Raw genomic sequence first — 57,671 nt, forward strand, 5'->3', positions numbered from 1 at the left:
TTTATTCTGCGGAGAATGAGGGATTCGAACCCCCGGTACCTTGCGGTACAATAGTTTTCAAGACTACCGCATTCGACCACTCTGCCAATTCTCCGCGGCAAAGATAGCTGTTTTTTTTTATTCACAAATAAAAATTTTGTAATTATTAAAAATGGGATTGTTTTATACATAATCATGTCTAAAAGTGGTTGGACTAATGACTTGTAAATGAATTTTATAAACACAATTTTTTACGCAGTATTATTAAATTAATTAAATTCGTTTTTATGAAGAATATCTTAGTTTTTAGTGTTGTAATCATTCTTTTTTCATGCAGTAAAACACCTTTATTGGAGCAGACGGATGATCTTGTTGGAATTTGGAAACATTATAATTCTAAAAAACATGCTCACGTTTTAATAATATCAGAGGATGGTAGTGGGAAAATTGAATGGGAGGAAAGCGGCCAAATTGTTAAAGCAACTAAAGAACGTGATTGGTATATCAAAGGTAATACGTTGTTTTTTGGGAAGGCATCTTTTAATGGCGAACGTTATACTGTTGATGAATATCCCCAAGTTGCTTGGGATGAAATGATTAATTATTATGATACAATTCATGAAACTAAAAAGTATATTATTTTAGATGGAAATTATTACGTAGAGCAATAATTAATTTTCTAGTTTTGCATAGAAATTCAACAGAATGACACGAAAAATCTCTTCCTTTATTCTTTTTTTATTCCTTTTAGCATGTGGAAGTCAACCTACCGCTAATGATTCAGATTTGGACACCGAAAATCCGAGTATTGCTCGAGGTAAAGAGGTGTATATGAAGTCATGTGTTGCTTGTCACCAGGCTAATGGTCAAGGTGTTGAGGGAGCATTTCCTCCTTTGGCAAATTCTGATTTTTTATTGGCTGATAAAAAAAGAGCTATAGCTATTGCGGCAAATGGAATGGAAGGTGAGATAACGGTTAATGGCGTAAAATACAATGCAATAATGGCACCACAATCCTTGAGTAAAAAAGAAGTAAAAGATGTTGTCAATTATATTCTAAATGCTTGGGGAAATAACGGGGGTGAGGTTACAATGCAAGAGGTACATGATGTATTAACAGGAGAATAGCCCTTTTCAACGCTTAAAATCGTTTTTTTTCTTATTTTTGGATGCATTAAATTTAAATGCTCATGATCCTTTTAGACGGTAAGAAAACATCCAACGATATTAAACAAGAAATCGCAGAAAAAGTTGCGGAATTAAAAAAACACGGCAAAAAGACGCCCCATTTAGCAGCAGTAATTGTAGGTTCAAATGGAGCGAGTGTTACTTATGTTAATGCAAAAGTGAAGGCTTGTGAAAAAGTGGGGTTTGATTCGACCCTAATACAATTACCAGCAGATGTTTCAGAAGTTGAATTATTAAAGAAGATTGATGCGTTAAATAATGACGATAATATCGATGGTTTTATTGTTCAATTACCTTTACCAAAGCACATTAATGAGCATAAAATTACACTCGCTATAAATCCAGCAAAGGATGTAGATGGTTTTCATCCTGAAAACTTAGGCAGAATGGTATTGGATTTACCTGGTTTTCTTCCTGCAACGCCGTATGGTATAGTTCAATTACTTGATCGCTATGAGATTGAAACTTCAGGTAAAAATTGTGTTGTTATAGGACGTAGTCATATTGTGGGGTCACCAATGAGTATTTTGATGGCAAGAAATACTAAAGTTGGGAATTGTACAGTTACATTAACGCATTCAAGAACTAAAAATTTGGAAGAAATCACAAGGAAAGCTGATATAATTATTGTTGCTTTAGGTAAGACCGAATTTTTAACGGGTGACATGGTGAAAGAGGGGGTAGTTGTAGTGGATGTTGGAATCACAAGAGTTGAAGATGCGTCCAAAAAATCAGGTTTTAGATTGTTAGGTGATGTTAATTTTGAAGAAGTTTCGAAAAAAGCTTCGCACATAACACCAGTACCTGGAGGAGTTGGTCCAATGACAATTGCATCTTTATTGATGAATACGCTTCAAGCTGTAGATTTAAAATAATCAGATTGGAAAATACTTATGCCTGTAAAAAAGCTAATCGGTATTTTTATTCTCGTTTTAGGTTTGGGACTATGCTATTTATTAATTTCTAAACATTCGACGTTCTGCCATTTGCAATCAAAAACAATTGGTTTAGTACCTTTTGGTAATATCTCAGAAGCTGAAGTTGATTCAGTAAAATCTTCGATAAAAAGAATGTATAAGACTGATGTCGTGATTTTAAACTCAGAAAAAATGCCGGCTATGGCTTATACTACAATACGTTATCCTCGATATCGAGCTGATTCTTTGCTAAATTGGTTGACGAATTATTGTCCAGATACACTAAGGATGGTCGTGGGGCTGACGAATAAAGATATTTCTATAACCAAATATAATAAGGGTACCAAAGAGATTAAGGAACCAAAATGGAAGTATAAGGATTTTGGGATTTTTGGACTCGGTCGAATACGAGGTAATGCTTGTATTGTCTCTTCAAATCGACTTCATAAAAATGTTTCGAAAAATGTTTTTTATGAGCGATTAAATCGAATTGCTTGTCACGAAGTTGGGCATGTTCACGGACTTCGCCATTGTCCGAACAAAAACTGCTTAATGAATGATGCGAATGAATCGATTAAAACAATTGATCAAAGTACAGGAGATTTATGTAAAACATGTTGGAAAGAATTGAACTTATCATCCTTTTACAATTGAATATAGTCGAATTGAAGAAAAAGCGAAGCTGCTATTTATTCATAATACAAACATCCACCATCTATCCGTAACGAACTATCCGTGTTATTTGTAAACAGCTGTCCGGTACCTAATCCTTGTGGCATAGGGTTTTTCTTTGTAAATGTATATTGAGCAATTGCATTTAAACCAATATTGCTTTCTAATGCGGATGTTATCCACCATTTAATGTCATTACTTTCAGCAGCTTTTATCCATTCATCTGTTCCGCTGAACCCACCAATCAAACTTGGTTTCAGTATAATGTATTGCGGTCGTATTTCATCTAAGAGTTTGGTTTTTTCAATTGGATTAGTGATTCCAATTAATTCTTCATCCAACGCAATAGGCAATGGAGTATTCGAACATAAGTCTTTCATGTCATCAATTTGACCTTGTTTAATCGGTTGTTCAATAGAATGTAAATCAAATTTTGCAAGAGCTTTTAATTTAGACAATGCAACTTCAGGATGAAATGCGCCATTTGCATCAACTCTTATTTCAATCTCATTAGCGGTGTAGTTTGATCGTATAAAGGCCAATAATCGCAGTTCTTCTTCGAAATCAATAGCTCCAATTTTTAACTTAATGCAATTAAATCCGGCATCAATTTTTTCCTTTATTTGTTGAAGCATGTAATCTGGTTTTCCCATCCAAATTAAACCATTGATTGATATGGGTGCCTTTCCATGGGTAAAAGCACTTGGGAAAATCAATCCATTACCGCCATTCTTTAAATCGAGTAGCGCAGTTTCAATGGCAAAATGAATTGAAGGGAAGGCGATCAATTCATTTTTTAACGTATCGATATAGTCATTTATATTTTCTACAACATGTTCAATAAACGCTGGATATTCATCGTTCCAGTCAGGTGATAATGTCTGAATTATTGAGGCTTCTCCAATACCTATAATATCGGGCTGATTTTGTTTCCAAATTTTGATAAACCAAGCATCCTTTGTGGTAAGTACCCCTCTCGATGTACCGCTAGGAACTTTAAAGTTTAATTGATGAAAATGAAGACTTGCTTGATACATAAAAACAAAACTACCGGAATTTTATCGTTTGAACAATTCAAAACAATTTTTGTTGATAATTATTATTGGATCTTTGTACCATGCGATTCAATAACGTAAATTTGTAATTTATGAATATTCCGTCAAAACATATCGAAGAATTGGTTGAACATTTTTCGTCTTTACCAGGTATTGGAAAAAAAACGGCCTTACGACTTGTTTTAAATCTGCTTAAAAGGGATGTCGAAGAGATTCAAGCTTTCTCATTAGCTCTTGGCGAGATGCATCAAAAGATTACATCGTGTAAATTGTGTGGGAATATTTCAGAGGAGGAATTATGTACTATTTGCATCCAAAACTCGCGAAAGAAAGAAATTATTTGTGTAGTCGAAGATATTCGAGATATAATGGCTATTGAATCAACAGAACAGTATTTTGGAGTTTATCATGTTTTGGGGGGAGTAATATCACCTATGGAAGGTATTGGACCTCATGATTTGAATATAGACGCTCTCGTTGAAAGAGTAAAATCTGGTGAAGTGGAAGAAGTTCTTTTGGCTTTAAATGCTTCAATGGAAGGCGATACGACTAATTTTTACATCTACCGAAAACTTGCCGATTCAGGTGTAAAGGTGACAACGCTTTCGAGAGGTGTTGCAGTAGGAACAGAATTACATTATACTGATGAGTTGACGCTTGGGCGTTCCATTTTAAATAGAATGCCTTTTGATTCTAGTTTTGTCCGTAAATAAAAAAAGTCGCCTGAAAACAAGCGACTTTTAGAGATAAGTTTTTAATTTAATTATCCTTCTTTTGCAGCCAAATATCTTTCAGCATCTAAGGCAGCCATACATCCAGTTCCTGCTGCAGTAATCGCTTGGCGATATACATGGTCGGCAGCATCTCCTGAAACAAAAACACCATCAATATTAGTTTTAGAGGATCCTGGTTTATTAATGATATAACCTGTTTCATCCATGTCTAACCATCCTTTAAAAATATCAGTATTCGGCTTATGACCAATTGCAACGAAGAACCCTGTTGCAGGAATTTCTTTCGTCTCTCCAGTTACATTATTTTTCACCTTAACACCGGTTACGCCATTTCCATCTCCTAATACTTCTTCCGTTTCAGTATTGTATAAGATTTCAATATTCTCAGTGTTTTTTACACGATTAGCCATAATTTTCGAAGCACGGAATTCATCTCGGCGAACTAACATGGTAACCTTGGTACAAAGTTTTGACAAATAATGGGCTTCTTCACATGCCGAATCTCCAGCTCCAACTATCACAGTCTCTTGCCCTCTATAAAAGAAACCATCACAAACAGCACATGCCGAAACTCCTCCGCCTATTTTTAAATAATGCTGCTCTGATTCAAGTCCTAAATATTTTGCCGATGCACCTGTTGAAATAATTATGGTGTCCGCATGAATTTCAGTTGTTTCATCCACCCAAACTTTGTGAACAGGTCCTGTAAAGTCAACCTTAGAAACCCAGCCTGAACGTACATCTGTATTGAATCGTTCTGCTTGTTTTTGGAGTTCAATCATCATTTCTGGTCCAGTGATTCCAGAAGGATAACCTGGGAAATTCTCAACCTCGTTAGTTGTTGTTAATTGACCACCTGGTTGTAGTCCTTGATATAAAACCGGAGACATATTTGCACGCGCTGCATAGATCGCAGCTGTATATCCCGCAGGTCCTGATCCTATTATAAGGCATTTTACTCTTTCGATTCCACTCATTTCTTACGGTTTGATTTATTTAGTCGTACAAAGATAATAGGAATGGAACTTATTAGGAGTGATTTTAACGGAAAGTTCAATTGAAATAATTGCTAGCTATTCAATAATACTGGCATTAATTTTTTATTTCAAGATAAAGGTGCTATTTTTGCACCGCTCAAAAAATTGAGAATACCGATATGATAGATCAAAGCCTTTTCAAAAAGAAAGAATTATACCCATTTCAGAAAAAGATTGTAAATCAAATAATTAAAGAGCTTAACGACGAAGGTCCTAACTTTAATTTGCTTTTTCAATTACCAACTGGAGGCGGAAAAACGGTCATCTTTTCAAATATTGCAAAGGAATATATCAATCGAACAAAGAAAAAAGTGCTGATTCTTACGCATAGAATTGAGCTTTGTGTGCAAACTTCAAAACAGCTTATCGCCTTGGGTATCGAAAATAAGGTGGTAAATAGCATGGTGAAAAACCTTGACGATCAGGATAAATATAATTCCTTTACGGCAATGGTTGAAACACTAAATAATCGTCTTCAGGATGATAGTGAATTTATAAAAAACATTGGATTGGTAATCGTAGATGAGGCACACAATAACTCATTCAGAAAAATCTTTCAATATTTTCAAGAAGTCAATATTCTAGGGGTTACTGCAACACCTCTAAGTTCAAATAAAACATTGCCGTTAAAGGATAATTACGATAAATTAATCGTTGGTGAAAGTATAAAGTCCTTAATAGAAAATGGATACCTTTCCGATGCCGAAACTTATACTTATGACGTAAACCTGCACGGACTCAAAATTGGAGTAAATGGTGATTTTACTGTAAGTTCATCCGATAAAGTGTACAGTAATTATTTCATGCAAGAAAAATTATTATTTGCTTATGAAGAGGTTGCAGTCGGTAAAAAAACCTTAATTTTTAATAGTGGAATTGAATCGTCTCGTTCGGTATACGAATTGTTCAAAAAACACAATTATAAAGTACGCCATCTGGACAGTACTTTCGGTGAAACGGAACGAAAAGAGATTCTAAAATGGTTCAAAGTGACACCTGGTGCAGTTTTAACTTCAGTTGGTATTTTAACCACTGGGTTTGATGAACCAACTGTTGAAACCATCATTTTAAATAGAGCAACAAGGTCATTAACCCTTTATCACCAAATGATCGGAAGAGGTTCTCGAAAACTTGAAAACAAAAGCTCTTTCCAAGTCATTGATCTAGGAAATAATGTTCGAAGATTTGGTTATTGGCAAGAATATATTGATTGGCAAGACGCCTTTAACTATCCAGATCGCTTTTTAGAAGCGAGATTAAGTGAAGAGGATGATATGATGTTTGAAGCAGCATATGAATTGCCTCGAAATCTAAAAGATCGCATTAAATCTCCGGCAAAATTGGAAGAATTTTCAATGAAACAGGTTTACGAAGAATGTATTGATGCCGGTAAAAAAGGTAAAGATGCAGTAGATATCTCATTGGATAATCACTTTGAAGTTGTTGCTGAAAATTCGGAAGATATGTATGATGGCTTACTTCTATTAGAGGCGCTTCAAGACGATATCGAAAGAAGATTAAAGCATTACACCAAATGCATTACAAAAGCAACTGACAGTTATCTAAATTGGTTAAAAGAAACGTATAACCGTCAATTGAGTCAACGTATTCGGTCTGAACTGGATGCCGAATAAAAGTGTATTCAATGAAGTAGGGTAGGGCGTTCCGCTTCCCATAAATGGTTAATCGGCGGGCTATTCGCACTCGCCCTTAATTTTATTGCCTCTTATAGGCAAAAAAATTAAGGGCTCAAACAGTTGCTACTATCCCTAACGCAAACACGCTAGTACCATCTAATTTTGGCTTTTACAGTGAGTTGACCTCAACTTTAATAGGATTACTATTTCAATTTTTAAATGCATCAAAATATACATTTATAGTCCTAGTAAGCATGAAAAATGAGCATAAAAAAAGCCACCGCTTTGACAAGGGTGGCTTTTAGTATTTTAATGAAAAGGTCCTACTATTTTACCATTAACTTATGTGTAGTTGTAGCAGCATCATTTCTAACGATGATTTGATAAATACCTGTTTCAAATTGAGCCACATTAATTTGTTTTACATTTCCATTTGCCGAATATACTTTTTCTCCGGTCATTGAAAAGATTTCAATTTGAGCATTAGGATTTACAGCAACTGTGATAAAATCACTCGCAGGATTCGGGAAAAAAGATAGTGCTGCTTCATTTTCTTCAACACCTACAGCACCAGTTGTTACCACGTCTTCTTCCATTCTAGGAAATATTTTCACTTCGTCAAACGATAGGAAAGTTACCCCAGTTATATTATAGAAATTACCCATTGTTGCCGTGTAAGAATAGATTTGATCATCAATTAATCGAGCTCCTGATCCATCATTCACTTCAAATTGACCAAATCCAGCATCAGCATTCGTGCATTCTGCGTCTAGAACTCGAACTAGTACTGCTTCATATTCTTCATTTGCAGCATCCAAAGTACTTACATCAACCGGTGCAGGTAATTCGTTATCAGAACTTAGAACATTGATCTCTGAAACATAACTCATCTCAGTTAAACCGTAGTATTCAACAACTTTTCCTGTTACCGTTACTTCATCTCCTAAACTTAATTCAGACCCGTCAGCATAAACATAAATTCCATTCCAAGCTCCTTCACCGTCTTGAATAAAGAATTTACCTTCATCACTTCCAAATTGGAAAACTCCGGTTACAATTCCTGTCGTCTTAACAACCTCCTCAGCGTATGGAGAATCGTGTGGTGCGTCTGGAGCATATTGGATATCATAAATTGAAACTTCCTCCACAATAACAGGTTCTCCAACTCCAATAGCAACTGAATCAATCATTATTCCAATTAATTCATCTGTATTTCTTACTGATAGAATAAATTCTGCAGCTTCACAACCTTCAGGCATAGTAACAGATTGACTAACCATTGTAATTTCACCGGCAGTTTCCGCATAAACATCAATGTAATCATTATAAAACCATCCCTCTTCCGTTGCGTTATAGAATCCAGATCTTAATTCGGACCCTTCAGCTCCAGTTAACCAAATTTTAATTTCATAGGTTAATAACTCCGTTACAGCAACTTCTTCAGTTGTAAATCTTTTATGACTTCCTGATGCATTAATCAATTGAGCCATAGAAGTTCCGTGTTCCGCGCCCATATCAATTTCTGTTACATTTTCTGGATCAATACTTGTTTTTGACCCCATCCATCCATCAGGATTTCCGTCTGTCCAAGAGCTAAGATCACTCTCGAAAACCATTTGTCCATAACTTGTAAATCCAAGCGCTAGAACAGCTATAGAAGTAAATAATTTATTCATAATCTATCATTTTAATTTAACATTTAAAGCCTTTATCCTCGTATAACAATATTGTCTAATTCCCAGGTACTTCCGTCTGATCCTGATCCAGTATATTTAAAGCCAACGTAAACATTTTCCCCAATGAACGCTCCCAAAGGAATGTCGGTCGAATTAGCCCATGTGAACCCGCCTCCAGAGGCCGTAAAAGGAACTTCCGTCCAAGTACCTTGATCATTAGGATTACTTGATCCATCGTAATCAGTCGAGATATAACATTGTAAAGCCGGTCCTGTATAATTCATCGCATTGTCAAAATTAAGTACAGGACTGTCTCCAGCTGTTAAATCAACAGGAGAAGAAATCAACCAATTTTCACAAGCAATATTTGTTCCGTCAATATAATTTTTAATTACGGCATAATCGTTCGGTGCACCACCGGCACTACTAGTTTCCCAAAATACTTCAGGTCCTAATACAGAATAGGTTGTCCATCCCGAAGAAGTGATTTCACCATCATCGAAATTTTTGGTTAATAGTAATCCTGGGAAGCGTGCGCCGTTGAGATTAATCTCGTTAAACGAACGAATAAGTAATTGAACTTCTCCATTAAAGTGGTTAACAATACACACCAGATTTCCTGAACCATTTGGGATTTCCTCATCGGCAAAAGCGGCGTAACCACTAGTCCTTACTTTCACGGTGTTCCCATCAGCATCTTCTAAATAACGATCTTCGGAAATCAGGTTTTCGCCATCAGCAAAAGTCTTATTTAAATCTGGTTTAATGAATTGCACATTTTCCAATTTAACTAATTGAGACTCCTTTAATGCTGTAATTTCACCAATCTCTACAACCTCAGGGGTTAACCCATTATTTGTAGATTGTTTAATCACATTTAAATCAACGTCAACAGAATCTATTTGCAAAACTCCATTGTACTGATTTAAAATAGTTCCCTTTAAATAAATCCGAACCGAGTCTCCTTCATAAAGTCCCCCTCCATTTAACATTCGAACGTTTACAGCTCCTGTATGATCCTGCATGTATACATTCTTATATATGTTTCCGTCAGTTTCATCCATCGTTATAATTCCGTAAACCGATAAATCAGTTGATATCGAAATAATTCCCCCTTCGGTCGCTTGCCACTCTCTTAATTCTGAAATTGTCATTGTTTCAGTCTCAGGAATGGTCGGTAATGGAGGTGTGTCGAATTCTCTTTTACACCCTGCTACAAGTAATACAAGACTAAATAGTACCGGAATGAGATTGTTTATTTTTCTAATTTTCATTTAACCGTTTATTATAATATTATCAATTTCCCAAGTTCTACCGCTACTATCAGTCCCAACATATTTAAAAGCAATATGAACATTATTTGAAAGGTACGCTGATAAATCAATTAGACCAGAATTTACAAATTCAAAATCACCTGATGACCATGTAGCGGATAGTTCAGTCCATGAGTAATCGTTTGGGTTACCCGTACCTGGATAATCAGTGGAAACTAAAATTTTTAAAGGATCACCACTGTAGTTGTAGGCATTGTCAAAGCTTAATGAAGCCGATTCGGAAAGGCTTAAGTCCATACTCGGAGATACAAACCAACTCTCACAAGCCGTATTACCTCCATCATAATTAGAAATTACACCGTATGGTTTATCTTCCCAGCTACCTAATGTGCCAATTTCCCACTCATGAGAACCGATAACCTGTTGAACTGTCCATCCACCAGAGGTTAGGTCGTCATCATTAAAATCTTTTACTAAAAACTCTCCCGGTCCACGAGGCCCTTCTAATTTACTTTCTTCAGGAGATCGCAGAATAAGCTGTAAATCCCCATTGTACTCACTTACAATGCAGACCATCGAACCACTTCCAGTAGGTAAGGTGTCGCCTGCAAAATCAGCAAATCCACTCGTACGTATGTAAAGACTGTTGCCATCAAAATCTTCGAAATACCTGTTTTGGGCATATTGGTTCACAACATCCGCAAATGTTTTATTGAACTCAGAAGCTTTGAATTGAACATCATTTAATTGAATTAATCGTGATTCGTGTATACTTAAATCAATTTCTGGAATTGTTAAAACTAATGGAGCAAGTGCAACATCACTTTTTTGAACAATGATGTTTTTATCGGTATCAACATTATCAAGTTGAACAACTCCACTGAATTCACTTAAAATTGCTCCATTTAAGGCAATTCTTACGGAGTCACCTTGTTGTAAGTTTGATGAACGGGTTAAGCGAACATTTATCGCGGCATCACCATCTTGAAGATAAATGTTTTTGTAAATATTACCGTTGTTTTCATCCATCGAAACAATTCCAAAAACAGATATTGAATCTTCAAAAACCAATGATCCGTATTGCGCTTGCCATGCACGCAAAGTATCTATTGTCACAATATCACCATCTGACAATTTCTTTACAGGTGGTGTATCAGGTTCCTTTTTGCAGCTTTCCAATAATGGTAAAAGTGCTAAGAATAATAAGGCGTATTTATTGATTATTTTCATGTTCATGCTATTAGAATCGTAATGTTGCCATTATAAAATAATTAAGTCCATATAAATACCCAAGTTTTGGAGGGAATTTATTGATATTCTGTGTGTCAAATCGTAATTGCTCATATCCACCTGTAATAAAACTAGTGTTGTTGGTAAGGTTTGAAACATTTACGTTGATATTTAGAAAGTAGTTGTTAATCTTAAATGATTTACCAGCGAATAAATTGAGGGAATAACCATTCTCGAGTTTTGTTTGCTCAATGGTTTCAAGGTATTGAGGGTCAGACTCAACAAATCCAGCAATGGATTCTTCCGTTCTTCTGTCTGGATTGGGATCCAAGTAGATATCTGCAAAATAGTTGAAGTTTACACCGGCAAACCAATATTTCTTACCGCTATACTTCAAACCAAACGAAGCTGCGGATTGAGGCATTCCTCCAATTTTATAGTTTTGTAAGTAGATGGTTTTATCTTTTGCCAACTGCTCGGCAGAGTTGTCAACATAAATCGATGCAGTAGGTCTCGAGTTGTACAAATGTTGTCCAACAGCAACCACCGCGTTACCAGTTAAACCACCGAAAATGGTTCCATCTACACCAAATTCAATCCCTTGATGAAAATAATCAACGTCTTCCATTACATAATTAATGAATGAATTGTATTCATCATGATAAAAACTTCTCGACCAAATGGCATCTTTACGTTCGGTGTAATAGTAGGTGAAACGTAATTTCAGTTTAGGGTAACGCAAGATGTAATTAAGATCTCCAGTATAAATGGTTTCATTTTTTAAATCATCCACCATTACATTTCTTGTTCTTGGAGAGATAAAAGCTGATCGTGAAGTTGGTGCTTCTGTAAGATAAGCAGCATTTGCTGTGATGTATTGACGACCTGATAGCTTGTATGTCGCGCCCCCTTTAACAGCATAGTTCACAAAGTTTTTACTTTCAGATTTTCCTAATGAATTGTCTGGAAATAATCCGGTTTGAAATAACCCTTCTCTATAAAAATGTTCATTCGAAAGTTCAAGTGCTGCATAATAGTCAATTTTCTTTGTGGTATAATTGAGTTGGCCAAAAGCAGTAGCATTAATATTGTAGATATAATAATTATTGGCGTAAACATCCCCTTCTTTCACAATTCTATTTGGATTCTGAAGATCGCTTTGTGCTGCATTTGGATCTATAAAATCCTGTTCAGCAAATCGATTTACGTCTACCCAAAAATCACCGCCCAATAAATCGTCTATGGTGTTATAATAATGGTTTCGTTGAGCCTGTCCAAATACTCCTGTATGAATTGATAAATTGTCTTTTTCATAATTGTACACCGAAGAAATTCCTCCCGATAGTAGGTTGTTCCAACGAGTTTCTACAATGTATTTTGATCGTAATCCCTCAGCTAGAACTGTACCATTTTCATCTTTTAAAGTGTACAAATTTTTACTATTAGCAAAATACAATGCATCCCATTGAATTTGACGCGATTCCTCATTTTGCCAATTCATAAACATTCTTTGAGCATTTACATCATCGTTAATACTTTCATAATAAGAGGGTAAATACTTATAATAATCTGGTCTCGGATCTTTTGCATCGTACCAGTTCAACGCCGTTTGGCCATATTTCCCAAAACTACTGCTGAGAGAGGTTTTTAACGAAGAATTCGTGTTGATTTTCCAATCATGACTCAACGCAATTATTGGCATGTGCGAGTCAGTGTTTCTAGAGTTCCTTTTTACTTTTGTTCCATCTTCTTGGGTTTGATATCCCCAATATGAATTGTAGAAGTTATCACCAGAAAGCTCATAAGTTTCAAGCGTTGATATACTCGATTTACCTCGTTTGGTAGGCGCTCCCAAAATAGATAGATTTAAACTATGATTTGCGTTAATCTTTTTCTCTGCGGCTAAAAAGTAACCATATGCTTCGTAATAAGTTCCGTCAACATATCCTTCTTTCGCGAAACGAGATGATAGAGAAAAGGCAAATGCCCAACCATTAGCTTGCATTCCTGTACCGTACGTGTACATTAATCTGTTCCGATATGCTCGATTTGTTGCAGCATATGAAAGACGTGACCCTTTTCGAACCCCTGTTGCTTTTGCATTGATGTTCGAATAACCTCCAATTCCACCAAAATGGTAGGGATTGTCGGTTAACCAATTTTTTGTCTCTGAGTAACGGGTAATATCATTCAAACCACCCCATTTATACCATGTACCGTACCCAGTTTCCAAGTCATTCATAGGGATACCATTTAATAAAATCATTGTCTTATCGGATTGGTAACCACGAATTTTAAATCGAGCAGGACTGAAGTTAAATCCAGCAGTTGCAGCGAAAACATCCCGCGAGCTTTGTAAAAGTCCGGAAATATTACCAGCGCTACCACTGCTATTTTCACCGTCTTCTAATGTGGTGACAAAAACAGGAGTGTTGGTTAATAATGTGTCTTCCTTTTCTTCTGTTGTTGTTTGTGAAAAATTAACAGAACTGAAGGTAATCAGTGAAAATACAAGCGTAAGTTTCTTATTCATATTTGATTTGCTAAAATCACTTTTTATTATGCGTGAATAAAAAGCAGTGCAAATTTACGAATAATATTTTCTTTGTGCTGGAATGGGTTTTATTTTTGTGGATAACTTAATCGTTTGTTAACATAGTATTAAGGTGTGTAGATTTTAAGTTAAATTATTATGTATAAATTTGAACTCTTAAAAAAAACAGAATTAATGATACGCATGAATTATCTTATTATTGGAATCCTAACAATTTTTTATACAGGTTTTCAAAAGCAAGTTTATGGTCAAGAACAAAAGTCTTACAAAGTTGCCTGTGTCGGTTTTTATAATCTCGAAAATTTGTTTGACACAGAGGACGATCCAAAGATAAAGGATGAAGAATTTATGCCCAACGGTAGGTATGCATGGACAAACGAAAAATACAACAATAAGCTAAACAACATGGCTGATGTTATTGCAGATCTTGGGACATCTAGTTCACCAGACGGAATGGCTGTGCTTGGAGTAAGCGAAGTAGAAAATAAAAAAGTTCTTGAAGATTTAGTAAAGCAGGAAAAAATTGCTCACCGGAATTATAAAATTATTCATTTTGATTCTCCCGACAGAAGGGGTATTGATGTTGGATTGTTATATCAAGAAAAATATTTCAAACCGACCAATTCCGTTTCGTACGAATTAAAATTTAAAGATTTTCCGGATTATTACACGCGAGATCAGTTGGTTGTTTCAGGTGAATTGGATGGGGATAAGATTACTTTTATAGTGGTACATTGGCCATCCCGTAGTGGTGGTCAGGCTGCTTCCGAACCAAGAAGGGTAGATGCCGCTAACCTTGGAAGACATATTGTAGATTCGTTATTGTTGAATGATCCAAACGCTCGAATTGTTTTAATGGGGGATCTCAATGATGATCCAGTAGATAAAAGTGTTAAAGAAGCTTTGAGCGCAAAAGGAAAAATTTCAAAATTAAAAGAGAAAGACCTCTTTAATCCAATGTTTAGAAAATTTAAAACAGGGGATTGTACTTTAGCTTATCGTGATGCTTGGAACCTATTTGATCAGTTAATCATAAGCCAAGGTTTGCTTTCAAGAGATGAAACTGAATTTGTGTATCATCGAGCTTATGTATATAGTAAAGACTATCTTAAGCAAAAAGAAGGTCGATACAAAGGGTATCCGCTGAGAACGCATGCAGGAGGGGAGTATTTAAACGGGTATTCAGATCATTTTCCAGTGTACATGGTGTTGAAAAAATTGGCTAATTAAATGATTCGACCTATTAAATACGGACTGCTTACCATTCTCGTTTTTTTCTTAAGTTGTTCGACAAATGAATATACGCATTATCAAAGTAAGAACAACGATATTATAAGCGACACTAGTAACGTTGCTCTTGATCAATTAATTTCACCGTATCGTACAGCTGTTTCAGCTAAAATGGATCAGAGAATAGGTTATGCTAAAACGTCTATGTTTAACGGTTCTCCTGAATCAATTCTTGGAAATTTCGCAGTAGATGTGGTGTATAAATGTGGTGTTAACCTTCAGCAACCGTTTTATGAAGAAATGACCAAAGACAATACAATTGCCTTGATTAATTTTGGAGGTCTTCGATCACCAATAAATGAAGGGAATATTAGTGTAGGAAATATTTTCGAATTAATGCCATTTGATAATACAATTAGTTTCGTTAAAGTTCCGCCAAATGGAATTCTCCAAATGTTAAGTTATCTCAAAGAAAAAAATGGACAACCAATCAGTAATGGAATTGTTAAGGTATTTGATCATAAAATTGAGTTATATGTAAACGACAAATTGTTTGCCGTTGAAAATGAAGATCTTTATATCATAACGTCGGACTATCTTGCTGGTGGTGGTGATAAAATGACGTTTTTAAAACAAGCATCGAAAAAATATGATTCAGGTGTCCTAATGCGGGATGCATTCATCAATCATATTGTAGAATGTGATACAGTTGAGATTCCGAAAATCGAGGGACGTATACAATTTAATTCAGGGATCTGATGGAAAGAAGAAAGTTTATTCGTAGTTTATCAGGAGCAACCATTGGGTTAGCCACTGTATCAAGTGTTGGATTTTTTAGGAATCATAAAAAGCTTACAATTCTCCATACAAATGACACCCACTCACATATCGATCCCTTCCCTTTAAGTCATAGTAAATATCCTGGTAAAGGTGGAGTAGAAAACCGGCTAAAGTTAATTCAAGATATTCGTGCTCAAAATAAACACGTTTTATTATTAGATGCTGGAGATATATTTCAAGGAACTCCATACTTTAATGTACATAAGGGCGAACTTGAATTAAAGTTGATGACTGCAATGGGGTATGACGCAGCCACAATGGGAAATCACGATTTTGATGCTGGTATTGACGGTTTTGAACGGGTAATGCATCATGCCAAATTTCCATTTTTATGCAGTAATTACGATTTTCGAAATACAATCCTAAAGGACAAAACCAAACCTTATCAAATATTTAAAAAAGGAAGCATAAAGGTGGGAGTTTTTGGTGTAGGAGTCGAGCTGGATGGCCTTGTTTCCCCCGATTTGTATAAGGAAACACAATACATTAATCCAATAGAAAAAGCAAATCAAATTGCGAATCATCTCAAAAAAGAAGAAAAATGTAATTTGGTGATCTGTCTTTCACACTTGGGGTATTCACCTCGGTTTAATAAATTCTGTGATCCTTTGTTGGCAAAAGAAACCGAAGGGATTGATTTAATTATTGGCGGTCATTCTCACACTTTTATGGAAAAAGCAGAAATGCATAAGAATAAAAATGGGTCACCAGTGCTCATTAATCAAGTTGGTTGGGCTGGATTATTTTTAGGTAGAATTGATTTTTATTTTGATGAAAAGGACGAACTCAATTCATTTTCAGGACTCCAGCTGAATACTAATTATGAATTAAAAACTTAGGTTGATAATTAGTCAATTAATTTTTTCACAAATAGGCATCCATACTGTTAAATTAACGTTACCTTAGTAGTAATACTTATTTATTAGAATGAAAAAGCTGTTTTATTTGTGTGTAATTGTTTTATTTTCAAATGTTTTACATGCTCAAGGTCCGTGGATAGATGCAGGACCAGATACATTAACTTGTCCACCTGACTGTATTGAATTGGAAGCTACTTTCGAAGGTACTGGGGCGACGACAGATTATACTGTAGAAACCATTCCATTTGCTCCGGACACGCCAGGTGGTATTACACGTTCATTAACGGATGACTCAGGGGTCTCTGATATTGCAATTGGATTTGATTTTTGTTTTTATGGAAGTACATACTCTACTTTTAGTGTAAGTCCAAATGGTTGGCTAGGTTTTGGCGCCTTATCAACAATGTATGGTCCCGTTGCAATTCCCGATGCCGGATTTTCAACACCTAAAAATTGTATCATGGGTCCATGGCAAGATTTGAATCCTGGACTTGGAGGAACTGTAACAACTCAGACTTTGGGGGTTGCTCCAAATCGAAGATTAGTCGTGACTTGGGATGATGTCCCATACTTTTCATGTACAGGTGAACGAGGTACGCAACAAATCATTTTATACGAATCGACGAATATTATAGAAAACCACATCAGTGAAAAAATTATCTGTGCTGGTTGGGTTGGCGGAAGAGCGGTGCAAGGCATTCACAATGCGGCCGGAACTGAAGCCGTGGCAGTCGCAGGAAGAAATAATACAGTTTGGGATGCCACGAATGAGTCTGTTCGGTATACACCTACTGGTGTTCCTGAAATAGAGTGGTATGATGAAGCAGGCGTTTTAGTAGGAACTGGAGCGGAGTTTTCAGCATGTCCAGATGAACCGACAACTTACACCGTCCGTTTAATTTCTTGTGATGTTGAAGTAGCATCAGACGAAATTTTTATCGACATTGAATGTTGTGATCCTCCTTTAACTTCTTTTACTCCTCCGACTTGTTTTGGTGATTGTGATGGAACAGCTACAGCGGAAGGTGTTGGTGTAGCTCCTTTCACGTATACTTGGGATGCTGCTGCTGGTGGTCAAACAACACCTACTGCAACGGGGTTGTGTGCAGGTACATACGAAGTAACCGTGGTAGATGCTGAAGGATGTACGACTGTAACTCCGGTAACGGTTGAAGAGCCTTCAGAAATTACTGGTGGAGCAACTGAACTTTTAAACATCTCTTGTTTTGGTCTAACAGACGGTTCTGTAAATGTTTTAGGAGCAGGAGGAACAGGTGAACTAACTTATGATATTGGCGCTGGACCGCAACCAACAGGGGTTTTTACAGACTTGGCTGCTGGAACGTATACAGTAACAATAGAAGATGCTAACGGTTGTACAGGAGAAGTTATTTTTGATATAGAAGAACCTGCTTTACTAGAGTTTGATCTTGTAAGTGTAAACGATGTCTTATGTAATGGGGGGGCTGATGGAGAAGTAGTGATTAACGGAATTGGTGGAACCGGAGTTTATGAATTTCAAATAGACGGTGGTGGGTATATGCCTTCAGGAACATTTGGTGGCCTTGCAGCAGGAACATATTTATTTGAAGTTAGAGATGAAAGAGGGTGTTTGGCCTCAATGGATGTTACGGTGAATGAGCCGACACCTTTGGTGCTAGATATTGTTAGTACTATAAATATTACTTGTTTTGAGGGGAATGATGGTGTAATTGAAGTTGCTGGGTCAGGTGGATTCGGTGCATTAACTTATTCAATTGATGGGGGGGAATTTGTACCGTCAGGACTTTTTGATGGGTTAACTGCCGGAACATATACAATTGAATTAAAAGATGAAAACGATTGTTCAACCACTCAAACGATTGAATTAACCGAAGCGCCTGCGGTAGAAGTTACAGAGGTTTTAACGCATGAAACCTGTGAATATGATTGTACTGGGCAGATTGAATTAATCCCTGAAGTTGGAGTAGCTCCTTATGAATTTAGTATTGATGGTTGTGCAACAAGTTCACCTTCTGGGTTATTTACAGGACTTTGTGCAGGTGATTACGATATTTGTGTGGTCGATGCAAACGGTTGTGAATACACGAGTACAGTAACAATTAATCTTGGAGCACCGCCTTCATCAGCAGTAATTTATGAGTTCGGTAGAGATTTTTGTGTAGATGATGATCCTGTTCCAGTAAGTGCAGATTCTCCAGGAGGAGTTTATACAGGGCCTGGAATGGTTGGAAATATTTTTAACCCAGGATTAGCAGGTGTTGGAACGCATACCATTACTTATACTATTTCAGAAGGTTGTGGAGATATAGGGCATTATACTTTGACAGTTCATGCTTTACCTAATATTTCATTTTTCGCAAGTGATTCTTCGGGTTGCGAATCTCATGAGGTAGAATTTTATTACACAGGTGAAGCAGGAATCGAATGTTTTTGGAATTTCGGAGATGGTACATCAGCAACAGTTTGTGGGGATGTAATACATACTTATACTGATGATGATGACTACGATGTAAGTCTGACAGTAACGACTGCTGCAAATAACTGTGTAGCAACACTTACAAAAACTGACTTTATAGAAGTATATAATCAGCCAATTGCAGATTTTGAATTCGAACCAGAAACGACTACAGAATTAAAGACTGAAATTGATTTTATGGATAGGTCTTTTGGTCCTGAAACATGGGAGTGGATTTTTGATACGGAAGGATCATCTACTGAGCAAAATCCATCATTTTTCTTCCCTCGAGATGTTGCAGATATATATGATGTAACATTGATGGTGAGTAATGCGGATGGTTGCGCGGATACAATAACGAAACCGGTAAAAATAGCGGAGGAATATATGATTTATGTTCCTAATACGATTACGCCTGACGGAGATACTTATAACGAAGTGTTTAAACCTTACTTCAGAGGAATTGATATTTATAATTATTCGTTAAGAATTTATAATCGTTGGGGAGAATTATTGTTCGAGTCATACGATCCGTCTAAAGGATGGAACGGTACCTATGGAGGTGAAGTTGTTCAAACAGGAGTCTATATTTGGCATATTTCAACAGATGAAATTGAGACTGATCGAAAAATAGAGCATCAAGGACATGTAACCGTTTTAAGGTAAGTCTAATACTTATATTGAATAAACGCACGTTTAAATTTAAACGTGCGTTTTTTTTGTTTTAATCTTTAAGAAATGTGTAGGTATAGTAAGATTAAGAAACTGAGTTACAGAAAGTCGAGAGTATTAAATCCTTTTAATTAAAGCATTTCGAATTCTTTTCCTTCTTTTACAGTGCCACTTACTTTGGACATTAAGTTCTTGAAATCATATAAATCTTCATCAAACATATGGCTCGGCGTGATGTTCTTAAGAGCGGTAAACATTATTTCAGAGCGATTTGGGTATTTTTCATCCCAGGTTGTAAGCATTTTTTTAACAACTTGCCTTTGCAGATTTTCTTGAGCTCCACATAAGTTACAGGGTATGATTGGATAATTTCGATAGTTCGCAAATTCAACAATTTGTTCCTCCTTCACAAAAGCTAAAGGACGTAAAACAACAAATCGTTCATCATTGGTGATGTATTTTGCAGGCATCGTTTCAATTTTTCCTGCAAAGAATAAGTTCAAGAAAAAAGTTTCGAGAATATCATCCCTATGATGTCCTAAACAAATTTTATTACAACCAAGGCGTTCGGCAGCTTCGTACAACGTTCCTCTTCTTAATCGAGAACATAAGCTACATGTTGTTTTGCCTTCTGGTACTTTTTCTTTGACTATGCTATAGGTGTCTCGCTCAATAATTTCAAAGTTAGCTCCAACTTCTTTTAAGTATTTAGGTAAAATCTCCTCAGGAAAACCCGGTTGTTTTTGATCAAGATTAACCGCTATTATCTCAAAGTTAAATACCGACGCTTTTTGAATCTGCATCAATATGTCTAACATCGTATAGCTGTCTTTACCTCCAGATAAACAAACCATCAATTTATCTCCATCCTCGATCATGTCAAAATCGTTAATCGCATTCCAGACTGTTTTTTTTATCTTGCGATTTAATTTCTCTTCTGCAGCTTTTAAATCTTCTTTTGAGGTAGTGTTCATAGTTGTTCCCATTTTTGAATTCGATCGTAAATAACGATACTTCCGCATGCGGCAACGTTTAAAGAGGATTTACCCGGTAATTTTACCAAGTGATGACATCGATTTAAAACCTTTTCTGGTAAACCGTTGTCTTCTGCTCCTAATAAATAAGCTGCTCTTAGCGGATGTGCAAATGTACAAATAGATTGTGATTTTTCATTTAATTCAATTCCTACAAGTTGTGTCGAATAGGGGAGTGACTTATAAAAGTGTTCCATGTCCGAATATCGAAAGAAAGGAATTTTTGACCAAGATTTAGCGGTATCAGAATGTTGATGCTTGTACTTTCCATCAATTATAAATATGAATGAAGCTCCAAGAATGTATGCAGTTCTCCATAAAGTACCAATGTTGTGACTCGTTTTTGGTTGATAAATTCCAATACCAAAAAAAGACTCCTCTTTATTCTCCCATTGTTTTTTCATTGCATTAGGATTCTGATTCGCTTTTTTGAACTTCTTGTCTTCTGTAGGTCTCGAAATATATACCTTCTTTCTTCATCAGTTCATCATGATTTCCCTCTTCAACTAATTCACCATTATCTAATACAATTATTTTGTCGGTATATTTAATACTCGAAATTCGATGGCTAATGATTAAACCTGTTTTAGCAGTTAAGTCTTTACGAATAGCTTGTAAAATGAATTCTTCCGTTTCGTTATCTACCGCGGATAAACAATCATCAAAGACCAAAATTTCTGGTTTTTTTATTAAAGCCCGTGCAATGGATAGTCGTTGCTTTTGTCCACCTGACAAATTGATGCCTCGCTCTCCTAAAATAGTATCATATTTTTTTGGGAATCGCTGAATGGTTTCATGAATACCTGCATTTTCAGCATACTTATATAAAGTAGCGTCATCAATTTCATCTGTTTTGGCACCAAAAACTATATTGTTGCGAATTGTATCTGAAAACAAAAAATGCTCTTGAGGAACATATCCTAATAAGTGACGCCAAGCAGTTAAGTTAAGTTTATCAAGCGGTTTTCCATCGACAATAATTTTCCCTGAAGTAGGATCTACCAGTCGCATGATTAAATACGCAAGTGCTGACTTTCCAGAACCTGTTTTACCAATAATTCCAATAGTTTCCCCCTTTTTTATTGTGAGGTTAATATTTTTTAAGGCTTGCACACCCGAGTTTTCAAAGGTAAGACTGACATTTTCTAATTGAATGGTATCGTTGAAATGAATTTCTTTGGCTTCATTTTCATTAAAATCCATTTCAGCTTCCTCAGCTAAAAATTCATTAATCCTCTTTTGGGAAGCTGCGGCATGCTGCACAATGGAAGTCACCCAACCAACAGAAGCGAATGGCCAGGTTAACATGTTGACATAGATAACAAATTCTGCTATTTCTCCTGGATTAATCTCTCCATTGTTTGCTTGTAATCCACCAATATAAATGGTTAAAATCGTACTAACACCAATCAACAAAGTAATTGTTGGCATAAAAAAAGCATTCGTAATTGCCAGTCGCATTGAAAAATCTTTATAGCCATTAGCGGCTTCATTAAATTTTTCCTCAACTTGTTGCTCCTTTACATGGGATTTAATGACTCTTATACCTGAAAACGATTCTTGAACGATTGTAGAAAGGTAGGATTGTTGATATTGTACGCGTTCACTTTTTTTGTTTAAAATTTTACTGACATAATAAATTAAGATAGACATTATGGGTAAAGGCAGTAAAACATAAAGTGTAAGTTCTGGATTTTTAGACACCATTTTGTAAAGAACCAAACAAAAGAGAACTACTAAGTTAATTGTATACATTATGCCTGGACCAAGATACATCCTGACTTTAGAAACATCTTCACTAATTCGGTTCATTAAGTCACCAGTAGCATTTTTCTTGTAAAAATTAAAAGTTAGTCTTTGGTATTGGTGGTAGATTTCATTTTTAAGATCATACTCAATAAAGCGGGACATTATAATTATGGTCTGGCGCGTTAGAAAAAGGAAAATCCCTTTTAAAATGGATAACAACATGTATAATCCTGCCAAACTTAAACCAACATATATAACCGTTTTTGTGTCAATTCCGTCATAACTATCTGTGGATATTACATCATCGATAATATTTGAGTCATTATCTGTAATTTTTTGAGAAGGTAAATAACTTGTTATTTCATTAATTGCATCACCAACAATTTCAGGTTGTTGAACGGAAAAGATATTTGAAATGATAATAAAAACAGTGCCTAGTATTAAGCGCCATTTATATTTGAGCAAATATTTATTTAAATAGAATAATGAAGACATGTAAAAATTAGTACTTTTGTAGCGCAAAAATCGAATGCAAAGTTACGATTAAAGATTCGGAATAAAACTATGTTCAAAGATTTAATTTATTAACCTTTTGTGTCGATTTTAGGAAGATGTTAAGGGAAACTGTGTGAAAAACAATTGATTAATCGGATAGTAGAAAAAAATTACCTCACCTTATGTTAGAAATTAAAGACATTAACAATACGACATTTACTGATAATCCAGTTATTGAAAGAATGTCACAATACAACCATGAACAATTGTTGTTTTGTAATGATAATGCAACTGGTTTAAAGGCAATCATCGCCGTGCACGACACAACCTTAGGTCCTGCATTAGGAGGAACAAGAATGTGGCGTTACACTAATGAATTAGAAGCCTTGAATGATGTGTTGAGACTCTCAAGAGGGATGACGTATAAAAATTCCATTTCAGGATTGAACCTTGGAGGCGGTAAGGCTGTTATCATTGGAGATTCACGCGCAGATAAAAGTGAAGCGTTATTTCGTCGCTTCGGAAAATTCGTAGAATCGTTAGGCGGTAAATACATTACTGCTGAGGATGTTGGGATTTCGCCTCAAGATATGACATGGGTAAATATGGAAACAAATAATGTTGTTGGTTTACCCGGAAAAAGTGGTGATCCATCTCCTGTTACTGCCTACGGTGTTTACATGGGGATGAAAGCAGCAGCTAAAGTCCAGTTTGGGTCTGATTCTTTGTCTGGAAAAAAAGTAGCTGTCCAGGGTGTAGGTCACGTTGGAGAGTATCTCGTTTCGCATTTAGCTAAGGAAGGTGCTGAAGTTTTTATTACTGACATTCATGAGGATACATTGAAATCTGTATCAAGCAAATATGGAGCAAAAGTAGTAGGGTTAGATGAAATTTATGAGATTGAAATGGATATTTATGCTCCATGTGCTTTAGGAGCGACAGTAAATGACGATACCTTATCTAAACTAAAATGTTCAATCATTGCTGGTGCTGCAAATAATCAATTGCAAGATGAAAAAATCCATGGCGAATTAGTTAAGAGTAGAGGAATGATTTATGTACCGGATTACATGTTAAATGCTGGAGGAGTAATTAATTGTTATGCCGAAGTGAAAGGCTTGTCGAGTGAATGGGCTATGAACAAAGCTGAAGAAATTTACAATACAACTTTAAATATTATTGAACGTTCAAATTCTACTAACGAACCAACTTATAAAATTGCGAATCAAATGGCTGAGGAACGTATCGCGTCAATCGGTCAGGTAAAATTACCAATGTAGAGAAATAAACATGTTAAATAGACGTCATTTACGTATTAAGGTACTACAGGTACTTTACGCATTTTTTCAAACGGAAGATGCTGATATATTGAAAACCGAGAAAGAATTGTTGAATTCAATTGAACGAATGTACGACCTGTACCTTTGGTTTTTGTTGACTTTCGAAGAAGTGCATTCGTTTTCAGAACAGCGAATAGAGGATAGAATGAAGAAAGTGCGACCGACAGAGGAAGACTTGAATCCGAATAGAAAGTTCGTGGATAATCCAATTCTTAAGTTATTAATTCAAAACATCGAATTAAAACGCAAGTCAGAAGAGAAAAAAGTGAATTGGACGGGAGCTGTTGAAAACGATATCATGAGAAAATTATTCTTACAAATTGTCGACTCTGAAATTTATAAGAATTATATGTCGTCAGAAGATAACTCGTTCGAGAACAACCGTCTGTTTTTGATTGAATTATTTAAAAAGGAGATTGCGAATTTTAATTTAATTCACGATTATTTCGAAAACAAAAACATTCTATGGTTGGATGATATCGATTTGATGTGTTCAATGGTACTGAAAACGATAAAACAATTCAATGAAGATGATGATGAATACAAACCAATTCTAAGTTTGTATAAGGATAAAAAGGATGAATTGGATTTTGTTAAGTCTTTAATTCGAGAGACTGCACAAATGGACGATGAAAATACTGAACTGATTGAGGAATTAACTAAGAATTGGGAAGTAGATCGGATCGCTAAAATGGATGTCATTCTCCTGAAAATGGCCCTAACTGAGCTTAAGGTCCAGCCTTCCATTCCTAAAAAAGTTACGCTCAATGAATATATTGAGATTTCAAAGTATTATAGCACTCCAAAAAGCCAAGTTTTTATAAATGGTATTTTAGATAAAGCTATTCCATTATTGGAGGAAAGAGGAGAATTAAAGAAAACAGGAAGAGGTTTAATGAATTAAAAAAATATAAAATGAAGAAGATTTTTCTAGTACTTGCTCTTGGACTTTTTATGGTAAATTGTACTACTAATCAAGGAGAACAAGCAGAAGAGCGAAAAACTGAATTTGCTGAATTAATTGATGAACCGACCGAAATTACGTTCGAACAGCCTGTTTATGAATTTGGTTCGGTCGTGGATGGGGAGATGGTTAAACATACTTTCAAATTCACGAATACAGGAGAAAAAAACCTTGTATTATTTAATGTACAAACTACATGTGGTTGTACTGTTCCAGAGGATTGGCCTAAACATCCCATTGCTCCAGGAGAGTCGGGTGAGATTAAAGTGATTTTTAATTCCAATAATCGAGTAGGAGCAGTGAATAAAACTGTTCGTGTTGAAGCAAATACAAATCCAACCGTAACTACTGTTAAATTGGTTGGCGAGGTAACTGAAATTTAAACAAGAAAACAAGATATGAAAAACCAAATTATATTATTACAAAATGCGACCGGAGGAGGTCAGGATTATTCAGGATTAATCATGATTGGACTTGTAGGAATCGTTTTCTACTTTTTTATGATTCGTCCTCAAATGAAAAGAACGAAAGAGGCAAAGGCGTTTAGAGAAAACCTTTCGCAAGGTGATAAAGTTGTTACGATAGGTGGTATCCATGGTAAAATATTGGAAGTTGCAGAATCAACAGTATTGTTGTCATCTGATGGCACGAAAATTAGAGTTGAAAAATCAGCAATTAGTCCAAATGCTGATGCTGCTTTAGCGAATCAACAACGCTAGAAATAAATACTAACAATCATTCTAAACCGCTTTTGACATTGTCTTAAGCGGTTTTTTGTTAGAATTCAATATCGAGATTGAATAATTTTCGGAATTTGTTGAGCGATGAATTTTCTTCTGCCAACTTATCAAATACTCCTTTGTTATCCATGATTTGAACCTTTTCAGTTTCTACGATGGAAAAGTTCAATCCAATAGAATAGTTTCTAAGCTCTTTTCTTAAAAAATCCAACAATTCACCTTTTTCTCTTTCCAATTCAGCTGCCTGAACAGAGTTGATTATCTCTAAGTGAATCTGATAATCTGATGACATCGTCATCTTAGAGTTTTCTAGTGTTGAATAAAAGCTGTCCCTTTTTTCTCGTTTCACAGCTAAACTAAAGGACTTCCAAGCTCTTTCTAAATCTTCAAACGTAAAATCATCTCGCAAATCTGCGTTTACTTCGGCTTGATTTTTATTTGTCCTTCTTTTTGGAGGATTTAATGTACTATTAATGCCTATATTATTCGTACTTAGCTTTCCACTTGGTTGACTTAATTGACGTCTTACCGCGGGTCGAGCTCCAGCATTTCTAGGTGCTGATTTTTGCTTTGCCGCGTTCGTGTTTTGAACTACAGATTTTGTACCCTGTCCCTCAAAAGGAATAATTACTATGTCTTTTGCACTTAAGATACAGCTTTAGATTTTAAAGTTGAAGGAATTGAACACAGCTTCATTAAAGTAATCTCTATTGAAAGCCTTTTATTCTTACTTGCTTTGTAATGGATTTCAGTATCTCTCAATAAATCTAAGGCTAGGAGTATAAATTCTTGAGAGCTATGCGACGATTGTTGAATGTATTGTTCTTTAATCTCTGCAGGAACTTCGAGCAATTCAACAGTCGCTTGATCTTTACATACTAATAGATTTCTTAAATGTTCTGAAAGGCCAACTAAAAATTGACTTCCATCAAATCCTTTTGTCAGAATTGTGTTATAGAGTAACAATGCTTCTGCAATATTCTCGTTTCTTGCAATATCAACAATTTTGAAGTAATAATCATAATCAAGAACATTCAAATTGTCCAACACCGATTGGTAAGTCACCTCGTTATTGCTGAATGAAACGATTTGATCGAAAATTGAAAGAGCGTCTCTCAATGCACCATCAGCTTTGTTCGCAATAACGTGCAAAGCTTTTGGGTCGGCTTTAATTTTCTCTTCTGCTGCAATTTTCATCAAGTGATTGACGATATCATCGATTTTTATACGATGAAAATCAAAGATCTGACAGCGAGAAAGAATTGTAGGCAAAATTTTATGCTTTTCCGTTGTGGCTAAGATGAAAATAGCATGTTTGGGAGGTTCTTCCAATGTCTTTAAAAAAGCATTAAAGGCAGATAAAGAAAGCATGTGAACCTCATCAATTATGAATATTTTATATTGACCAACTTGAGGAGCCATTCTTACCTGATCTATCAAGTTTCGAATATCTTCAACACTGTTGTTTGATGCCCCATCCAACTCTAAAATATTAAAAGAATGTCCTTCATTGAATGAAGTACAGGACTCACATGAATTACAAGGTTCAATTGAGTCATCAAGATTCATGCAATTAATCGTTTTTGCAAGAATTCTTGCGGTAGTGGTTTTACCTACTCCTCTCGAACCAAAAAACAAAAACGCCTGCGCTAAATGATCATTTTTAATCGCATTTTTTAGCGTTGTGGTAATTGATGATTGACCAACAACTGTATCAAATGTTTGAGGCCTATATTTACGGGCTGAAACAACAAAATTACTCATAGAAAAATTTGAAGAACAAATATAATATAATCCTTACTTTCACCCGTTGTAACCAATACGTTTTTATCAACAAGATGACGAATTAAAGCGGTTTCATCTTTATTGACTTAGCAATGCGGGCCTAAGAGAATTAAAATATTCTTTCTTTCTAGTGCTATCTTCAAAAAATAGACTATCTTTGCGCTCTCATTCGCCAAAACATAGTGTTGCGGCGATAATAATTTAATTTTTTACATATGAATAGGTACGAAACTGTTTTCATTTTAACTCCCGTTTTGTCTGAAGAGCAGACAAAGGAAGCAGTAAAAGTGTATGAAGATTTTATCACCTCTAATGGAGGAACGATTAAACACAACGAATTTTGGGGCCTTAAAAAAATGGCTTACCAAATTCAAAAGAAATCTAATGGCTTTTACAATCTAGTAGAATTTGAAGCTGCTGGTGATTTAATTAGCAAATTAGAAGTTGCTTTTAAACGTGATGAGCGCATCATGCGATTTTTAACCGTAAAAATGGACAAAGATCACATCGCTTTTGCAGAGAAAACAAGAAATGCTGCTAAAGCATAATTAAAGCAAGTGTTTAATTAAAAAAGATTATTAAAAATGGCACAATCAGAAATTAGATATTTAACTCCAATTAATATAGAAATTAAAAAGGAGAAATATTGTCGATTCAAAAAAAGTGGGATCAAATATGTAGATTACAAAAATCCTGACTTTTTAATCAAATTTATTAACGAGCAAGGTAAAATTTTACCAAGACGAGTTACTGGAACTTCTCAAAAATTTCAGAAAAAAGTAAACAAGGCAGTGAAAAGAGCAAGACACCTTGCAATCCTTCCTTATGTTGCTGATTTGATGAAATAAATAGATTGTTGAATTTTAAATTCATTTGAAAATGGAAGTTATATTAAAAAAAAACGTAGATAAGCTAGGATATAAAGATGAAGTAGTAACTGTTAAAGATGGATATGGAAGAAATTTCTTAATTCCTCAAGGTTACGCTGTACTAGCGACTGAGTCAGCATTAAAATCTCATGAAGAAGTAATGCGTCAAAGAGCTCACAAAGAATCAAAAGTAAAAGAAGAAGCAGAGGCAATCGCAGCTAAACTAAACGGTTTAACTGTTGCTATTAAGGCAAAAGTCGGTGAAAGTGGAAAAATCTTCGGATCTATCAATACTATCGCAATTTCTGAAGCCTTAAAAAGTGAAGGAATTGAGGTTGATCGTAAATCATTAGTAATTACTGAAGATTCAATTAAAGAAGTAGGAACTTACGAAGCAATAGCAAATCTACACAAAGAAGTTAAGCAATCTTTTAACTTTGAAGTTGTAGGAGAGTAAAAACAATACTTAATAAGATTGATAAGCCATTCTGATTACAGAATGGCTTTTTTTTGTGTTCTTTTTAAAAAAAACCATAACCAAATTTCGCAAAATCACGTTAAGAAAAGATTAATTGGTTATATTTATTTTTAGTGATCGAAAACCGCAAAAAACTTCAAATGCCACAAAACTATTTCCTTTGTAAAAAATGGTCAAGAATTATTTGTGCCCTGATTTTTGCATGCTTTCATACTTATTATGGTGCGGCGCAACAAGAGTTTGACCGAATTGATAGCTTGATAATGGAATTATCGCTACTGGATCAAAATAAGGAAAAGGCCAGTGTATTGTTCGAATTGTCGGAAGCATATGAAGATACGGATTGTGAGTTCGCAAAAAAGTATGCCCGTTTATCACTAAATCTTTCTCATAGAATTGATGATCCCTTCGGTGAAATTGCCGCCGCAAATAAATTAGGGGAACTCTTTATGTATTGTGATATGAACATTATTGGGGCAATTGAAAAATTCAATAGAGCCATTCGCGTTGCAAACAAAATTGGAGCAATTGAATATGAGCCCGTAATATTATCAAATATTGCTTATGCGAACTATTTAAATGAAAATTATACTGCTTCAATAGAGTATTTTGAAGATGTAATATCTTTAACGAGCGATTATGACTCTCTAGGTAATTATAGTTACGTTACTGGTTTTATAGGTAGAATATATATAGAAATGGGAGATACGCTTCGTGGAATGAGTTATTATAACCAACTGTATTCTTCGATGGACAATGATGCTTTAAAAAATATTTCATTTCCTAACCATTTTTTTATTTCCGATTATTTTCTGATTAAAGGCGCTTATGATGAAGCGGAAAGGGTTGTTCGAAGAGCTATACATAATATCGAAACACTTAAGAAGTACCGCTGGACTGCTTTTGGTTATTACTTGTTAGGTAAAATACACTACTATAAGGGAGATCTTTTATCTGCAATTGCATATGGCCGACAAAGCTTAGATATAGCTGAAAGTAAGAAGTATTATCGTGAACGAATTTTGAACTACTTTTTATTGGCAGATGCATTTCGAGCAAATACGAATTATTTGAAGAGTTTGGATTACTTAAACAAGGGCTACGCATTAACCGACTCATTAGGCAAAATAGAAAAGAAAAGTTTGGAATTTGTCTACCGGCAAGAGGTCGATGAAGTGCTAGCGCAGAAGGAAGCAGATAATACCATGAACAGACTGCTTGCTAAAGAATTGGAAACAGAAAATGATCAATTGATTATTCGGTTTGCGGCAATTGGACTAGTGATAACTTTTATTTTCGTATTTATTCTTTATCGGAGACTTAGAAAAACAAAAAAATTATACGGCCGCTTGGAAAAGCAAAAGGAAGAATTGCAAAAACTATCAATCGTTGCGGCAAATATCGAGCAGATGGTAATGATTGTTGGTAAGGACGATCGGATAAAATGGGTAAACAGAGCATTTGAGAAGAAGTTTGGTTATTTAAAATTAGAAGTAATCAATAAAACGCCTTTTGAAGTGTTGAAAGGTGAAAAAACAGATACTCAAACGATTAAAGATATTGAGAATCAGATTTTTGAAAAGAAAGTTGCTTTTGAGACGAAACTTTATCAGTATGCAAAAAATAAACAGGCCTTTTTAACGCACATACACATTACACCAATACTTGATGAAAATAATTTTATTGAACGTTACATTATCATCGCCCACGACATTACGGAAGAGCAAAAAATAGCAGAAAATATAAAAGAATTGTCGCTAGTGGCTAGTAATACCACGAATTCAATTGTCATTTTAGATCAAGAGCAGAAAGTAAGTTGGGTGAATAATAGTTTTACCGAGTTAACTGGTTTAACCACAGAAAATGTGAGAGGACGACACGCAATGGAGCTGTACAACGCACCATTCTTAAATCTCCAAGAAAAAATTGAGTTGCAAGATAAATACAGTGACTTAGAGTCGTTTACAGTTCAAGTCGAATCGGTGAATAGACTTACTGATCAGAAAGCAGTACTTTCAATGAATGTAACGCCTGTTTTTGACGATAATGGTAGTTTCTATAAGTATATTTCTGTCGCTACAGATATTTCTGACTTAAAAAGATTAGAAGAGCAATACGAAAGTCTTGTAGAAGGTTCGGCAGATATGATAAGCGAATTGTCACTAGACGGATATTTTACCTTTGTTAATGATGTTGTTGCGCACACTCTAGGTTATGAAAAAGATGAATTAATTGGAATGTATTTTGTCGAATTAGTAGCGCCAGATCACAAAAGAAGAGTTGAAAAATTTTATGCATATCAAGTACGTACCAATAAGTCCACATCTCATTTGGAATTTGAGGTAGTTAAGAAGAATGGGGAAAAAATATGGGTAGGACAACGTGCAAAACTTATTGTTAATCATAAAGAGCAAGCTACAGGATTGAGTATAGTAACTCGAGAAATAACGGAGCAAAAAAATGCTGAAAATGCCCTAAAGAAAACCTATGATAACGCTAACTTGTTGAGTGAGATAGGGATGCAAATTACATCCACTTTATCCATTGAGGATATCATTCATCAACTCTATGAGAATATAAATAAAATAATGGATGCCAGTGTATTTGGTATTGCCATTCCTAATGAGGATTATAGTAGCCTTAACTTTTTACAAATTATTGAGAAAGGAGAACCGTTAAAAGATTTAAAATTTGACTTAAAAGATGATTCAAAACTTTCAGTGATATGTTACAAAAAAAGTAAAGAAATATATATATCAAATTTTGAGGTTGAGATAGGGGAATATGTTGAGGGAGAGGTTGATACGAACGCTGTCGCGGGAGGGGATACTGTTTCTGTAATCTATTTACCGCTTATTATTCAGAATCGTACCATTGGAGTTTTAACTGTTCAAAGTTTTAACGAAAACGCATACGATAAATTTCAAAAAAGTTTGGTAAAAAGTTTAGCGACATTTGTAGCTATTGCCCTAGAAAATGCCACGTTATACGAAACGATGGAAGAAAAGATATCCGAAAGAACACAAGAAGTAAGGATACAAAAAGAAGAGTTAGAGATTAATTATAGCAATACGCGGTTATTGAGTGAAATTGGACAATTTATTTCTTCCACCCTCAACTTAAATGAAATTTTCGAAGAACTGTATGAAAAGGTGGGACAATTAATGCGAGTTGATTTATTTGGAATTAGAATTTATGATCAAAAGGTACAAAAGATCCACGCACATCTCACTGCAGAAAAGGGTAATCGTTTAGCCCCTAAATTTATTGATTTAACAAATGAAAATGATTATAATGTTTGGTGTGTCAATAATCGAAAAGAAATTTTTATTAACGATAATGAAGTAGAGTATAAAAATTATGTCAAAGAATTTATTCCTTTACATGGAGTTAAAATGAGTTCTTTGCTTTATTATCCAATGATTGTAGAACAAAAATTAATTGGAGTTCTTACGATTCAAAGCTATCAGAAGAATGCATATCAAGATTATCATTTAGACATTTTGAAAACATTAGCTTCTTATATTGGAACTGTTATTGACAATGCTGCACTCTATGACACGCTAGAGCGTAAGGTTGAAGAGAGAACCTTAGCATTAAAGGAAAAAAATGAAGACATCACTGCCAGTATCAATTACGCGCAAAGGCTGCAACGAGGTATACTTCCGTCACGTCATTTTATGGAACAATTATTACCTGATTCATTTGTCTTCTTCAGGCCAAAGGATATTGTAAGTGGTGATTTTTATTGGATCGATCGTACACAAAATAAAATATTTTTTGCAGTAGTAGATTGTACTGGACATGGCGTCCCAGGTGCAATGATGAGTATTATCGGTCGGAATTTATTGGATCAGGCTTTGAATGAAAAAGGATTAACTTTACCTGCACATATACTTAATTTCCTTCAAGTGGCGCTATCGACTGCTTTCGGTCAAAATGAAGATCAACAAACGGAGTTGTATGATGGTATGGATCTCGGGTTGGTGTCAATTGATTTAAAAACCAATATGCTTGATTTTGCAGGTGCAAATAGCTCTCTTTACCTGATTCAAGATGATGAATTAATAGTTTTAAAGGGGGATAAAACAAGTATTTCTGCAGAATATAAAATTGAAAATAGCTATACGCATACCGAAATAGAAATCAAGTCAGGAGACATGCTTTATCTTTCATCAGACGGGTTCCCTGACCAATTCGGAGGTAGTCGTTACAAAAAATTCACCTACAATAGAATGTATAGTTTATTTAAGGAAATTCATAATCTGCCAATTGATGATCAATACGATGAAGTAAAAAATAGCTTTACAGAATGGAAAAGTGATCATGCTCAGATAGATGATATTTGTGTTATGGGAGTAAGGATTCCATAAAAAAAGAGACCGCTATGTCTAGCAGTCTCTTATGCGAATGATTTTTTCTTCTCTTAAAAAATTGCTTTGAGTGAAAGTATTACATTTCTTCCGGATGATACAATCCCTGAACTGTATGGCCGGTACCGTTGATCTGTAATGTTTTCAATTCCGCCACTCACACTTAGGTGATCTGTGAAGCGATACATTGCTTTTAAATTAATCGTATACCATGCCGGTGAATAGGGATTCCCATTATCATCAATTGCATACATATAATCTTTAGATATTTCTTCGATTGACATATCTTCAAACGCCTTTTCTCCGCTGTATTGACTGTTGAATTCAATCGATAAATGATTCTTTTGATATTTTAGACGACTAATACCAAACCAAGGTGCTGCATGTCGAGATGGACTTATGCTTCCATCATCTAACTCTTCTTCACCCAATTGATAGTTAAAACGTGAGTTTATTGAGAATCCTCCTCCTAATTTTAACTCAAACCCTGCTTGAAGGCCATAAACTGTAGCAACAGCGGCGTTTTGAATGGCTTGGACTTTACTCATTTCACCATCATAATTGATACTGTCGGCGCCGTTAAGCTGATAATCCCTTCGTACCAAGGCATTGTCCAAAAGTGTATAAAAACCTGTGATATCCAATTTTAACGTGTTGCCGAAAATTTTTGTGATACTTAATTCGCCATTATAAGCATATTCTGCTTCTAAATTGGGGTTGGGTACTACTACTGCACCAGGTTCAGAATCAAAAACTTTTCCAATATCATCAACATTTGGCGCCCGATATGCTGTTGAAAAATTTGCTGAAATAGACCAGTTTTTGGTTGGATGATAGACAGTTCCTATACTTCCTGTTAAAGCTCCATTATTTAGTGAAGCCGAGGTAAAAGGGAAATCATAAAAGCTTGTATCAAAATCAGCGTTTATTTGAAACTGACTGTACCTTATACCTGCAGTTAAAATTAGCTTTTCATTTGCTTTGAACTCATTCGTAATGTATATGCCTGTAGACATCCAATCTGCTTGTGGATATCGAGATGGTCCAGCACTTTGTTCACCAGTAGAAATATCTTCGTTAATTCCGCGTGAATCAACTTCGTTTAAAACAAATTCTCCACCGTACTTTAAGGTATTTCTCTTTCCTAAAGACTTTATAAAATCAATATTTCCACTATAGGCTATTACATTTTCGATTCGGGTTTCACGGTCATTTTTATTAAAATCACGACTGATTCTACTTTCTTCAAAACTTTGTTGTGCAAGTCTAATCGACATTTGATCGTAAATTTTATTACCATGAGAATGAGTAATATTTAAATTATTCATCATCCATTTTTGAGGACCATAACTCCATTCTCCATATCTTGGTAGACCATCTTTGTAACGAATGTGCCGATCGTATCGTGAATAACTTGAACTTTCTGATAAATGGAAGCCATATTCGAAATTCCAATTCTTATTCGGTTTAAATCTTACCTTTTGCATAAGATTAATTTGGCTATAACCAGTTGGATTTTGGATCAAAGGATCTTCGTTTTCTACAATCACATCCATACTATCCTGCCGTTGAACATAAAACGGTCTCAAATATTCATCAGGTCCATGAGAACCCATTCGCAAATCGCCAAATTCACTTGAGGTAAAACTGGTTACCATAGCCCACTTTTTCCAACCAACATTCACATCAAAATGTACTGTTTTTTCATTGCTTGAACTGGCATATCGGCTTACCGCACTTCCATTAATTAGTGGCTTGTCTGTATAGGATAGTTCAGGTGTTCTTGTTCTAAAACTCATAACAGCACCTATCGCATCACTTCCGTATATAACCGATCCCGGTCCGAATAGAATTTCAGTTGCCTCCATCGAAAAAGCGTCTAAAGAAATTACGTTTTGTATGTTTCCACCTCTAAATATCGCATTGTTCATTCGAACTCCGTCAATAGTGTAGAGTAGTCGGTTTGTAGCAAACCCTCTAATCATTGGGCTACCACCACCAAGTTGACTCTTTTGAATGAATACTTCTCCTGAACTGCCTAGTAAATCTGCTGCTGTTTGTGGGTTTTGCAAGGCAATTTCACGAGGTGAAATCCCTACAATTCTTGCTGGGATATCATCTACATTTTGAGCCCACTTGCTAGCTGATACAATTACAGCATCACCTGAAAACGCGAATGGTTCCAGTTGTATTATACGATCATTACTAATTAAATCTTGGTACGATTTGACTTGACGCTTGTAACCAATTTTCAACAATTGAATGTAATCAAGATTTTCAAATTCAGAAATGTCTACTTGACCCAAAGAATTGGTCATAGTTATCAAACTTGGGGTATTACTTATTATTGAAGCATCCTGTATTGGATCCCCCGTGTTTTTATCAATAAGTGTAATCACTTGTGCGTTTACGTTGTTGCACACGATTAACACCATAAAAAAAAATATTTTTTTCATGTATATATTTTATTTAACAATAATTGTGGACTGTCCTTTTATGAACAGTAATTTTTTTCGAATTCAATCGAATTTATTGATTAAATAAATTGAGGCGGAGGGGTGGGAGGTGAGTTTTTGTATTGGTAGTGAATTGGAACATAAAAATAGCTCTGCTTTTTGCTAATTATTTTTGGTGGAATGATTGCGACATTTGATTTCGGGATAAATAACGATAGTGAAAGTCGGTCGAGTTGTTTCTTTTGATTCTTTTTACTAGCTCCATAAAGTAAATTACTAATTAGCTTATCCAAGGCTTGGTTTTCAGCCGATTCTTTAACATCTTTCCAGCAAATTAGTTCCCATTTGCCTTGTCTATATGAACGTCGTACAACATCATACATTATTCCGTTAAATTCAAATTCTTCTGAATGTTCCCAATACAATTCTTTCAGCTCGTCATCTGTAAATTCAAAATGAGTAAGCTCTTCATCCTCCATGCCATTGAGAATCATTTTTTTTACAGACTTTTTAATCGCTTTTTTTTCAAGATTAATTCCATGAATTATATAACCAAAAACACAAATCAGGCCAACAAATGAGCCAATCGTTATTTTATTTTGATATTTTCTAAAAAAGAGAAAGATAACGCAATGAAATTCGTAGTTAATAAAAAGACGTAAAAATCCGCTAAAACGTACGTTCAGCGGATTTTAAAATTTGATTATTTTTTAAAATTGTCAGCGACAATTAAATCTTTCGTTCCATGTGTCCAGCTGTAAAATCCTTCTCCAGATTTAACTCCTAGCTTTCCAGCGGTTACCATATTTACTAATAAAGGGCATGGAGCATATTTATCATTACCTAAACCTTCGTGAAGCACACGTAGAATCGCAAGACAAACATCTAATCCTATAAAATCAGCAAGTTGTAACGGTCCCATTGGGTGAGCCATTCCTAATTTCATAACAGTATCAATTTCTTCAACACCAGCTACGCCTTCATTTAACGTTATGATTGCTTCATTAATCATAGGCATTAAAATCCTATTTGCGACAAAACCAGGATAATCATTAACTTCTACAGGAACTTTAGAAAGTGATTTAGAAACTTCCATGATTGTTTCTGTTACAGCATCAGAAGTTGAATAGCCTCGAATTATTTCAACCAATTTCATAATAGGCACTGGATTCATAAAGTGCATTCCAATTACGTTTTCAGGTTTATTCGTTACTGCAGCAATTTGTGTGATTGATATTGAAGATGTATTGGTGGCTAAAATACATGCGTCATTTGTGTTGTCATCAATATCCTTGAAGATTTTAAGTTTTAAATCAACATTTTCAGTGGCAGCCTCAACAACCAATTCCGCATTAGAAACTCCCGTTTTTAAGTCGGTTACCGTTTTAATATTATTTAATGTGGCATCTTTATCAGCAGTGGTTATCTTTTCTTTAGCAACCATTCTATCTAAATTTTTACTGATTTTAGCGATTGCCTTGTCTAGAGCTTCTTGTGATATGTCAACTAAAGTAACTTGGTAATTGTTTTGTGCAAACACATGTGCAATCCCATTTCCCATTGTTCCTGCTCCAATAACGGTAATATTTTTCATAAAATCCTGTTTTTCTTTTTTAGATTGCCAAATATAAGGTTTTAATCATATTTTTTTTTCCAAAATGTTTGGAATATTTGGTGAGCCAAGAGGTCTTGTACAATCTTTGTTAAAATCATAAACTTCTTAATAACATTGTTTATTTTTGAGTTGTGAAATCAGAAACTGGAATTAAAAATAAGGGTGGTTCGGTGATATTATTGGGAATCGTATCAGCAATAATTACGATGCCAATATTTATTTTGCTTTATAAATACTTTCCTTCAATAGAAATAGGTAGTATAAGGTTGGATCATATCGTGCTATTTTTAGTCCTTTTTTTTGTGTTCTATTTTTTGCTTAAAAAGTTAAGGATAATTGTCTATTTTCTTTTAATAGGAGGCTTAGTTTTAGTGACCATAACAAATTTCTCTGGAACGTATACATTACAAAATCTATATCATGATTATGCTCAACTATTGTATGATTTATCGGATAATTCGCTTCAACAAAAATTTGATAAGCAAGGAACATTTTTCAGAAAAGAAAAACAATTGCGAGAATCGATCGACTTTACAAATCCAATTGTCAGAAATTATGCAACAAGTGCGGCAATAAAGCACTTTGAGGAGGATGCTCACTTGTCCCAAAATAGAAAGTGGGTCCAGTTTTTTAGTGTGTTTAAAGAGATATATACAAATTGGAAATATGTCTATGACCCGATTGATGGAGATTATTACGCGAAAGCTTCAGAGTCTATAGGGCAACTAAAAGATGATGGCTTTTTTAAAGGGGATTGTGATGATTACTCTATTATGATTGCTGCAGCCATAAAAGCAATTGGAGGAGAGGTTCGACTTGTAAGAACTGAAGTGGAACAAAATGGAAGAACGGTTGGTCACATGTATCCCGAAGTGAAAATAGGGGATGATAAAGATCTTGAATTTGTTGTCTACTTAATTAAAAATGTATTTTTTGTAGAAGAAGCTAGAGGCAAATCAATTTTTTATTATGAAGATACGAAAGGATTAATTTGGCTAAATTTTGATTATAACGATCGCTACCCTGGAGGAAAGTACATGAGTAAAATTCGTGAGAGTGAAATCGTTATATAAATTGTAACAATGTTCGCAACAATTTAATCAATCATATTATTTGTCTGTAAAGGATTTTGTACTATCTTTTTAATTCCAAATTTTAACTACATGGATTTAAAGAAGTATAACTTTACTTGCCCGCACTGTAAACAAATCCTAAATGAAGGGGATGAAATTGAACTTGTCACCAAGCGTAACCATGGTGATAATGGTCGTATTTATCTTTCAGTTGCTTTTGGAAATTATACCTATAAACATATTCCAGATACTGATTTCCAAAAAGGAGAATTGGTTGAGTTTCATTGCCCAAAATGCGGGAGTAATTTAGCCTCAAAAATATATGAAAACTTCGCGTCTCTTAATATGCAAGTCGATACAAATATTAATTTTGAAGTTATTTTTTCAAGAATAGCAGGCGAACGTAAAACATATGTGGTTACTGAAGATGGAATAGAGACTTATCAAGGTTAAATCAAATAATTTTAATTTCCCTACAAATAATAAACATCTTTATTTCTTTAAATAGAGTTAAACTGTAGTTAGGTTTTTCGTTGTACATTCGTGTAGAACAATAACCTATCGTCATGAAAAATTTAATTTTACCTGCTTTAATTGGAGTATTTCTATATGCTTGTTCAGGTGCAAAACAAACAGAACAAGGAGAATTTGTTAAAGTAAACCCCGAGTTTGCGGCATACATTTCTTCTTTTACTGGTGGAACTATAGCAACCGATGCACAAGTTAAAGTTCAATTTAATCAAGAAATTGATGAATCAATTCGAGCCAAAAATTTAAATGATATTTTTGATTTAGATCCTTATGTTGATGGAGAAGTTGAATGGGTTGATAATAGTACGATTGCGTTTGTTCCATCTGAATTTCTAGCGCCTGGAACGCGTTACAAAGTGAGTTTAAGCCTCACTGATATAATTGAAGTGTCGGAGGAACTAGAAGTCTTTGAATTTAATTTTAGAACTTTAAAACCGAGCTTAAAAGTAGAAATTGATCGTTTTCAATCGTATGATGAGTGGAATTATTCGAAGCAGAAATTAATTGGCCACGTTAGCTTTACTGGAAATATTGATTCCACCCAAATTAAAAACCTCATAATTGCTAACCAAAATGGTCGCGATTTGAAAGTAAAATTGAACCGAAAGAGTAAACAATCTTATGGTTTTACGGTAGAGAATATTGTGCGAAATAATCAACGTTCAAATCTCGTTTTTCAATGGGATGGTGATAAAATTGGAATTCCAGCCGAGGGTAAAAAAAAGATTCAAATTCCAGCACTTGATGAATTCGTAGTTTTAGATTATGAAGTTATTCAATCGCCTCAGCAAGCGATTAAAATCCACTTTTCGGATCCTTTAAACAGTGAACAACAACTGGAAGGATTAGTTTATTTGGATAACGAAGATGTCAAAATAGTCGCCGATGAACAAGTGGTTATCTTATATCCAGAAAACAGAGTAGTAGGAGATGTGAAATTGAAAATCTCTGGTGACTTAAAGAATTCTAATGGGAAGAGAATTGACAATTCAATATCAAGAAATTTTTATTTTGAAGATATTTCACCGGACATAGAATTGGTAGGAGATGGTAATATCGTACCAAAATCGGGGAGTGCCCATTTCCCTTTTAAAGCAGTTAACCTTACTGACGTAGACCTGACTATCACAAAAATCTATGAAGACAATGTAATTCAGTTTTTGCAAGTCAACAATTATGATGGTACATACCAATTAAGACGAGTAGCCAAAGAAGTATTTAAAGAACGGATTGAATTGAACCCTGAAGGTGATTTGGATTTAAGGTACTGGAACCATTTCTCTATTGATTTATCTAAATTTGTAAACCTTGATTTAGGAGCAATTTATCGTGTTGAATTAACGGCTCGTAAAGATTATTCATTGTACAACTGTCACGACGAAAACACCCAAGAACAAACCATGACACCATTTAGTTTTGTTTCACAAAACGAACCATGGAATGAAGACGATTGGGGCGATCACTATTATTATTATGACGATTATGACTACGATTATAATTATCGCGAGCGAAATGATCCTTGCAAAGATTCTTATTATCGAAATAAAAAATTTGCAAGAAATATTTTAATCTCAGATTTAGGAATAATTGCAAAAGCTGGTGCCGATAAAACAATGCATGTTGTTGTTTCAGATTTAAATTCTACGCATCCAATAGCTGGAGCGAAAGTAAGTTTTTATGATTATCAACGACAATTTTTAGGAGAATCTACTACCGACGAAGAGGGGATGTTGGCCCTAAAAATTGATAGAAAGCCTTTTGTTTTAATCGCTGAAAAAAATGGGCAAAAAGGCTACTTAAAACTTAAAGATGGGGAGAGTTTATCTTTGAGTAAATTTGATGTTTCAGGAGCTACAATACAACACGGTGTTAAAGGATTTATCTATACAGAAAGAGGGGTTTGGAGACCAGGGGATAGTGTTTATGTATCATTTATGTTACAAGATAAATCAGGTCTTTTGCCCAAAAGTCATCCTGTTAAATTTGAATTAATCAATCCCAAAGGAATTGTTGTAGACGAACAGTTTTCTACTCACGCTATAAATGGAGTTTACGATTTTAGAACTAATACTAATTCAGAAGATATTACAGGTAATTATGGAGCTCGCGTAAAAGTCGGAAATCGAACCTTTTATAAGAATATTAAAGTGGAAGCGGTTAAGCCTAATCGTTTAAAAATCGATTTAAGCTTTGAAAGTGATTTGATTGATAATAATACCAATAGAAGTGTTAATCTTGAATCAAAATGGTTGCATGGGGCCGTTGCTGGAGACCTAAAAACAAAAGTTGACGTTCATTTATCTGCTACAAAAACAGCGTTTAAAAAATACCATAATTTCGTTTTTGACGATCCTCTCAAAGAATTTTCAGCAGAAGATAAAACAATTTTTGAGGGAAAATTAGATGATGCAGGTAAAACAACTTTTGATCACGGAATTAGATTAGAAGCTAATTCTCCAGGAATGTTAAAAGCCTTTTTTACCACCAAAGTTTTTGAAAAAGGAGGGGATTTTAGTATAGATCGAACATCAGTTAATTTTTCGCCGTATGATGAATATGTGGGCATTCGTGTGCCAGAAGGAGATTTATATGGCGGAGCACTGGTAACAGATCAAAATCATTTGGTGGATATCGTCACTGTTAATGAAAGAGGGAAACTTGTTGAAAGTAATGTAACTGTAACAACTTATAAACTTGCTTGGAGATGGTGGTGGGATTCGTACGACAACGATTTGGCGAGTTTTATCGCTCGCTCCGGAACAGTGCCTTTAGATCGCGAAAATTTGAGAACCAGATCAGGTAAGGCACAATACAAGTTTAGAGTTGATCAGCCTGAATGGGGTAGGTATCTTATTTTGGTAGAGAATAAAACTTCTGGTCATGTTACAGGACAAATCGTTTATGTGGATTGGCCTTATTATGCGAGATCGAATAGAAAAAATTCAGAAAACGCCACGATGTTAACTTTTTCTACCGATAAAGAGAAGTATTCTGTTGGTGAAGATGTTAAACTTTCCATTCCAACTCCAGATAAGGGGCGTGCTTTAATTAGCTTGGAAAGCGGAACAAAAATAATTGATAAATTTTGGGTAGAAACCGAAAAAGGAGAGACATCAATAAGTTTTAAAACTACCGTAGACATGGATCCTAATGTGTTTGTGCATGTCAGTCTTGTTCAACCATATGCTTCTATGACAAATGACCTCCCAATTCGTATGTATGGAGTTGTTCCCATATTAGTTGAAGATCCTGATTCTCATTTAAACCCAACCATCTCAATGCCTGATGTTTTACGACCAGAATCAAAAGTTAAAATTAAAGTTGGGGAAAAGGATAAAAAACCAATGACCTATACACTTGCTATAGTTGATGAAGGTTTATTAGACTTAACGAATTTTAAAACGCCAAATCCTTGGAACTATTTTAATGCGCGAGAAGCCCTTGGTGTTAAAACATGGGATATGTATGATTACGTTCTTGGAACTTATGCTGATGAATTGGATAAATTACTCGCAATCGGAGGGGATGAGAGTGGGAATGGAAAAAAAGCTGCTCAGGCGAATCGTTTTAAACCGATGGTTTCATTTATCGGACCATTTGAATACAAGGGAGGAACAAATGAACATACTATCGATATTCCAAATTATGTTGGTTCAGTTCGTGTAATGGTAGTCGCTGGTCAAAATGATCGCTATGGAAGTGAAGAGAAGACGGTGCCTGTTAGAAACCCTTTAATGGTGCTGGGCACGCTGCCCCGCGTTGTTGGACCGGACGAAAATGTTACGTTACCTGTGAACGTTTTTGCTATGGAAGAGCAAGTTAAAAATGTTTCTGTTCAAGTTAAAACAAATGGGTACTTCGAATTGATTGATGGCGCAAAAAAATCATTAAGATTTGATAAAATAGGGGATAAAATCGTGAATTTTAAATTGAAAGTAGCAAAAAAGACGGGTGTTGGCAAAGTAAGTATTATAGCTACTAGCGGTAATCAAAAAGCGACGTATGATTTTGAAATTGATGTTCGTACGCCTAATGCTCCTCAAACAGTTGTGGCAGAAAAAGTGTTAAATAGTGGTGAAGTATTTGCAAGTGATGTTGATTATTTCGGGATAGAAGGAACGAATAGTGCTTTTATAGAGGTTTCAAACTTTCCGCCATTGGATTTAAGTCGAAGATTGGATTACTTAATTACGTATCCCCATGGTTGTGTTGAACAAACTACATCTGGTGTTTTTCCACAATTGTATCTGTCAGATTTACTTGAATTGACTAAAGCGAAAAAAGATGCTATTCAACAAAATGTAAATGCAGGCATTGAGCGAATTAGATTGTTTCAAACTACCAATGGTGGATTTGCCTATTGGCCTGGAAATACCTATGATAATGAGTGGGGATCTAATTATGCTGGTCACTTTTTATTGGAAGCTGAACGAAAAGGTTACAACGTTCCAACATCCATGAAAAATAAATGGATTGATTTCCAAAAAAGACAAGCAAAAGCATGGAATAAAGCCAATTCCAATACTGCTGGAGCTCGATATGCCGATAATATACAGGCATATAGACTTTACACATTAGCGCTGGCAGGTAAAGCAGATCTAGGTTTGATGAATCGCTTGAGAGAACGCGAAGATCTTTCGTTGCCTGCAAAATGGCGATTGGCAGCCGCATACAGATTGGCGGGACAAAAAGAGGCGGCCTTGAAACTTGTACAAGGTGTTCGTGTTAATGTTCCTGAATATCGAGAGTTATCCTATTCTTTTGGTTCAAATGTTAGAGATGAAGCCATGATTTTAGAAACTTTAGTTTTAATGAATATGAGAGAAGACGCAGCAAGTGTTGCGAAAAGAATTGCGGATGAGTTGAATAAAGATCAATGGATGAGCACACAAACCACGGCTTATTCGTTAATGGCGGTTAGTCAATTTTTAGGAGGAAATGAAGCAGATGATCTGTTGCAGTTCAATTATGTGATGAACGGTCAAGCAGGACAAAGAAAATCTTCGAAGTCACTCATCAGTTTAGACTTGGGTGCAAAAGGGAAAAACGTTAAAATTGAAAATACTAGTTCAGGTATTCTTTATGTTCGTTTAGTGACGAAAGGAACTCCACTAGGAGGGAATGAAGTAGCAGCGCAAAGTCATTTAAGTTTAACGGTGAATTATTGGGACATGAATCAAAATAGAATTAATGTTGAAAATATTGAACAAGGACAAGATTTTATCGCCGAAATAACTGTAGACAATTCTGGTTTGAAGGGGGATTTGAAAGAACTTGCGTTAACACACATCGTTCCTTCCGGATGGGAAATTCACAATAATCGAATGGATGAATATAATCGGAACAAATCGTCGTATTTTACATATCAAGATATAAGAGATGATCGTTTATATACTTATTTTGATTTAAAAGCACACGGTCGAAAAACCTTTCGTGTACAATTAAATGCAAGTTATTTGGGACGTTTTTATTTACCTGGAGTTTATGTCGAAGCAATGTATGATAAATCAATTTCTGCGAGAACAAAAGGGCAATGGGTTAGAATAACTTCTAATCACCAATTTAATTAATGTCGACCAGGTCGGTTTAATTTTGTGAAAATGAAGATTTATTTGTGTTTTTTGTATATTTAACCCAAATATTTGACACCATGAAATTGAAATACTTATTCGGATTTTTAGCTTTTACTACAATTTTGTTTTCAGCATGTAAAAAGAACAATGGATGTGCTCGTTCAGAAGAGGCAACTGTAATGGACCTTTCAGATTCAGATTCTTGTGGAATCGTTTTTAAAATTGGTGATGGTACATTTTTAGAAGGGGCGAATCTAAATGAATTTCAAACTTTTGAAGATGGTGATTTGGTATGGATTTCGTATAAAAGCACAGCTGGAGCTAGCACATGTGGAATTGGAGAAGTTGTTCAAATACGTTGTGTTGTACCGAGAGAATACTAATTGTTTTTAGGCATAATTTTTGAAGCCTACTAATGGTTGTTGCATTTATTAATTCAACCATGAAAATTGTCACTTACTTAAGTTTATTCTGTATTGTTTTGACTTCCTGTAATCGAAAGGAATTTAAGTTGTATACAGGTACATACAATTGTGTCAAATCAATTCATACCTGGGAAGAAGGTGAACCCCATGTTTATGAGAATACAACTGATCATGAAATTCAAGTTGAAAAAAACAAGAAGAGAATTCAAGTATTGGACCTTGTGGTGCCAATTGATGAAATTGAACCTGGACAAGAATATCGTAAAGGTAGCGACACGAAATATCAATCTGTTAAATTTGAAAATGATCTGATTTATTTTCTCGAGCATACAAGTGTAGCTGGAGGTGGATATGAAGTTTCGTATATCGGAAAAAAGGTAGAAGAAAATTAAACCTAATCGATTAAAACATCCTCTTTTACTAGTTCAAGGCAATCACCATTTAAAACTGGAATAACAGGGGCTTGGTTAGGCGTTAGACAGTATTTTATATCCTCGTTTAAATTCAAATTCTTTAGTCTTCTTCGGTGTGATGAGGCTTTAAGATAACCCAAAATATTATCCTTTGCGCTTAAAAACAAGTATTTAGCCGCGATTGACGAATCTTCTTCCGATCTAAAATTACCAGTGTTTACCAAAAAATCAGTAATTGCTCCAGCGCAAATTGTGTCTTCTAGATTGAATTTGTTTTGCCAACCTGAGCAAAGACAAAGTACATTTTTGTTTTGTTTACTGAGCCAATTATTTAAGACATCTAAATTTGATAAAGATCCTATAACAACCTGACCGGCATCCTTAGCAATATGAATTGATTTTGTACCATTTGTAGTACTCAAAACTACCGTTTTTCCCTTTAAATCCGGATTTAAATAAGAGTAAGGGGAATTTCCAAAGTCAAATCCATCAACAATCTTTCCTTGACGTTCTGCTCCGACTAAGTATCCTTTTTCTTGATATGCTTTGGCTTCTTCAATTGTTGATACAGGTATTAATCCTTCAACACCATTATGAAAAGCAGCACAAATAGCTGAAGTTGCTCTTAATACATCAATCACAACAATAATTTCAAAATCATCTTTGTATAAAGGAAAAAGATATGGACTGAAGCAAACTTCAATCTTCTTACGGGTTTCATTACTTGCCATTCAACGAAAATACTAAAAAAAACAAAATAGGCCTTTATCATGAATTGAAAAGCCTACCCCAAATAATTCCTAAAAAAAGGATTTTAATCTAAATGCATGAAATCTTTCTTCGCTAAAAGTTCCTCTTCCGTTTCTCTAATGTCCTCATCGTCAACACAACAATCTACAGGACAAACTGCTGCACATTGTGGCTCTTCGTGAAACCCAACACATTCAGTACATTTGGAAGGTACAATATAATAGACATCCATATCCACCGGTTCATTATCACTATCCGCATCAGCATCTTCTCCCGTAGGTAGTTTTACCATTCCAGTTAATGAAGTTCCGTCAGAATATCTCCATTCAGCGCCACCTTCATAAATTGCATTGTTTGGACATTCTGGTTCACAAGCCCCACAATTTATACATTCATCTGTAATAATAATTGCCATTGTTTATTGTTTACATTCGTTAACTTTGCAAATATACTGGTTAGGTTTAGCAATTCGATTATATTAATAAGAATATTTTTTGATTTTTAATCTTAACAATAACGTCGAAACTATATAAACTAGCGCATTTGCCTAAATATGAAATTAGAGGAAAGAATTAATGTATTAACAAAACTCGGTCGAATCATGAATGATATCGGTCTAGAAAGGCCATGGAAGGGGTTCGAATTAGGTGTGAATAAAGAAGAGTATGAACAACTAGTTGAGTTAGTAAATCGCGTTAAAATATACAATGGATGGTTTACACCTGCTGCTGTAAGAACGGCGTTTAAAGGAATTTCAAGTTGGTTGAATGAAAAAGATCTACTAGCATGGATAAAGGAATACCCGACTCCTCCAAAACAACCCAAAACAGTTGCCATAATCATGGCAGGTAACATTCCTTTGGTAGGTTTTCATGATTTTCTTTCTGTGTTCATGGCTGGTCATAAAGCTCAAGTAAAATTGTCCTCTGATGATCGGCACTTATTCCCTGCTTTGGTTGCTATAATGCGATTATTTCAGCCGAAAATTGATGAATGGATAGATGTGAAAGAACATAAATTAGAAAGTTTTGATGCGGTTATCGCTACAGGAAGTGATAATTCAGCCAATTACTTTGAAACTTATTTTGGAAAATACCCTCATATCATACGTAAAAATAGAACCTCAATAGCGGTTATTGAAGGGGATGAATCCAAAGAGGATTTAGAAGCGCTTGGTGAAGATGTCTTTACATTTTATGGATTGGGATGTCGCAACGTTTCCCAAGTGTGGGTGCCTGAAGATTTTGATGTTAACCGTATATTCGAAGCTTTTTTTAAGTTTGGTGATATTGCAAATCATAATAAGTACGCCAATAACTATGATTATAACAAGGCTGTGTACCTGCTCAATTTAGAACACCTATTGGATAATGGTTTTATTTTGTTTAAAGAAGATAAAAAACTAAATAGTCCGTTAGGGATGTTACATATTGCTCGTTATTCATCCAAAGATGAAGTAGAAAATTATATTTTTGAATATAGGAATAAAATCCAAGCTGTTGTTGGAAAAAATTATGTACCTTTTGGAAAAGCTCAACAACCAACCCTTGACGATTTTGCAGATGGGGTAAATACGCTTGATTTCGTTACTAAACTTTAACATTCTTTTTAAATTACAAATAATTCAATCTTTAACAGATTTGTATATTTGTTTAAATACTCAAACAGAAAAATGACAAAAATTAAATTCGGAACTGACGGATGGCGTGCCATCATCGCTAAAGAATATACAGTGGATAATGTTGCTAGAGTGACTCAAGCTACCGCTGATTGGTTGAATCAAAATTTTGATAATCCATCTGTGGTTATTGGTCATGATTGCCGATTTGCAGGTCCATTATTTGTGGAAACTGCTATAAAAATATTCGTTCACAAGGGAATTAAAGTGTTTACGACTAAAAAAGGATTCGTTTCTACTCCAATGATTTCCTTAGCAACACGTCAATTAAAAGCTTCTCTAGGTGTTGTGATAACCGCTAGTCATAATCCGCCTGAATATAATGGATACAAATTAAAAGGACATTTTGGTGGTCCGCTATCTCCGGCAGAGGTGAGCGAAATAGAATCAATTATTCCTAATGTAAATGAAATTAATTTAAATATCATTTCAGTCCAAAAGGCAGAAAAAGAGGGGATGATTCAATATCGGGATTTTGAACAAATTTATATCGATCAGATTAATCAAGTTTTCGATATCGAAGCCATAAAAAAGGCTGATTTTGGTTTAGCATATGACGCTATGTATGGAGCTGGTCAGAATGTTTTGAAAAGATTGATGCCGGATATGACGTTTTTGCATTGTGAACATAATCCATCATTCATGGGGCAAGCGCCAGAACCTATCGATAAAAACTTGCAAGAGTTTGCTCAGTTAATGAAATCAAATGACCACCTTCATTGTGGTTTGGCAACAGATGGTGATGCTGATAGAATTGGATTGTACAACAGTAAGGGTGAATTTGTAGATTCACATCATATCATCTTATTAACGATACATTACCTCGTTAAATACAAAGGCTTAACGGGTAAAGTAGTTACCGGATTTAGCAGCACACCACGAATTAAACAACTTTGTGCTCATTATGGACTTGAGCATGTTGAAGTGCCTATCGGATTCAAATACATTTCAGGAATTATGGCTGATGAAAATGAAGATGTTCTTTTAGGCGGAGAGGAATCGGGAGGCATTGCCTTAAAAACACATATTCCTGAAAGAGATGGTATTTGGATGGGGTTAACTGTATGGGAGTTTATGGCAACAACTGGAAAATCACTAGAAGAGCTGATTGAAGAAGTTTATGAAATCGTTGGATTTTTCGCATTCGAAAGAAATGATTTGCATATCAGTGATGAATTAAAAAGTAAGATCATTGATCAATGTAAAAAAAAGAGCTTCAACCTTTTTGGTAAATATCAAGTTCAAGCGGTTGAAGATTTGGATGGATTTAAATATATTTTTGATGATAATCGCTGGTTGATGATTCGCCCTTCAGGCACAGAACCTGTACTAAGAACGTACGCTGAGGCTCCAACGCTTGACGAGGTAAGAGTAATCTTAGAATCATGTAAACTGACGATAGGGGCTTAACGTGTAAACCAAGCTAATGGCAGGGAATTCCTTTGGAACAATTTTTAAGTTGACGAGCTTTGGAGAGTCGCATGGAAAGGCTATCGGAGGTATTATTGATGGATGTCCTGCGAATTTTAAGATTGACCTCGAGCAAATCCAACAAGAATTAGACCGAAGAAAACCTGGTCAATCAGATTTAACCACTCAACGGAAAGAAAGCGATCAAGTTGAGTTTTATTCGGGTATATTAGATGGAGTAACATTAGGTACACCGATTGGGTTTATCCTAAAAAATACCAACCAAAAAAGTAAAGATTATTCTCGTTTGGGAGAATTGTATCGACCGTCACACGCAGACTTTACTTATGAAAAAAAGTTTGGTATTCGTGATAAGAGAGGTGGTGGAAGAAGTAGTGCTAGAGAAACTGCGGCTCGTGTAGTTGCAGGGGCCATAGCCAAACAAATACTTAAGTCTTTGGGTGTTTCAATCTATAGCTATGTCTCTCAAGTAGGAGATATTGAAATGGATAAAGGTATTGATTCAGTTGACTTTGAGCTTATTGATCAGAATGCGGTTCGTTGCCCAGACGATGAAAGTGCAGAAAAAATGATGGAGCTCATTAAGTCCGTCAGAAAAGATGGAGACTCGATTGGAGGGAAAATAACAACGGTTGTGCTGAATACCCCAGTTGGAATTGGTGAGCCTGTTTTTGATCGTTTAAATGCGGATTTAGCTAAAGCAATGTTTTCAATTATGGCTGTTAAAGGATTTGAAATTGGCAGTGGTTTTGAAGCAATCAAAATGCGAGGTAGCGAACATAATGATGCGTTTTTTAACAATGAAGGGGTAATTCGAACTAAGACGAATCATTCTGGTGGTATACAGGGCGGAATTTCAAATGGTGAGCCCATTTATTTTAATGTAGCTTTTAAACCGGTTGCAACAATTATTAAATCGCAAAATTCGGTAAATGTTAAAGGTGAGAATGTGGAATATAAAGGGGAGGGGAGACATGATCCATGTGTGGTTCCACGTGCAGTACCAATCGTAGATGCAATGACGGCTATCACAATTTTAGATCATTATTTAAAAGCAAAAACAAATTCGCTGTAAATAAAAAGGGTGAAACTAAAGTTAGTTTCACCCTTTTGCGTTGAAATTTCAATGGCCTATTTAACACGATTCATACCCATTGCCTTGAGCATCCAATTAGGAAGTCGTTTTTTAGGATCTCGTTTTTTAAGGTTGATGTACCAGCCTAAACTTTTTATAACAGGCACTTTATGAGTTTCTACAAATTCAATCCAAGTTCCATCAGGATCCTCAATATACGAAAAGCGACCTCCCGCTTCTCCCATGTCAAAAGTCTCACCGCTATCCACAGTAAAAGGGAATCCTGCAGATTCACATTCCGCTTTTAAGGCATCCATTCCCTGAACATCGAAACATAAATGGATGAATCCCCAATCTCCCCAAAAACGATCTTGGAAAATCTTTTTTGGTTGACGATCTAAGGCTTGAACTAATTCTATTTTTGTAGGTCCCAGCAATTTTGAAAATGGACCTTGTCTTTCGGATTTATGCGAGAGTAATACTCTTCTAAATTTTTGATCACCTGAAAGCAGTCCCTTAAAACAATCAAATGTTCCAGTTTCATCGTACTCCACAGTTTCGTATTCTAAAACGTCTCTGTATAATTTTAATGAAGCTTCCATGTCGCTTACGCCAATTATTGTTCCTGCTACTGCTCCAGTTTTTGCAGGATGTTTTGTGTCTTTGAACCAACCTTTCCCTTCAACAATGTTGAATATATTACCGTTAGGATCTTCTAAAAAATAATTCCATTCACCAGAAGGCGTTTGGCTAAGTTCACCTAAAATAGTTACCCCTTTCGCTTGGTGAAAAGCATAACTCGCCTTTACATCTTTTGATTTAATTTTACAGGCATACAAACCTAAATCACCAAGTTGAATTGCAAAATCGGCTCTTTCCGTCGGGCGACTGGTGTATTGCCATATTTCAAACCCTCCACCACTTTCCATACTTAAAGCTAAAGTTGCCGTTCTACTCTGAACGGTGTCACCGGTGTATCGAGTCATTAAAGGAGCTTCTGCCGCATCTTCAAAAAGTCGTATGTCAATTCCAAACATTTCACGATACCATTTCCAAATTTCTTGAACGTCTGGAACACCAATACCCATTTGTTGAATGCCCGATATAATCTTTTCCATGTGAATTAATTTTTGCTGCGAATTTAAGGATAATCTTCTTGAATTGTGAAAAACTATTCAAAAAGCATGGTCTAATTTTTGCTACATTTGGCTCATGAGAAAATTACTTCTTATAATGACAATTGTATATGCAACCATCGGGTTTAGCCAAATTCGATTTTATCGGGGTGATGGGAGGTTTGATACAGACATCGTATACACAATTGATGATAAGGGGACCGTTTATCACGGCGATAATCGTTTTTCCCCAATTATTCGTTATACAATATCAAATAATAAAGTTTATCTCGGTAGAGGAACTAATCCTTTCAATTGTCTTTATACAATACGTCAAAATAAAGTTTACAAAGGTGACACAAATTTTTCTGGAGATGTTGTGTACACAATTGAAGGGCAAAAGGTTTATCGAGGGAACTCTACTTTTTCTTCTGAATGTGTTTTGACTTTTGACAATAACCAAGTCTTTATGGGAAGTTCAACTTTTAGTAATGATTTACTTTTTACAATTTCCGGAGAAACAAATTTTTCAATAGCCATTCTGGCTTGCATAATAGGACCATATTAATATGATAAAACGATTAATTTTTTTCGCGGCAATAATCTTTGCTGCTCAAAATCTAACGGCTAAGAATAATGAGGTAAGAGGAGTTCTCGACTCAGATATCGATAGTTTGTATACATTGGTGAACTTTTCAGATTTAGAAGGATTGTATTATGCTTCTGAAACACCAAATTTAAAAGTGTATTTTCACGATTCATTATCCAATTTAAATGTGTTTTTTGATGGTCAGAAAACTAATTATCTTGCCAATGACACGTTGGTGATTGCTGAATTAAAAAGAGGTGATCACGTTTTATCAGTAGCCAACGGTCTTAATGGGGCTGAGAAAGTGGAAATCGCAAAGAACTTAAAAATTAAAGCGCGACCGCCCTTTATAAAAAATGACGCCGTTGTTTTTGGACTGTTAATGATTGTCCTTTATTTTGTGTTTAGGACATCGAGCAGCAATCGATCTTACTTAAAGAAATTTTATCGTATAGTTCCTGCTCTACTTCTTTGTTATTTTATTCCTGCCATATTAAATTCAGTTGGACTTATATCTTCAGAAGAATCGAATTTATATTATATCGCTTCACGTTATTTATTGCCTGCGAGTTTAATTTTACTTTGTTTAAGTATTGATATTCCAGCAATTAAAAGGTTGGGATCAAAAGCAATTATAATGTTTTTTGCAGCGACATTAGGGATTGTTGTTGGGGGACCAGTAGCTTTATGGTGTGTCTCATTAATTTCTCCTGAAGTTTTAGAAGGAGATATTTGGAGAGGATTATCAACCGTTGCAGGTTCTTGGATTGGTGGAGGAGCGAATCAAACAGCTATGAAAGAGATTTACGAAGCCCCTGATCAATTATTTTCAGCCATGATTGTAGTTGATGTTTTTATTGCAAATGTATTTATGTCCGTATTATTATTCGGAACGGGAATGAATGATAAATTGAATCGATTTTTTAAAGCGGATGATTCAGCTATTGAGGCTTTGAAAAAGAAAATGGAAGATTTTCAAGCAAGTGTATCAAAAGTGACTTCTTTTAATGATTTAGTGAACATGATGGGAATAACGTTTTTTCTAGTTGGTTTAGCTCACTTTTTATCAGGATATATTGCACCTTGGATTAAAAAAGGGTTAAATGCCATGGATAATACGGCTGCCGATTTAATGGTTTCATTTGGAAGCGGATTCTTTTGGCTTGTTGTTTTTTCAACAATTTTTGGAGTAATTCTTTCATTTACAAAGTTTAGAAAATTTGAAGGTGTCGGTGCTTCAAAATTTGGAAGCTTGTTCCTGTATGTTTTAGTGGCAACAATAGGAATGAAGATGGACATTATGGAACTTATTGCGAATTGGGGCGTGTTTAAATACTTACTCCTGATTGGATTAATTTGGATTTCTATTCACGCCTTATTTTTATTCATCGTTGCAAAACTCATTCGTGCTCCTTTCTTTTTTGTTGCAGTTGGAAGTCAGGCAAATGTAGGTGGAGCTGCATCGGCTCCTATTGTGGCAAGCGCCTTTAGTCCTTCACTAGCGCCTGTAGGGGTTTTACTTGCTGTTTTAGGATATGCTGTTGGAACTTTTGGAGCTATCATGTGTACTTTTTTAATGCAATGGCTATCTCAAGGTTAAAATTATGGTAAGGTATTGTTGCTCGTTTATCTTATTCTTGTTCATGACTAGCAATGTCATGAGTCAAATACGTGTAGCAAAACCCTTAAAAGATTTAGGTGATATTTTTGAACATAGTGGACTCGTGAAAGCTAAGTTTGATTTACAAAACCCTTATCGGACTGATACGATAAGAATTTTGAATATCGAAACCTCTTGCGGATGTACAGCAGTACTTACAAATGATACGATTATTCCACCTCAATCAACGATTGAACTGGAGGTGAGTTATGATCCTTCTGGTCGTCTTGGACTTTTTGTGAAAAGCATTGAAATAACTACACTCACTGGAAACGATGAACGCAATAAACTTTATCTGAAGATAATGGGAAATGTAGTTGCGGAAAACTTTAATGTTCAAAAAGTTGATCAAGAATTAATTAATTATAAAGTTGCACCTATATATTTTTATCCCGTCACAGCTTTTGATACCTCGTATTTAGATTTTAATTTTATCCAAGATTTTGTCAATGACTTAACCTATGAAGTCGATTTTTATCAATTTGCAACCGTAGGTGTAGAGGTGATGGTAAGGTCTCATCGTCAAATAGAACGACTGGAAAACTTAATATTATACGTTGAAGATAAATTGAAAAGAGAGTTTAAAAGACGCGGGTTTTCGGAAAAACACATTTTTTTTGAAGAGCCAATTTTTATTCAATCGAATTCAATTCCACCATGGGCGCAAGCTTCTTTTAGGGTACATTCGGCAAATTTTGACTTGTCAAATGGCGCTCTCTCTGAAATTGAAATTGCATCTAATGAAAAAGAGCGAGAAACTAAAATGTTACTGGATTACCAAAGATTCGCTTTGCCAGAAGTAGAAGAGGTATTGAAAGAGGTAAACTTTGAACAAATAGAAGGTAAATTGTTCTTAGACGGCGAACTCTCATTAAAAGGAATGATTCTGACTCCTTGGAAAAAAAGTGAAAAGTTAAAACAAAAACTGGCAAAAGACCTTGAGAAATCAATTGCAAAGGAAATCAAAACATCAACAGGTGCGGGTAAAAAAGTGGTTTCAGTCAGTTTTGATTCTCTTGGAGTGCATCCAGAAGATAAATACCGATTTGTATTATGGGATGAAAAAGATGTGGAGAAAGACGAGAGATTAAAATTTGAAATTAAAGAAGATAAAATAACACCTCCTTTGTTACCAACTTATGCTCAAACTTTTTATAAAGGGGACAAAATAGATTATAATTCGGAGGATTTCATTCATTTTTGGGATAACTTGATAAGGAACCAGAAACTTGGTAATACAATAAAAATTCTTATTGAATCCTCAGTCGAATTTGATGCTGTTGCGAATAATATAGTATTGTCAAAATCAAATGCTGAATTGGTTAAACGGGAATTGCAAGAAAAATTTTTTAGAGAGACAGGGGACAGTATTGAATATGTTATAAAACCAAATTTGCGGGGTCCAAGACATGCTGTACAAAGAAAAAAGTTCAACGATAACAATAATTACATCGCTCTAATACCACTTGTAAATCAAAGCCTTAATCCAGAATTAAAAACGGCAAAACCTTATATGGTTAATTTTGATTTTTACTTTACCGGTATTGATGTTGGGGCGTGGGGATTCCAGCGATTTGCCAATTATATCGCTCAATCTGTCTTGAGTGACGGTTATATTGAGCTTCGTATCGAATCTAGTATCTCAAAAATACCCGTTGAAAAAAAGAAGAGTAACGAAGATTTGGCTTATCAAAGGTTAAGTGAAAGTATAATTCGTTTGAAAAATGAAATGTCGCGGAGATTGATTGATCCTAATCGAATTATTTTTGTCGATGAACGGGTCATAAAACAAGGGCCTGAATATGATGGGTCTTTACCAATATTAGCATATAAAAAGTTTCATTACATTAGAATTATACCGGAAAAATCTTTAAAAACGAACTGATAATGATTAGAATTTTGAGTTTTTTTACATTTCTTTTATTCGTAAACTCAGCATGGTCGCATAAATTTTATGTTTCTATTACAGACTTAGTTTACAATGAAAGTAAAGACCGAATTGAAGGAAGCATTAAACTTACTGCGCATGATTTTGAAAAAATACTTTCTGAGAAATTTAATAAAAAAATTGTACTGGAAGAAGTCAATGATTCATCGGAAATAGGTCGTTACATTCAATACTATTTGTATGAAAACTTTAAATTAAAGTCGAAAGGAATAGCTGCAGCACCGAATTATTTTGGGAAAGAAATTACTTTAGAACAAGATCTCTATATCTACTTTACTTTCACAAACATTGCAGATCCGAAATTAGTCGAAATTAAAAACACCGTTTTGCTCTATCACTTTCCACAACAGCAAAATATTGTGCATTATCGCTACAAAGAATTAACGAAAACCATTACATTAGTAGCTGACAAAGTCCATGAAAAAATTACATTCGATGAGGAATAAGTATCCGTTTTTACCCCTATTATTATTGTTGGTTTCTTTTACTTTTTTTTCGGTAAAAGGTCAATTACAGGAAAATCAAAACAACAATAAATTCAAACAGTTAAAAGAAGAGTTGGCTACGCCAAATGTTTTTAGAAATGCTGCTGGTGCTCCAGGACCACAATATTATCAGCAAAAAGCAGATTATCAAATGAATTTGATTTTGGATGATCAAAATCAAAAATTAACAGGTGAAGAACTGATTACCTATACCAATAACTCTCCAGACCCTTTAACCTACTTATGGCTCCAATTAGACCAAAATGTAAGAAAACCTGGTTCTGCTAGTCAGTTGACCAGAACAAGCACGATCGAATCGCTCTCCTCACCATGGGCTTTAACAAGAACGTTTAATGCAACTGAATTTGAGGGTGGATTTAATATTGAAAAAGTCACCGATGCAGGAGGAAACAAAATTCCGTACACAATTGTGGGTACAATGATGCGCATTGATTTAGATAAAGCACTAATGAATGGAGATTCTTATAAGTTCAAAATAAATTGGTGGTATAATATCAATAATCGCATGGAAATTGGCGGACGATCAGGCTATGAATATTTCGAAGAAGATGAGAATTACTTATACACAATAGCGCAGTTTTTTCCAAGGATGTGCGTATACAATGATGTTGAGGGGTGGCAAAACAAACAGTTTTTAGGAGCAGGTGAGTTTGCTCTTCCTTTTGGAGATTACGATGTGAAAATAACTGTTCCAGCAGATCATGTTGTAGCTTCAACTGGTGTTTTGATGAATGCGAAAAGTATCTTATCTAAAGAGCAATTAAAACGACTCGATCAAGCTAAAGATTCAGACCAACCAGTTTTTATCATCAATCAAGAAGAAGCTGAAAATGCCGAAAAATCGAGAAGTAAGGCGAATAAGACTTGGCACTTTACTGCTAAAAATGTGAGAGATTTTGCTTTTGCATCGTCAAGAAAATTTATCTGGGATGCGCAAGCCGTTGAATTAGAAACGAAAACGGTTATGGCAATGTCTTATTATCCAAAAGAAGG

48 protein-coding genes and 1 tRNA gene (1 of these 49 running past the window's edge) are annotated in these 57,671 nt (G+C 35.1%); 31 read left to right on the plus strand and 18 right to left on the minus strand.

From position 1 onward, the window contains the following. Positions 1 to 9 precede the first annotated feature (9 nt). Positions 10 to 94, minus strand: a tRNA-Ser gene (locus tag A8143_RS00005). 172 nt (positions 95 to 266) lie between these two features. Here A8143_RS00005 and A8143_RS00010 point away from each other — a divergent pair. From A8143_RS00010 to A8143_RS00025, 4 genes are all read left to right on the plus strand, one after another. After that, a complete protein-coding gene (locus tag A8143_RS00010; RefSeq protein WP_070136757.1) occupies positions 267 to 650 on the plus strand; it encodes a hypothetical protein in 384 nt (127 codons plus the stop codon). Between the two features lie 34 nt (positions 651 to 684). Continuing rightward, the gene (locus tag A8143_RS00015; RefSeq protein WP_070136759.1) at positions 685 to 1,107 is read left to right on the plus strand and encodes a c-type cytochrome; all 423 of its coding nucleotides are present in this window, start codon (positions 685 to 687) and stop codon (positions 1,105 to 1,107) included. Between the two features lie 62 nt (positions 1,108 to 1,169). Further along, a complete protein-coding gene (locus A8143_RS00020; RefSeq protein WP_070136761.1) occupies positions 1,170 to 2,042 on the plus strand; it encodes a bifunctional 5,10-methylenetetrahydrofolate dehydrogenase/5,10-methenyltetrahydrofolate cyclohydrolase in 873 nt (290 codons plus the stop codon). 18 nt (positions 2,043 to 2,060) lie between these two features. Continuing rightward, positions 2,061 to 2,738, plus strand: a complete 678-nt coding sequence (locus tag A8143_RS00025; protein ID WP_070136763.1) for an archaemetzincin — start codon at positions 2,061 to 2,063, stop codon at positions 2,736 to 2,738. 35 nt (positions 2,739 to 2,773) lie between these two features. Here the strand turns inward: A8143_RS00025 and A8143_RS00030 are convergent, their stop codons facing one another. Then, positions 2,774 to 3,793, minus strand: a complete 1,020-nt coding sequence (locus tag A8143_RS00030; protein ID WP_070136765.1) for an o-succinylbenzoate synthase — start codon at positions 3,791 to 3,793, stop codon at positions 2,774 to 2,776. Positions 3,794 to 3,903: 110 nt separating this feature from the next. Between A8143_RS00030 and recR the strand changes: the two genes are divergently transcribed. Next, entirely contained in the window at positions 3,904 to 4,524 is a 621-nt protein-coding gene (recR, locus tag A8143_RS00035) for a recombination mediator RecR (protein WP_070136767.1), read from the plus strand. A gap of 50 nt (positions 4,525 to 4,574) precedes the next feature. Here the strand turns inward: recR and trxB are convergent, their stop codons facing one another. Next, on the minus strand, positions 4,575 to 5,522 hold the full coding sequence (gene trxB / locus A8143_RS00040) for a thioredoxin-disulfide reductase (protein ID WP_070136769.1): 948 nt from the start codon (positions 5,520 to 5,522) through the stop codon (positions 4,575 to 4,577). Positions 5,523 to 5,701: 179 nt separating this feature from the next. Here trxB and A8143_RS00045 point away from each other — a divergent pair, with 179 nt between their 5' ends. Further along, entirely contained in the window at positions 5,702 to 7,216 is a 1,515-nt protein-coding gene (locus A8143_RS00045) for a DEAD/DEAH box helicase (protein WP_070136771.1), read from the plus strand. Positions 7,217 to 7,545: 329 nt separating this feature from the next. Here A8143_RS00045 and A8143_RS00050 read toward each other — a convergent pair whose 3' ends face one another. From A8143_RS00050 to A8143_RS00065, 4 genes are read right to left on the minus strand one after another with little or no spacing between them, the layout of a single operon-like run. Next, positions 7,546 to 8,895 carry a T9SS type A sorting domain-containing protein gene (locus tag A8143_RS00050; RefSeq protein ID WP_070136773.1) on the minus strand — a complete coding sequence of 450 codons (1,350 nt, stop codon included), beginning with the start codon at positions 8,893 to 8,895 and terminating at the stop codon, positions 7,546 to 7,548. 32 nt (positions 8,896 to 8,927) lie between these two features. Next, positions 8,928 to 10,169 carry a DUF5689 domain-containing protein gene (locus A8143_RS00055; protein WP_070136775.1) on the minus strand — a complete coding sequence of 414 codons (1,242 nt, stop codon included), beginning with the start codon at positions 10,167 to 10,169 and terminating at the stop codon, positions 8,928 to 8,930. After that, positions 10,170 to 11,399: a DUF5689 domain-containing protein gene (locus tag A8143_RS00060; protein WP_070136777.1), complete on the minus strand. Its 1,230-nt coding sequence runs from the start codon at positions 11,397 to 11,399 to the stop codon at positions 10,170 to 10,172. Between the two features lie 10 nt (positions 11,400 to 11,409). Further along, complete coding sequence (locus tag A8143_RS00065) at positions 11,410 to 13,932, minus strand: TonB-dependent receptor (RefSeq protein ID WP_070136778.1); 2,523 nt, start codon at positions 13,930 to 13,932, stop codon at positions 11,410 to 11,412. A gap of 159 nt (positions 13,933 to 14,091) precedes the next feature. Here A8143_RS00065 and A8143_RS00070 point away from each other — a divergent pair, with 159 nt between their 5' ends. The 4 genes from A8143_RS00070 (at position 14,092) to A8143_RS00085 (ending at position 20,007) form a co-directional block, all read left to right on the plus strand. Continuing rightward, the gene (locus A8143_RS00070; protein WP_245676445.1) at positions 14,092 to 15,183 is read left to right on the plus strand and encodes an endonuclease/exonuclease/phosphatase family protein; all 1,092 of its coding nucleotides are present in this window, start codon (positions 14,092 to 14,094) and stop codon (positions 15,181 to 15,183) included. Further along, positions 15,184 to 15,942: a 5'-nucleotidase C-terminal domain-containing protein gene (locus A8143_RS00075; protein WP_070136780.1), complete on the plus strand. Its 759-nt coding sequence runs from the start codon at positions 15,184 to 15,186 to the stop codon at positions 15,940 to 15,942. It abuts the gene before it with no gap. Next, a complete protein-coding gene (locus A8143_RS00080; RefSeq protein ID WP_070136782.1) occupies positions 15,942 to 16,862 on the plus strand; it encodes a bifunctional metallophosphatase/5'-nucleotidase in 921 nt (306 codons plus the stop codon). The genes A8143_RS00075 and A8143_RS00080 overlap by 1 nt, the downstream gene beginning before the upstream one ends. A gap of 88 nt (positions 16,863 to 16,950) precedes the next feature. Continuing rightward, positions 16,951 to 20,007, plus strand: coding sequence for a T9SS type B sorting domain-containing protein (locus A8143_RS00085; RefSeq protein ID WP_070136784.1), 3,057 nt, complete (start codon positions 16,951 to 16,953; stop codon positions 20,005 to 20,007). A gap of 137 nt (positions 20,008 to 20,144) precedes the next feature. Here the strand turns inward: A8143_RS00085 and ttcA are convergent, their stop codons facing one another. From ttcA to A8143_RS00100, 3 genes are read right to left on the minus strand one after another with little or no spacing between them, the layout of a single operon-like run. After that, a complete protein-coding gene (ttcA, locus tag A8143_RS00090) occupies positions 20,145 to 20,987 on the minus strand; it encodes a tRNA 2-thiocytidine(32) synthetase TtcA (RefSeq protein ID WP_070137371.1) in 843 nt (280 codons plus the stop codon). Then, the gene (locus A8143_RS00095; RefSeq protein WP_070136787.1) at positions 20,984 to 21,451 is read right to left on the minus strand and encodes an RNA methyltransferase; all 468 of its coding nucleotides are present in this window, start codon (positions 21,449 to 21,451) and stop codon (positions 20,984 to 20,986) included. The genes ttcA and A8143_RS00095 overlap by 4 nt, the downstream gene beginning before the upstream one ends. A gap of 4 nt (positions 21,452 to 21,455) precedes the next feature. Further along, on the minus strand, positions 21,456 to 23,291 hold the full coding sequence (locus A8143_RS00100; protein WP_070136789.1) for an ABC transporter ATP-binding protein: 1,836 nt from the start codon (positions 23,289 to 23,291) through the stop codon (positions 21,456 to 21,458). A 182-nt stretch (positions 23,292 to 23,473) separates the two neighbouring features. On the opposite strand from A8143_RS00100, the gene A8143_RS00105 reads away from it, so the two are divergent. Genes A8143_RS00105 through yajC form a run of 4 tightly spaced genes read left to right on the plus strand, consistent with a single transcriptional unit; the run spans position 23,474 to position 26,314 of the window. Beyond that, positions 23,474 to 24,571: a Glu/Leu/Phe/Val dehydrogenase dimerization domain-containing protein gene (locus A8143_RS00105; RefSeq protein ID WP_070136790.1), complete on the plus strand. Its 1,098-nt coding sequence runs from the start codon at positions 23,474 to 23,476 to the stop codon at positions 24,569 to 24,571. Between the two features lie 10 nt (positions 24,572 to 24,581). Next, a complete protein-coding gene (locus A8143_RS00110; protein WP_070136792.1) occupies positions 24,582 to 25,535 on the plus strand; it encodes a transcription antitermination protein NusB in 954 nt (317 codons plus the stop codon). Positions 25,536 to 25,546: 11 nt separating this feature from the next. Beyond that, entirely contained in the window at positions 25,547 to 25,978 is a 432-nt protein-coding gene (locus A8143_RS00115) for a DUF1573 domain-containing protein (protein WP_070136794.1), read from the plus strand. A 15-nt stretch (positions 25,979 to 25,993) separates the two neighbouring features. Next, positions 25,994 to 26,314 carry a preprotein translocase subunit YajC gene (gene yajC / locus A8143_RS00120; RefSeq protein WP_070136796.1) on the plus strand — a complete coding sequence of 107 codons (321 nt, stop codon included), beginning with the start codon at positions 25,994 to 25,996 and terminating at the stop codon, positions 26,312 to 26,314. A 58-nt stretch (positions 26,315 to 26,372) separates the two neighbouring features. On the opposite strand, the gene A8143_RS00125 is transcribed toward yajC, so the two are convergent. Then, on the minus strand, positions 26,373 to 26,744 hold the full coding sequence (locus A8143_RS00125; RefSeq protein WP_139134218.1) for a hypothetical protein: 372 nt from the start codon (positions 26,742 to 26,744) through the stop codon (positions 26,373 to 26,375). A gap of 236 nt (positions 26,745 to 26,980) precedes the next feature. Then, a complete protein-coding gene (gene dnaX / locus A8143_RS00130; protein WP_070136800.1) occupies positions 26,981 to 28,099 on the minus strand; it encodes a DNA polymerase III subunit gamma/tau in 1,119 nt (372 codons plus the stop codon). Positions 28,100 to 28,335: 236 nt separating this feature from the next. Between dnaX and rpsF the strand changes: the two genes are divergently transcribed. The 4 genes from rpsF to A8143_RS00150 all read left to right on the plus strand — a co-directional run bounded on the left by rpsF (position 28,336) and on the right by A8143_RS00150 (position 33,840). Beyond that, a complete protein-coding gene (rpsF, locus tag A8143_RS00135; protein ID WP_070136801.1) occupies positions 28,336 to 28,668 on the plus strand; it encodes a 30S ribosomal protein S6 in 333 nt (110 codons plus the stop codon). A gap of 36 nt (positions 28,669 to 28,704) precedes the next feature. Beyond that, positions 28,705 to 28,968: a 30S ribosomal protein S18 gene (gene rpsR / locus A8143_RS00140; RefSeq protein WP_070136802.1), complete on the plus strand. Its 264-nt coding sequence runs from the start codon at positions 28,705 to 28,707 to the stop codon at positions 28,966 to 28,968. Between the two features lie 31 nt (positions 28,969 to 28,999). Next, positions 29,000 to 29,446, plus strand: coding sequence for a 50S ribosomal protein L9 (gene rplI / locus A8143_RS00145; protein WP_070136803.1), 447 nt, complete (start codon positions 29,000 to 29,002; stop codon positions 29,444 to 29,446). 161 nt (positions 29,447 to 29,607) lie between these two features. Further along, complete coding sequence (locus A8143_RS00150; RefSeq protein ID WP_070136804.1) at positions 29,608 to 33,840, plus strand: PAS domain S-box protein; 4,233 nt, start codon at positions 29,608 to 29,610, stop codon at positions 33,838 to 33,840. Between the two features lie 53 nt (positions 33,841 to 33,893). Here A8143_RS00150 and A8143_RS00155 read toward each other — a convergent pair whose 3' ends face one another. The 3 genes from A8143_RS00155 to A8143_RS00165 all read right to left on the minus strand — a co-directional run bounded on the left by A8143_RS00155 (position 33,894) and on the right by A8143_RS00165 (position 37,890). Beyond that, positions 33,894 to 36,296, minus strand: coding sequence for a TonB-dependent receptor plug domain-containing protein (locus tag A8143_RS00155; RefSeq protein ID WP_070136805.1), 2,403 nt, complete (start codon positions 36,294 to 36,296; stop codon positions 33,894 to 33,896). A gap of 80 nt (positions 36,297 to 36,376) precedes the next feature. Continuing rightward, positions 36,377 to 36,790 carry a hypothetical protein gene (locus A8143_RS00160; protein ID WP_070136806.1) on the minus strand — a complete coding sequence of 138 codons (414 nt, stop codon included), beginning with the start codon at positions 36,788 to 36,790 and terminating at the stop codon, positions 36,377 to 36,379. 209 nt (positions 36,791 to 36,999) lie between these two features. Next, positions 37,000 to 37,890: a 3-hydroxyacyl-CoA dehydrogenase family protein gene (locus tag A8143_RS00165; protein ID WP_070136808.1), complete on the minus strand. Its 891-nt coding sequence runs from the start codon at positions 37,888 to 37,890 to the stop codon at positions 37,000 to 37,002. A gap of 152 nt (positions 37,891 to 38,042) precedes the next feature. Between A8143_RS00165 and A8143_RS00170 the strand changes: the two genes are divergently transcribed. The 5 genes from A8143_RS00170 to A8143_RS00190 all read left to right on the plus strand — a co-directional run bounded on the left by A8143_RS00170 (position 38,043) and on the right by A8143_RS00190 (position 45,905). Beyond that, positions 38,043 to 38,984 carry a hypothetical protein gene (locus A8143_RS00170; protein ID WP_070136810.1) on the plus strand — a complete coding sequence of 314 codons (942 nt, stop codon included), beginning with the start codon at positions 38,043 to 38,045 and terminating at the stop codon, positions 38,982 to 38,984. Positions 38,985 to 39,074: 90 nt separating this feature from the next. Then, positions 39,075 to 39,437, plus strand: a complete 363-nt coding sequence (locus tag A8143_RS00175; RefSeq protein ID WP_070136812.1) for a hypothetical protein — start codon at positions 39,075 to 39,077, stop codon at positions 39,435 to 39,437. 113 nt (positions 39,438 to 39,550) lie between these two features. Then, positions 39,551 to 45,085, plus strand: coding sequence for an Ig-like domain-containing alpha-2-macroglobulin family protein (locus A8143_RS00180; RefSeq protein WP_083261151.1), 5,535 nt, complete (start codon positions 39,551 to 39,553; stop codon positions 45,083 to 45,085). An 80-nt stretch (positions 45,086 to 45,165) separates the two neighbouring features. Beyond that, the gene (locus A8143_RS00185) at positions 45,166 to 45,471 is read left to right on the plus strand and encodes a hypothetical protein (protein ID WP_070136816.1); all 306 of its coding nucleotides are present in this window, start codon (positions 45,166 to 45,168) and stop codon (positions 45,469 to 45,471) included. Between the two features lie 59 nt (positions 45,472 to 45,530). Next, a complete protein-coding gene (locus A8143_RS00190; RefSeq protein ID WP_139134219.1) occupies positions 45,531 to 45,905 on the plus strand; it encodes a hypothetical protein in 375 nt (124 codons plus the stop codon). A 2-nt stretch (positions 45,906 to 45,907) separates the two neighbouring features. Here A8143_RS00190 and A8143_RS00195 read toward each other — a convergent pair whose 3' ends face one another. Beyond that, positions 45,908 to 46,657 carry a 2-phosphosulfolactate phosphatase gene (locus A8143_RS00195; RefSeq protein ID WP_070136821.1) on the minus strand — a complete coding sequence of 250 codons (750 nt, stop codon included), beginning with the start codon at positions 46,655 to 46,657 and terminating at the stop codon, positions 45,908 to 45,910. 83 nt (positions 46,658 to 46,740) lie between these two features. Beyond that, positions 46,741 to 47,091 carry a 4Fe-4S dicluster domain-containing protein gene (locus A8143_RS00200; RefSeq protein ID WP_070136823.1) on the minus strand — a complete coding sequence of 117 codons (351 nt, stop codon included), beginning with the start codon at positions 47,089 to 47,091 and terminating at the stop codon, positions 46,741 to 46,743. A gap of 138 nt (positions 47,092 to 47,229) precedes the next feature. Between A8143_RS00200 and A8143_RS00205 the strand changes: the two genes are divergently transcribed. From A8143_RS00205 to aroC, 3 genes are all read left to right on the plus strand, one after another. Further along, positions 47,230 to 48,276: an acyl-CoA reductase gene (locus A8143_RS00205; protein WP_070136825.1), complete on the plus strand. Its 1,047-nt coding sequence runs from the start codon at positions 47,230 to 47,232 to the stop codon at positions 48,274 to 48,276. A 72-nt stretch (positions 48,277 to 48,348) separates the two neighbouring features. Then, entirely contained in the window at positions 48,349 to 49,764 is a 1,416-nt protein-coding gene (locus A8143_RS00210; protein ID WP_070136827.1) for a phosphohexomutase domain-containing protein, read from the plus strand. A gap of 16 nt (positions 49,765 to 49,780) precedes the next feature. Further along, positions 49,781 to 50,860: a chorismate synthase gene (aroC, locus tag A8143_RS00215; protein ID WP_070136829.1), complete on the plus strand. Its 1,080-nt coding sequence runs from the start codon at positions 49,781 to 49,783 to the stop codon at positions 50,858 to 50,860. Between the two features lie 56 nt (positions 50,861 to 50,916). On the opposite strand, the gene A8143_RS00220 is transcribed toward aroC, so the two are convergent. After that, on the minus strand, positions 50,917 to 51,978 hold the full coding sequence (locus A8143_RS00220; RefSeq protein WP_070136831.1) for a VOC family protein: 1,062 nt from the start codon (positions 51,976 to 51,978) through the stop codon (positions 50,917 to 50,919). Between the two features lie 94 nt (positions 51,979 to 52,072). On the opposite strand from A8143_RS00220, the gene A8143_RS00225 reads away from it, so the two are divergent. The 5 genes in view from A8143_RS00225 to A8143_RS00245 are tightly spaced (at most 58 nt apart) and all read left to right on the plus strand, a layout consistent with a single transcriptional unit that may run on beyond the window. Continuing rightward, positions 52,073 to 52,543: a hypothetical protein gene (locus A8143_RS00225; protein WP_139134220.1), complete on the plus strand. Its 471-nt coding sequence runs from the start codon at positions 52,073 to 52,075 to the stop codon at positions 52,541 to 52,543. A gap of 1 nt (position 52,544) precedes the next feature. Next, on the plus strand, positions 52,545 to 54,164 hold the full coding sequence (locus A8143_RS00230) for a DUF819 family protein (RefSeq protein WP_175437454.1): 1,620 nt from the start codon (positions 52,545 to 52,547) through the stop codon (positions 54,162 to 54,164). A gap of 58 nt (positions 54,165 to 54,222) precedes the next feature. Then, the gene (locus A8143_RS00235; RefSeq protein WP_070136835.1) at positions 54,223 to 56,109 is read left to right on the plus strand and encodes a DUF1573 domain-containing protein; all 1,887 of its coding nucleotides are present in this window, start codon (positions 54,223 to 54,225) and stop codon (positions 56,107 to 56,109) included. Positions 56,110 to 56,111: 2 nt separating this feature from the next. Next, positions 56,112 to 56,618 (plus strand): DUF6702 family protein, encoded by a 507-nt coding sequence (locus A8143_RS00240; RefSeq protein ID WP_070136837.1) that lies wholly within the window; start codon positions 56,112 to 56,114, stop codon positions 56,616 to 56,618. Then, positions 56,608 to 57,671, plus strand: partial view of a M1 family metallopeptidase gene (locus A8143_RS00245; RefSeq protein WP_070137375.1) — the start only. It continues 1,228 nt past the right edge of the window; 1,064 of the gene's 2,292 nt are visible here — the first part of the coding sequence; it begins with the start codon at positions 56,608 to 56,610; its stop codon lies off the right edge, out of view. The genes A8143_RS00240 and A8143_RS00245 overlap by 11 nt, the downstream gene beginning before the upstream one ends.

Source organism: Crocinitomix algicola (assembly GCF_001661595.2).
Lineage (GTDB): Bacteria > Bacteroidota > Bacteroidia > Flavobacteriales_D > Crocinitomicaceae > Crocinitomix > Crocinitomix algicola.

What these genes read in the sequence shown, in the direction of transcription:
- A8143_RS00010 (WP_070136757.1), top strand. Translation starts at nt 267, where the DNA reads ATGAAGAATATCTTAGTTTTTAGTGTTGTAATCATTCTTTTTTCATGC.
- A8143_RS00015 (WP_070136759.1), top strand. Translation starts at nt 685, where the DNA reads ATGACACGAAAAATCTCTTCCTTTATTCTTTTTTTATTCCTTTTAGCA.
- A8143_RS00020 (WP_070136761.1), top strand. Translation starts at nt 1,170, where the DNA reads ATGATCCTTTTAGACGGTAAGAAAACATCCAACGATATTAAACAAGAA.
- A8143_RS00025 (WP_070136763.1), top strand. Translation starts at nt 2,061, where the DNA reads ATGCCTGTAAAAAAGCTAATCGGTATTTTTATTCTCGTTTTAGGTTTG.
- A8143_RS00030 (WP_070136765.1), bottom strand. Translation starts at nt 3,793, where the DNA reads ATGTATCAAGCAAGTCTTCATTTTCATCAATTAAACTTTAAAGTTCCT.
- recR (WP_070136767.1), top strand. Translation starts at nt 3,904, where the DNA reads ATGAATATTCCGTCAAAACATATCGAAGAATTGGTTGAACATTTTTCG.
- trxB (WP_070136769.1), bottom strand. Translation starts at nt 5,522, where the DNA reads ATGAGTGGAATCGAAAGAGTAAAATGCCTTATAATAGGATCAGGACCT.
- A8143_RS00045 (WP_070136771.1), top strand. Translation starts at nt 5,702, where the DNA reads ATGATAGATCAAAGCCTTTTCAAAAAGAAAGAATTATACCCATTTCAG.
- A8143_RS00050 (WP_070136773.1), bottom strand. Translation starts at nt 8,895, where the DNA reads ATGAATAAATTATTTACTTCTATAGCTGTTCTAGCGCTTGGATTTACA.
- A8143_RS00055 (WP_070136775.1), bottom strand. Translation starts at nt 10,169, where the DNA reads ATGAAAATTAGAAAAATAAACAATCTCATTCCGGTACTATTTAGTCTT.
- A8143_RS00060 (WP_070136777.1), bottom strand. Translation starts at nt 11,399, where the DNA reads ATGAAAATAATCAATAAATACGCCTTATTATTCTTAGCACTTTTACCA.
- A8143_RS00065 (WP_070136778.1), bottom strand. Translation starts at nt 13,932, where the DNA reads ATGAATAAGAAACTTACGCTTGTATTTTCACTGATTACCTTCAGTTCT.
- A8143_RS00070 (WP_245676445.1), top strand. Translation starts at nt 14,092, where the DNA reads ATGTATAAATTTGAACTCTTAAAAAAAACAGAATTAATGATACGCATG.
- A8143_RS00075 (WP_070136780.1), top strand. Translation starts at nt 15,184, where the DNA reads ATGATTCGACCTATTAAATACGGACTGCTTACCATTCTCGTTTTTTTC.
- A8143_RS00080 (WP_070136782.1), top strand. Translation starts at nt 15,942, where the DNA reads ATGGAAAGAAGAAAGTTTATTCGTAGTTTATCAGGAGCAACCATTGGG.
- A8143_RS00085 (WP_070136784.1), top strand. Translation starts at nt 16,951, where the DNA reads ATGAAAAAGCTGTTTTATTTGTGTGTAATTGTTTTATTTTCAAATGTT.
- ttcA (WP_070137371.1), bottom strand. Translation starts at nt 20,987, where the DNA reads ATGAACACTACCTCAAAAGAAGATTTAAAAGCTGCAGAAGAGAAATTA.
- A8143_RS00095 (WP_070136787.1), bottom strand. Translation starts at nt 21,451, where the DNA reads ATGAAAAAACAATGGGAGAATAAAGAGGAGTCTTTTTTTGGTATTGGA.
- A8143_RS00100 (WP_070136789.1), bottom strand. Translation starts at nt 23,291, where the DNA reads ATGTCTTCATTATTCTATTTAAATAAATATTTGCTCAAATATAAATGG.
- A8143_RS00105 (WP_070136790.1), top strand. Translation starts at nt 23,474, where the DNA reads ATGTTAGAAATTAAAGACATTAACAATACGACATTTACTGATAATCCA.
- A8143_RS00110 (WP_070136792.1), top strand. Translation starts at nt 24,582, where the DNA reads ATGTTAAATAGACGTCATTTACGTATTAAGGTACTACAGGTACTTTAC.
- A8143_RS00115 (WP_070136794.1), top strand. Translation starts at nt 25,547, where the DNA reads ATGAAGAAGATTTTTCTAGTACTTGCTCTTGGACTTTTTATGGTAAAT.
- yajC (WP_070136796.1), top strand. Translation starts at nt 25,994, where the DNA reads ATGAAAAACCAAATTATATTATTACAAAATGCGACCGGAGGAGGTCAG.
- dnaX (WP_070136800.1), bottom strand. Translation starts at nt 28,099, where the DNA reads ATGAGTAATTTTGTTGTTTCAGCCCGTAAATATAGGCCTCAAACATTT.
- rpsF (WP_070136801.1), top strand. Translation starts at nt 28,336, where the DNA reads ATGAATAGGTACGAAACTGTTTTCATTTTAACTCCCGTTTTGTCTGAA.
- rpsR (WP_070136802.1), top strand. Translation starts at nt 28,705, where the DNA reads ATGGCACAATCAGAAATTAGATATTTAACTCCAATTAATATAGAAATT.
- rplI (WP_070136803.1), top strand. Translation starts at nt 29,000, where the DNA reads ATGGAAGTTATATTAAAAAAAAACGTAGATAAGCTAGGATATAAAGAT.
- A8143_RS00150 (WP_070136804.1), top strand. Translation starts at nt 29,608, where the DNA reads ATGCCACAAAACTATTTCCTTTGTAAAAAATGGTCAAGAATTATTTGT.
- A8143_RS00155 (WP_070136805.1), bottom strand. Translation starts at nt 36,296, where the DNA reads ATGAAAAAAATATTTTTTTTTATGGTGTTAATCGTGTGCAACAACGTA.
- A8143_RS00160 (WP_070136806.1), bottom strand. Translation starts at nt 36,790, where the DNA reads ATGATTCTCAATGGCATGGAGGATGAAGAGCTTACTCATTTTGAATTT.
- A8143_RS00165 (WP_070136808.1), bottom strand. Translation starts at nt 37,890, where the DNA reads ATGAAAAATATTACCGTTATTGGAGCAGGAACAATGGGAAATGGGATT.
- A8143_RS00175 (WP_070136812.1), top strand. Translation starts at nt 39,075, where the DNA reads ATGGATTTAAAGAAGTATAACTTTACTTGCCCGCACTGTAAACAAATC.
- A8143_RS00180 (WP_083261151.1), top strand. Translation starts at nt 39,551, where the DNA reads ATGAAAAATTTAATTTTACCTGCTTTAATTGGAGTATTTCTATATGCT.
- A8143_RS00185 (WP_070136816.1), top strand. Translation starts at nt 45,166, where the DNA reads ATGAAATTGAAATACTTATTCGGATTTTTAGCTTTTACTACAATTTTG.
- A8143_RS00190 (WP_139134219.1), top strand. Translation starts at nt 45,531, where the DNA reads ATGAAAATTGTCACTTACTTAAGTTTATTCTGTATTGTTTTGACTTCC.
- A8143_RS00195 (WP_070136821.1), bottom strand. Translation starts at nt 46,657, where the DNA reads ATGGCAAGTAATGAAACCCGTAAGAAGATTGAAGTTTGCTTCAGTCCA.
- A8143_RS00200 (WP_070136823.1), bottom strand. Translation starts at nt 47,091, where the DNA reads ATGGCAATTATTATTACAGATGAATGTATAAATTGTGGGGCTTGTGAA.
- A8143_RS00205 (WP_070136825.1), top strand. Translation starts at nt 47,230, where the DNA reads ATGAAATTAGAGGAAAGAATTAATGTATTAACAAAACTCGGTCGAATC.
- A8143_RS00210 (WP_070136827.1), top strand. Translation starts at nt 48,349, where the DNA reads ATGACAAAAATTAAATTCGGAACTGACGGATGGCGTGCCATCATCGCT.
- aroC (WP_070136829.1), top strand. Translation starts at nt 49,781, where the DNA reads ATGGCAGGGAATTCCTTTGGAACAATTTTTAAGTTGACGAGCTTTGGA.
- A8143_RS00220 (WP_070136831.1), bottom strand. Translation starts at nt 51,978, where the DNA reads ATGGAAAAGATTATATCGGGCATTCAACAAATGGGTATTGGTGTTCCA.
- A8143_RS00225 (WP_139134220.1), top strand. Translation starts at nt 52,073, where the DNA reads ATGAGAAAATTACTTCTTATAATGACAATTGTATATGCAACCATCGGG.
- A8143_RS00230 (WP_175437454.1), top strand. Translation starts at nt 52,545, where the DNA reads ATGATAAAACGATTAATTTTTTTCGCGGCAATAATCTTTGCTGCTCAA.
- A8143_RS00235 (WP_070136835.1), top strand. Translation starts at nt 54,223, where the DNA reads ATGAGTCAAATACGTGTAGCAAAACCCTTAAAAGATTTAGGTGATATT.
- A8143_RS00240 (WP_070136837.1), top strand. Translation starts at nt 56,112, where the DNA reads ATGATTAGAATTTTGAGTTTTTTTACATTTCTTTTATTCGTAAACTCA.